Source organism: Streptomyces sp. NPDC043996, from assembly GCF_056435225.1.
The window spans coordinates 29365-75012 of the sequence record NZ_JBWKEY010000025.1; the positions used below are offsets into that span (position 1 = coordinate 29365).

The 45648-nt window shown below is 73.3% G+C and carries 42 protein-coding genes, 1 rRNA gene and 1 pseudogene; 15 read left to right on the plus strand and 29 right to left on the minus strand.

Features of this window, described 5'->3' with window-relative positions; all coding sequences use genetic code 11:
* Together AC07A4_RS40460 and AC07A4_RS40465 are read left to right on the plus strand one after the other, a co-directional pair.
* On the plus strand, nt 1–904 hold a 904-nt coding region (locus tag AC07A4_RS40460; protein WP_478609370.1), incomplete at its 5' end, for an ABC transporter ATP-binding protein.
* Complete coding sequence (locus tag AC07A4_RS40465; protein ID WP_478609373.1) at nt 901–1647, plus strand: ATP-binding cassette domain-containing protein; 747 nt, start codon at nt 901–903, stop codon at nt 1645–1647. The genes AC07A4_RS40460 and AC07A4_RS40465, both read left to right, overlap by 4 nt.
* On the opposite strand, the gene AC07A4_RS40470 is transcribed toward AC07A4_RS40465, so the two are convergent.
* Together AC07A4_RS40470 and AC07A4_RS40475 are read right to left on the minus strand one after the other, a co-directional pair.
* Nucleotides 1622–2233 carry a transglycosylase family protein gene (locus tag AC07A4_RS40470; protein WP_478609376.1) on the minus strand — a complete coding sequence of 204 codons (612 nt, stop codon included), beginning with the start codon at nt 2231–2233 and terminating at the stop codon, nt 1622–1624. The genes AC07A4_RS40465 and AC07A4_RS40470 overlap by 26 nt on opposite strands.
* 166 nt (nt 2234–2399) lie before the next feature.
* Nucleotides 2400–3026, minus strand: coding sequence for a LysM peptidoglycan-binding domain-containing protein (locus tag AC07A4_RS40475; RefSeq protein ID WP_478609379.1), 627 nt, complete (start codon nt 3024–3026; stop codon nt 2400–2402).
* Between the two features lie 532 nt (nt 3027–3558).
* Between AC07A4_RS40475 and AC07A4_RS40480 the strand changes: the two genes are divergently transcribed.
* Together AC07A4_RS40480 and AC07A4_RS40485 are read left to right on the plus strand one after the other, a co-directional pair.
* Nucleotides 3559–4347 carry a hypothetical protein gene (locus tag AC07A4_RS40480; protein WP_478609381.1) on the plus strand — a complete coding sequence of 263 codons (789 nt, stop codon included), beginning with the start codon at nt 3559–3561 and terminating at the stop codon, nt 4345–4347.
* A 112-nt stretch (nt 4348–4459) separates the two neighbouring features.
* Nucleotides 4460–4795 (plus strand): hypothetical protein, encoded by a 336-nt coding sequence (locus AC07A4_RS40485; RefSeq protein WP_478609383.1) that lies wholly within the window; start codon nt 4460–4462, stop codon nt 4793–4795.
* An 81-nt stretch (nt 4796–4876) separates the two neighbouring features.
* On the opposite strand, the gene der is transcribed toward AC07A4_RS40485, so the two are convergent.
* The 5 genes from der to AC07A4_RS40510 form a co-directional block, all read right to left on the minus strand.
* On the minus strand, nt 4877–6379 hold the full coding sequence (gene der, locus AC07A4_RS40490; RefSeq protein ID WP_478609385.1) for a ribosome biogenesis GTPase Der: 1503 nt from the start codon (nt 6377–6379) through the stop codon (nt 4877–4879).
* A 73-nt stretch (nt 6380–6452) separates the two neighbouring features.
* The gene (locus AC07A4_RS40495) at nt 6453–7040 is read right to left on the minus strand and encodes a lysophospholipid acyltransferase family protein (RefSeq protein WP_478609459.1); all 588 of its coding nucleotides are present in this window, start codon (nt 7038–7040) and stop codon (nt 6453–6455) included.
* Nucleotides 7041–7096: 56 nt separating this feature from the next.
* Nucleotides 7097–7786 (minus strand): (d)CMP kinase, encoded by a 690-nt coding sequence (gene cmk / locus AC07A4_RS40500; protein ID WP_478609460.1) that lies wholly within the window; start codon nt 7784–7786, stop codon nt 7097–7099.
* A gap of 122 nt (nt 7787–7908) precedes the next feature.
* Nucleotides 7909–8994: a prephenate dehydrogenase gene (locus AC07A4_RS40505; RefSeq protein ID WP_478609387.1), complete on the minus strand. Its 1086-nt coding sequence runs from the start codon at nt 8992–8994 to the stop codon at nt 7909–7911.
* 110 nt (nt 8995–9104) lie between these two features.
* A complete protein-coding gene (locus tag AC07A4_RS40510; RefSeq protein ID WP_478609462.1) occupies nt 9105–9593 on the minus strand; it encodes a YidB family protein in 489 nt (162 codons plus the stop codon).
* Nucleotides 9594–9740: 147 nt separating this feature from the next.
* Here AC07A4_RS40510 and AC07A4_RS40515 point away from each other — a divergent pair, with 147 nt between their 5' ends.
* The 4 genes from AC07A4_RS40515 to AC07A4_RS40530 all read left to right on the plus strand — a co-directional run bounded on the left by AC07A4_RS40515 (nt 9741) and on the right by AC07A4_RS40530 (nt 12313).
* Complete coding sequence (locus AC07A4_RS40515) at nt 9741–10427, plus strand: hypothetical protein (protein ID WP_478609389.1); 687 nt, start codon at nt 9741–9743, stop codon at nt 10425–10427.
* Between the two features lie 75 nt (nt 10428–10502).
* On the plus strand, nt 10503–11084 hold the full coding sequence (locus AC07A4_RS40520) for a DUF6529 family protein (RefSeq protein WP_478609392.1): 582 nt from the start codon (nt 10503–10505) through the stop codon (nt 11082–11084).
* Nucleotides 11081–11545 carry a Rieske (2Fe-2S) protein gene (locus AC07A4_RS40525; RefSeq protein WP_478609394.1) on the plus strand — a complete coding sequence of 155 codons (465 nt, stop codon included), beginning with the start codon at nt 11081–11083 and terminating at the stop codon, nt 11543–11545. The genes AC07A4_RS40520 and AC07A4_RS40525 overlap by 4 nt, the downstream gene beginning before the upstream one ends.
* Nucleotides 11546–11566: 21 nt before the next feature.
* The gene (locus tag AC07A4_RS40530) at nt 11567–12313 is read left to right on the plus strand and encodes a nucleotidyltransferase domain-containing protein (protein WP_478609396.1); all 747 of its coding nucleotides are present in this window, start codon (nt 11567–11569) and stop codon (nt 12311–12313) included.
* Here the strand turns inward: AC07A4_RS40530 and AC07A4_RS40535 are convergent.
* The 10 genes from AC07A4_RS40535 to AC07A4_RS40580 all read right to left on the minus strand — a co-directional run bounded on the left by AC07A4_RS40535 (nt 12239) and on the right by AC07A4_RS40580 (nt 23987).
* Nucleotides 12239–12985, minus strand: a complete 747-nt coding sequence (locus AC07A4_RS40535) for a nucleotidyltransferase domain-containing protein (protein ID WP_478609463.1) — start codon at nt 12983–12985, stop codon at nt 12239–12241. The two genes, AC07A4_RS40530 and AC07A4_RS40535, sit on opposite strands and share 75 nt — an antisense overlap.
* Before the next feature lie 14 nt (nt 12986–12999).
* Complete coding sequence (locus AC07A4_RS40540; protein WP_478609399.1) at nt 13000–14238, minus strand: pseudouridine synthase; 1239 nt, start codon at nt 14236–14238, stop codon at nt 13000–13002.
* 12 nt (nt 14239–14250) lie between these two features.
* A complete protein-coding gene (gene scpB / locus AC07A4_RS40545; RefSeq protein ID WP_478609466.1) occupies nt 14251–14817 on the minus strand; it encodes an SMC-Scp complex subunit ScpB in 567 nt (188 codons plus the stop codon).
* Between the two features lie 77 nt (nt 14818–14894).
* Nucleotides 14895–15908 (minus strand): segregation and condensation protein A, encoded by a 1014-nt coding sequence (locus AC07A4_RS40550; protein ID WP_478609401.1) that lies wholly within the window; start codon nt 15906–15908, stop codon nt 14895–14897.
* Nucleotides 15909–15925: 17 nt separating this feature from the next.
* Nucleotides 15926–16426, minus strand: coding sequence for a hypothetical protein (locus tag AC07A4_RS40555; protein ID WP_478609403.1), 501 nt, complete (start codon nt 16424–16426; stop codon nt 15926–15928).
* 41 nt (nt 16427–16467) lie between these two features.
* Nucleotides 16468–17601 carry a ParA family protein gene (locus tag AC07A4_RS40560; protein ID WP_478609405.1) on the minus strand — a complete coding sequence of 378 codons (1134 nt, stop codon included), beginning with the start codon at nt 17599–17601 and terminating at the stop codon, nt 16468–16470.
* A 448-nt stretch (nt 17602–18049) separates the two neighbouring features.
* Complete coding sequence (ald, locus tag AC07A4_RS40565) at nt 18050–19174, minus strand: alanine dehydrogenase (protein ID WP_478609408.1); 1125 nt, start codon at nt 19172–19174, stop codon at nt 18050–18052.
* A 134-nt stretch (nt 19175–19308) separates the two neighbouring features.
* Entirely contained in the window at nt 19309–21456 is a 2148-nt protein-coding gene (locus tag AC07A4_RS40570) for a tetratricopeptide repeat protein (RefSeq protein ID WP_478609410.1), read from the minus strand.
* A gap of 180 nt (nt 21457–21636) precedes the next feature.
* Nucleotides 21637–22263, minus strand: a complete 627-nt coding sequence (locus AC07A4_RS40575; RefSeq protein WP_478609413.1) for an NUDIX domain-containing protein — start codon at nt 22261–22263, stop codon at nt 21637–21639.
* Between the two features lie 86 nt (nt 22264–22349).
* Nucleotides 22350–23987: a CTP synthase gene (locus tag AC07A4_RS40580; RefSeq protein ID WP_478609416.1), complete on the minus strand. Its 1638-nt coding sequence runs from the start codon at nt 23985–23987 to the stop codon at nt 22350–22352.
* Nucleotides 23988–24497: 510 nt separating this feature from the next.
* Between AC07A4_RS40580 and AC07A4_RS40585 the strand changes: the two genes are divergently transcribed.
* The gene (locus AC07A4_RS40585; RefSeq protein WP_478609469.1) at nt 24498–26309 is read left to right on the plus strand and encodes a glycoside hydrolase family 15 protein; all 1812 of its coding nucleotides are present in this window, start codon (nt 24498–24500) and stop codon (nt 26307–26309) included.
* Nucleotides 26310–26409: 100 nt separating this feature from the next.
* Complete coding sequence (locus AC07A4_RS40590) at nt 26410–28086, plus strand: PucR family transcriptional regulator (RefSeq protein ID WP_478609419.1); 1677 nt, start codon at nt 26410–26412, stop codon at nt 28084–28086.
* 43 nt (nt 28087–28129) lie between these two features.
* Here the strand turns inward: AC07A4_RS40590 and AC07A4_RS40595 are convergent, their stop codons facing one another.
* A complete protein-coding gene (locus AC07A4_RS40595; protein ID WP_478609422.1) occupies nt 28130–29269 on the minus strand; it encodes a glycosyltransferase family 4 protein in 1140 nt (379 codons plus the stop codon).
* Nucleotides 29270–29645: 376 nt separating this feature from the next.
* Nucleotides 29646–31382, minus strand: a complete 1737-nt coding sequence (gene recN, locus AC07A4_RS40600; protein WP_478609425.1) for a DNA repair protein RecN — start codon at nt 31380–31382, stop codon at nt 29646–29648.
* A gap of 188 nt (nt 31383–31570) precedes the next feature.
* Here recN and AC07A4_RS40605 point away from each other — a divergent pair, with 188 nt between their 5' ends.
* Complete coding sequence (locus tag AC07A4_RS40605) at nt 31571–32923, plus strand: FtsX-like permease family protein (RefSeq protein ID WP_478609427.1); 1353 nt, start codon at nt 31571–31573, stop codon at nt 32921–32923.
* Nucleotides 32924–32945: 22 nt separating this feature from the next.
* On the opposite strand, the gene AC07A4_RS40610 is transcribed toward AC07A4_RS40605, so the two are convergent.
* Genes AC07A4_RS40610 through AC07A4_RS40620 form a run of 3 tightly spaced genes read right to left on the minus strand, consistent with a single transcriptional unit; the run spans nt 32946 to nt 34994 of the window.
* Nucleotides 32946–33851 carry an NAD kinase gene (locus AC07A4_RS40610; protein ID WP_478609429.1) on the minus strand — a complete coding sequence of 302 codons (906 nt, stop codon included), beginning with the start codon at nt 33849–33851 and terminating at the stop codon, nt 32946–32948.
* Nucleotides 33848–34663 (minus strand): TlyA family RNA methyltransferase, encoded by an 816-nt coding sequence (locus AC07A4_RS40615; RefSeq protein ID WP_478609431.1) that lies wholly within the window; start codon nt 34661–34663, stop codon nt 33848–33850. The genes AC07A4_RS40610 and AC07A4_RS40615 overlap by 4 nt, the downstream gene beginning before the upstream one ends.
* Nucleotides 34664–34670: 7 nt before the next feature.
* Nucleotides 34671–34994 carry a hypothetical protein gene (locus AC07A4_RS40620; protein WP_478609434.1) on the minus strand — a complete coding sequence of 108 codons (324 nt, stop codon included), beginning with the start codon at nt 34992–34994 and terminating at the stop codon, nt 34671–34673.
* 42 nt (nt 34995–35036) lie between these two features.
* On the opposite strand from AC07A4_RS40620, the gene AC07A4_RS40625 reads away from it, so the two are divergent.
* Nucleotides 35037–35384: an SCP2 sterol-binding domain-containing protein gene (locus AC07A4_RS40625; protein ID WP_478609436.1), complete on the plus strand. Its 348-nt coding sequence runs from the start codon at nt 35037–35039 to the stop codon at nt 35382–35384.
* On the opposite strand, the gene AC07A4_RS40630 is transcribed toward AC07A4_RS40625, so the two are convergent.
* From AC07A4_RS40630 to AC07A4_RS40640, 3 genes are all read right to left on the minus strand, one after another.
* Nucleotides 35368–36183, minus strand: coding sequence for an ABC transporter ATP-binding protein (locus AC07A4_RS40630; protein ID WP_478609438.1), 816 nt, complete (start codon nt 36181–36183; stop codon nt 35368–35370). The two genes, AC07A4_RS40625 and AC07A4_RS40630, sit on opposite strands and share 17 nt — an antisense overlap.
* 130 nt (nt 36184–36313) lie before the next feature.
* Nucleotides 36314–37342 carry a FecCD family ABC transporter permease gene (locus AC07A4_RS40635; protein ID WP_478609440.1) on the minus strand — a complete coding sequence of 343 codons (1029 nt, stop codon included), beginning with the start codon at nt 37340–37342 and terminating at the stop codon, nt 36314–36316.
* The gene (locus tag AC07A4_RS40640) at nt 37339–38382 is read right to left on the minus strand and encodes a FecCD family ABC transporter permease (protein WP_478609443.1); all 1044 of its coding nucleotides are present in this window, start codon (nt 38380–38382) and stop codon (nt 37339–37341) included. Before AC07A4_RS40640 ends, AC07A4_RS40635 begins: the two co-directional genes overlap by 4 nt.
* Before the next feature lie 142 nt (nt 38383–38524).
* On the opposite strand from AC07A4_RS40640, the gene AC07A4_RS40645 reads away from it, so the two are divergent.
* Together AC07A4_RS40645 and AC07A4_RS40650 are read left to right on the plus strand one after the other, a co-directional pair.
* A complete protein-coding gene (locus tag AC07A4_RS40645; protein ID WP_478609446.1) occupies nt 38525–39550 on the plus strand; it encodes an ABC transporter substrate-binding protein in 1026 nt (341 codons plus the stop codon).
* Between the two features lie 58 nt (nt 39551–39608).
* Nucleotides 39609–40448, plus strand: a complete 840-nt coding sequence (locus tag AC07A4_RS40650) for a siderophore-interacting protein (protein WP_478609449.1) — start codon at nt 39609–39611, stop codon at nt 40446–40448.
* A 195-nt stretch (nt 40449–40643) separates the two neighbouring features.
* Here AC07A4_RS40650 and AC07A4_RS40655 read toward each other — a convergent pair whose 3' ends face one another.
* Entirely contained in the window at nt 40644–41699 is a 1056-nt protein-coding gene (locus AC07A4_RS40655) for an HAD hydrolase-like protein (protein ID WP_478609451.1), read from the minus strand.
* A gap of 71 nt (nt 41700–41770) precedes the next feature.
* On the opposite strand from AC07A4_RS40655, the gene AC07A4_RS40660 reads away from it, so the two are divergent.
* On the plus strand, nt 41771–43048 hold the full coding sequence (locus AC07A4_RS40660) for a DUF1015 family protein (RefSeq protein WP_478609453.1): 1278 nt from the start codon (nt 41771–41773) through the stop codon (nt 43046–43048).
* Between the two features lie 96 nt (nt 43049–43144).
* Here AC07A4_RS40660 and AC07A4_RS40665 read toward each other — a convergent pair whose 3' ends face one another.
* The 3 genes and pseudogenes from AC07A4_RS40665 to rrf all read right to left on the minus strand — a co-directional run bounded on the left by AC07A4_RS40665 (nt 43145) and on the right by rrf (nt 45459).
* Nucleotides 43145–43999, minus strand: coding sequence for a tetratricopeptide repeat protein (locus AC07A4_RS40665; RefSeq protein ID WP_478609472.1), 855 nt, complete (start codon nt 43997–43999; stop codon nt 43145–43147).
* Nucleotides 44000–44458: 459 nt separating this feature from the next.
* Nucleotides 44459–44920: pseudogene (locus AC07A4_RS40670) on the minus strand (hypothetical protein); the annotation flags it as partial.
* A gap of 422 nt (nt 44921–45342) precedes the next feature.
* Nucleotides 45343–45459: ribosomal RNA gene (rrf, locus tag AC07A4_RS40675) — 5S ribosomal RNA — on the minus strand.
* Between the last annotated feature and the right edge of the window lie 189 nt (nt 45460–45648).

A 45648-nucleotide genomic window follows, 5' to 3' on the forward strand; every position in this document is an offset into this window, starting at 1 on the left:
AAGCGGCAGCGGCAGCGGCAGCGGCAGCGGCAGCGGCAGCGGCAGCGGCAGCGGCAGCGGCAGCGGCAGCGGCAGCGGCAGCGGCAGCGGCAGCGGCAGCGGTGCGAACGACGGGAGCCCTGCCATCGCCCCGGCCCGCATCCCCGCCGTCCCACCCGCTGTCACCGCCGCCCTCACCCCCACAAGCCCCCACCCCAAAGGCACCCCAGCCGCCCTGTCGGCCCTGTCGGCCCTGTCCGCCCACCACCTGTCCCTCACCTACGGCGGATTCACCGCCCTGCGCGACGTCTCCCTCACCGTCGAGCCCGGCCGCGTCACCGCCGTCGTCGGGCCCAACGGCGCGGGGAAGAGCAGCCTGTTCCACTGTCTGGCCGGGGCGCTGCGGCCCGACAGCGGGCGGGTGACCTTCGGCGGCCGTGACGTCACCCGGCTCCCGGCGCACGCCCGCGCCCGCGTCGGCGTGGCCCGCACCTTCCAGCAGCTCGCCGTCTTCCCGACGCTGACGGTCGCGGAGAACGTGCGCGTGGGCGCCGAGCAGGGGCGGGTGCGCGACCCGGCGGCGCTGGACCGGGCGCTGCGCCTGTTCGGTCTGACGGCGCTCCGCGACCGCCCGGCCGCCGGCCTGCCGACCGGCACGCTGCGCCACGTCGAGCTGGCCCGCGCGCTGGCGGGCGGCCCCCACGTGCTGCTCCTGGACGAGCCCGCCGCAGGCCTGGACACCGCGGAGGTGGCCGCGCTCGCCCGGGTCCTGCGGGCCCTGGCCGCGGACGGCACCGCGCTCCTGGTCGTCGAGCACGACCTGGACCTGGTGGCGGGCCTCGCCGACACGGTGCACGTGCTGACGGCGGGCCGCGTCGTCGCCTCCGGCCCGGCGGACGAGGTCCTCGACGGCGGGGCCCCGTGAGCGCCGCCCGCCCCGGCACCCTCGAACTGCGCGACGCCCGCGTCCGCTACGGCCCCTTGGAGGCCCTGCACGGCGTGAGCCTCGCCGCCCCGGCCCCCGGCCTGACCGTGCTGCTCGGCCGTAACGGCTCGGGCCGCACCACCGTGCTGCGCGCCCTCGCCGGGACCGTGCCGCTGACCGCGGGCGCCGTCGTCTGGGACGGCACGGACGTCACCCGGCTCGGCGCGCACGAACGCGCCCGCCGGGGCCTGTGCCTCGTACCGGACCGCCAGGCCGTCTTCGGCACGCTCACCGTCCGCGAGAACCTGGAACTGGCCCGCGCCAAGGGCGGCATCGACCCGGCCCTGGCGGCCTACCCGGAGCTGTGCCCCCTCCTAGGCCGCCGCGCGGGCACGCTGTCCGGCGGCGAACAGCGCATGCTGGCCCTCTCCCGGCCCCTGCTGTCCCGGGCCCGCGCCGTCCTCGTCGACGAGCCCGCCCAGGGCATGTCCCCGGCGGTCGCGGCCCGTACGTACGCGCTCCTGAGCGGCCTGGACGCGTGCGTGGTCGTCGCCGAGCAGCGGCTGCCGCCCGGCCTGCGCGGGCCCGCGGCACGGGCGGCGGTGGCGTACGAGCTGCGCCGCGGCGCGGTGGTGTTCCGCGGCGAGGCGGCGGAGCTCGCGGAACCGCCCGGCGGCACCGACGGCGGCGACGATGGCGGCGGCGATGGCGGCGGCGTCAGGCCTTCGACGCCGCCGGGATGACCAGGACCGTCCCGACCGCGAGCCGGTCCGGGCGCGGCCCCACCACGCCCCGGTTGGCCTTGTACAGGGCGGGCCAGCCACCCGCCACCTTGTAGCGCCGGGCCAGGGAGCTGAGGGTCTCCCCGCGCTTGACGACGTGCGTGCGCCGTTCGGGCAGCAGCGCGAGGTGGTCGAGCCCGGCCTCCTTCACCTTCTTCGAGCAGACGGGCCAGGCTCCCCAGCCCTGGTTGAGCAGCACCTTCCGGGCGACCTTGATCTGCTCCTCGCGGGTGGCGAGGTCGGCGCGCGGGGCGTACCCGAGGCCGCCGTGCTCCTCCCAGGTGGACTGCTTGAACTGGAGCCCGCCGTAGAAGTCGTTCCCGGTGTTGATGTGCCACCGGCCGCTGCTCTCGCACTCGGCGAGACAGTGCCAGGGCCCCGCGGTGCGGGAACAGTCGTAGAAGTACGTGGTGACGGCCGGGCCCGGCTGCGGTGGCGGGGGCACGGCGGTCGCGGCGGCCGGGGACGCGGCCAGGGACAGGGCCGCCGCGGCGAGCGGGGACACGAACCGAAGACGTCCGCGCGGCATCGGGTGCGTCGAGTGCATCGGGCCACGTTACGCAGCACCCGCGCACGCCCCCGGCGCGCCGCGCCGCCACGCGCGCGACCCCACCCGGTCGGAGCAGGCGGGGCCGCGCGGGGCGGACGGGCCGGTCAGCGCGTGCGGCGCCGGGCCCGGCGCGCTCAGATCACCAGACGCCGACCCGGCACGGTCAGACCGCCAGGCGCTGGCCCGGCACGATCAGATGCGGATCGCCGCCGATGACGCCCTGGTTGACGGCGTACAGCCGCTGCCAGGTGGTGCCGTACGCGGCCGCGATCTTGCTGAGCGTGTCGCCCTGGCACACGGTGTGGCCGCCCGCCGCGGCCGCGCCGCGCGGGGTGCCCCGCTCCGCGCGGTAGGCGGGCCGCTGCTTGACGGGCTTCGGCGCGGCCTGGGGCGCCGCCTTGGGCGCGGCGGGCCGGGGCGCCGCGGCCCCGGGGGCGGCGCCGGAGGCACCCGCCCGTGCCGAGCACGAGGGCCAGGCGCCCCACCCCTGGGCGCGCTGCACCTTCGCCGCGACGGCGATCTGCTGGGCCTTGGACGCCCGGTCGGCGGTCGGCGCGTAGGCCGTGCCGCCGTACGCCCGCCAGGTCCCGGCGGAGAACTGGAGTCCGCCGTAGTAGCCGTTGCCCGTGTTGACGTGCCAGTTGCCGCCGCTCTCGCAGCGGGCGATCCGGTCCCACACTCCGCCGTCCGCCGCGGCCTGGCCGGTCGCGGCGAGCAGTCCCAGCGGGGCCAGAAGGGCCGCTCCGCCGATCACCGCCGTCGTGCGCATGTTCCTGGGACGTTCGGACATGGATTTCCCTCTCGAAGGACCCGGGCTCCCCCCGGCCCCGCGGCCCCGCACGCTTCCGGCGCCGGGGTCCGCCGAGCCCCGCCCGCCGGAGTGAGGTGGCTCTGCCGCGCCCTCGTACTCGTACCGAGGCTGGCTGCGCGACCGGCGGACGTACCCGAGCGGTGCTCGCTGCACACGGCGGTGGAATCTAGGAGCCCTCCCGCCCCGCCATCAACCGCTTCCCCGTCATTCCAGGCCAGTCGCCCGTTACCCGGGGTATCGGCGAATTCCGGACACCCGCTTCATTCCCGCATATCCGCATTTAGCGACCCGCGCCGGATTCGATCTGTGACTCACCTCACCGCCTCAACTTCCGTGCAGGGCACAGCTGTTGGCGCGCGGTGACGGATCAGAATGATCAACTCACCCTCCGCTTCCGATAGTTCAATTCCGTGCCCCCTCGCGCGTGACTTGGGCCACTGATCACCCGTTGTCTCCTTTATGAGCCGGGCACCACCCGGACACCCCACGCACCGATTCCGAGGAGCCACCCGTGCCGCGCATGCTCGACCTCAGTGACGAGGTACGCGCCGAGATCGGCGATGAAGAAGCCGACCGCCTGCTCGCCGGGGAGAACGCCCCGGGCGCCTACGACTGCACGTCCTGCCGGACCCCGGGCGACTCCGAGCGCGAGCGCACCAGCACGGTCCTGTTCGTCGGCGACGAGACCGCCGTGCTCGCCTTCGCCCACGCCACCTGCCTGCCCTCCCAGATCGTCGAGGTCGCCGAGGAGCAGCTCCAGGGCGCCGTGCGGTCGATCACCGGCGAGGACCCCGAGGCGGCCCGCCCCGACGAGGCCGCCCCCGAGCAGGCCGTGCTCGGCGTCACCAGCGGTCTCGTCCACATCGACGGCGAGCTGCGCCCCGCGCTCGTCGTCGAGCCGACCGGACCCATCGCGCGCCCCGGAGCGCTGCCGGGCGGCGGCGACGACTTCCTGCCGCTGCTCATCGAGAACGGCTTCATGCCGGTGCCCACGCTCACCGGCGTGCCCCCGACGCTGCACGGCTGGTCGGTCCTGCTCGCCATGGGCCAGCTGCACGCCATCCTCCAGCCCGGCACGGGCGGCGGCTCCCCGGTCGCCTGGTGGCAGGCCCACCAGCCGCTCCAGGTCACCGAGAACTGGCGCGCGGCGGCCAACAAGCTCCAGGCCGTCCTGCTGTACGCCACGCCGTCCGGCACCATCGGCCGCCAGCCCCGCGAGGACCTCCTGCGCGAGGCCCTGGACCGCGCGGCGTCCCGCGGCCAGCTGGTGGCGTCCACGCTGCCGCTCGCGGGCACCTGACCCACATTGGGCGGCCGGCCCCCGCATCCCGGCAACCCCCCAGGTCGTTGGCTCAGACGTGTACGTATACGACGCCCCACCTCACCGGCCGTACGCCAGCCCCATCCCGTCCATGCGCACCGCGCAGGACGCCCCGACGCCCGTGTCGGCCACGCCGATCTACGACGCGCTCTATTCGGAGTACCTCAGGGCGTTCCGGGCCCTGCCCGGTGACCGGACCGGCGAGGAGGAGCTGAGGTTCACGGCCTTCGCCCCCGTGCCGTACGGCAACCAGTACGGCGCCGTGCGGCACGACCCGCGCCACACCCCCCGGCAGGACCCGCGCTACGACCCCCGGCACAACGCCTTCCACGTCGCCCGCTACGGCCAGCCCACCCAGGCCGACCACCACGGCGGCTACGGCCACCTCTTCCCGGCCGCGCTGCCCCCGGGCCCACGCCGCGTCTGACCCGACGCCCCCCGCACACGCCGATGCCCGGCCCTCCACGAGGAGGGCCGGGCATCGCCACGCCGGGCATCGCCGCGGGTGTTACTTCTTCTTGCTCTGGCTCTTCTGTCCGCGCTTCTCGCGCACCCGCACCGAGATATGGATCGGCGTGCCCTCGAAGCCGAACTCCTCGCGCAGGCGGCGCTCCACGAACCGGCGGTAGCCGTGCTCGATGAATCCCGAGGCGAACAGCACGAACCGCGGCGGCTTGGTGCCCGCCTGGGTGCCGAAGAGGATGCGCGGCTGCTTGCCGCCGCGGACCGGGTGCGGATGGGCCGCGACCAGCTCGCCGAGGAAGGCGTTCAGACGGCCGGTCGGCACCCGCGTCTCCCAGCCCGCGAGGGCCGTCTCGATCGCCGGGACCAGCTTCTCCATGTGGCGCCCGGTGCGCGCCGACACGTTCACCCGCGGCGCCCACGCCACCTGGGCGAGCTCCGTCTCGATCTCCCGCTCCAGGTAGTAGCGGCGCTCCTCGTCGAGGGTGTCCCACTTGTTGTACGCGAGGACGACCGCGCGGCCCGCCTCCACCGCCATCGTGACGATGCGCTGGTCCTGCACGCTGATCGACTCGCTGGCGTCGATCAGGATGACCGCGACCTCCGCCTTCTCGACGGCGGCGGCGGTGCGCAGCGAGGCGTAGTAGTCGGCGCCCTGCTGGAGGTGGACGCGCTTGCGGATGCCCGCGGTGTCCACGAACTTCCAGGTCACGCCGCCCAGCTCGATCAGCTCGTCGACCGGGTCGCGGGTGGTGCCCGCCAGCTCGTTGACGACGACGCGCTCCTCGTTCGCCACCTTGTTGAGCAGGGACGACTTGCCGACGTTCGGACGGCCGATGAGCGCGATGCGGCGGGGGCCGCCGACGGCCGTGCCGAAGGTCTGGGCGGGCGCCTCGGGCAGGACGTCCAGGACCGCGTCAAGCATGTCGCCGGTGCCGCGGCCGTGCAGCGAGGAGACCGGGTGCGGCTCGCCGATGCCGAGGGCCCACAGGGCGGTGGCGTCGGCCTCGCCGCTCTGGCCGTCGACCTTGTTGGCGCAGAGCACCACGGGCTTGTTGGCCTTGCGCAGCAGCCGGACGACGGCCTCGTCGGTGTCGGTGACGCCGACCGTGGAGTCGACGACGAACACGACGGCGTCGGCGGTCTCGATCGCGTACTCGGCCTGCGCGGCCACCGACGCGTCGATGCCGAGGACGTCCTGCTCCCAGCCGCCGGTGTCGACGACCTTGAAGCGGCGGCCCGCCCACTCGGCCTCATAGGTGACGCGGTCGCGGGTGACGCCCGGCTTGTCCTCGACGACGGCCTCGCGGCGGCCGATGATGCGGTTCACGAGGGTCGACTTGCCGACATTGGGGCGGCCGACGACGGCGAGGACCGGCAGCGGGCCGTGCCCGGCCGCCTCGATGGCGCCCTCGACGTCCTCGATGTCGAAGCCCTCCACGGCGGCGAGCTCCATGAACTCCGCGTACTCGGCGTCGCCAAGCGCACCGTGGTCGTGCTCGACGTGCTCGGCCGAGCCCTCGCCCTCGGGCTGGATGTGGTCGTTCATGAAGTCCGTACCTCGTTGCTCATCGTGGTGATCGGTGGCCGGCCACCCGGCCGGTCACTACTGGAAGTCTTACTCAGCGCCCGGTCAGGCGCCTGGCGTTTTCCAGGTGGGCGGTGAGCCGCTCCTGGATGCGCGTGGTCGCCTGGTCGAGCGCCGTGCGCGTGCGCCGCCCGCTGCCGTCGCCCGCCTGGAACGGGTCTCCGAAGACCACGTCGACGCGGCTGCGCAGCGGCGGCAGCTGCCGTATCAGGCGCCCGCGCCGCTCCGTGCTGCCGAGCACGGCGACCGGCACGATCGGCGCCCCCGAGCGCACCGCGAAGTACGCGAGCCCGGCGCGCAGCGAGGCGAAGTCGCCGTCGCCCCGGGTGCCCTCGGGGAAGATCCCGAGGACGCCGCCCTGCTCCAGGACGGCGAGCGCGTCCGTGATCGCCGTCCGGTCGGCGATCGAGCGGTCGACCTTGACCTGGCCGATGGCCTGGAGGAACGGGCCGAGCGGTCCGACGAACGCCTCCTTCTTGATCAGGAAGTGCGTCGGCCGGGGCGCCACGCCCATGACCATCGGGCCGTCGACGTTGTGCGAGTGGTTCACGGCGAGGATCACCGGGCCGCTCGCGGGCACCCGCCAGGACCCGAGCACGCGCGGCTTCCACAGCCCGTACATGAGCCCGACGCCGATGCGCCGCCCGACCTCGGCGCCGCGCTCGGCTGCCGCCGCGGTCACTTCCCGGCCCGCTTCTCCTCAACGAGGGTGACGACGCACTCGATGACCTGCTGGAGCGTGAGCTCGGTGGTGTCGACCTCGACGGCGTCCCCGGCCTTGGCGAGCGGGGACGTCTTGCGGCTGGAGTCGGCCGCGTCCCGCTTGATCAGGGCCTCGCGGGTGGCGTTGACGTCGGCGCCCTTCAGCTCGCCGGAGCGGCGGGCCGCGCGGGCCTCGGGCGACGCGGTGAGGAAGATCTTCAGGTCGGCGTCGGGAAGCACCGTGGTGCCGATGTCCCGGCCCTCGACGACGATGCCCCGCTCTGCGGCGGCCGCGATGGAGCGCTGCAGCTCGGTGATCCGGGTGCGCACCTCGGGGACCGCGCTGACGGCGCTGACCTTGGAGGTGACGTCCTGGGTGCGGATCGGGCCCGCGACGTCCGTGCCGTCGACCGTGATCGTCGGCGCGTCCGGGTCCGTGCCGGAGACGATGTCCGGCTTTCCGGCGACGGCGGCGATCGCGGACGGGTCGGTGAGGTCGATGCCGCTGTGCACCATCCACCACGTGATCGCCCGGTACTGGGCGCCGGTGTCCAGGTAGCTGAGGCCGAGCTGGGCGGCGACGGCCTTGGAGGTGCTGGACTTGCCCGTGCCGGAGGGCCCGTCGATGGCGACGATCACGGTGCCTGCGGCGGCGCTGTTTTCCACGGTTTCCACGGGCTGCGGGGGCCTTTCTCGGGGCGCGGGTCGGCGTGCGGGACGTGCGGACGCCCCGCACAAGGTTACTGGCTTCCCGGCCCCCTCAGTCCGGGCCGCCCCCTGGAGCGCCCTCACTGCCGCAGGGCCCACCCGCGCTCGCGCAGCGCGGCGGCCAGCGGCTCCGCCGCCGCGGGCTCCACCATGAGCTGGACCACGCCCGCCTGCTGCGCCGTGGCGTGCTCGATGCGGACGTCCTCGATGTTGGCCCCGGCCCGCTCCGCGTCGGCGAAGATGCGGGCCAGCTGACCGGGCTTGTCGTTGATGAGGACGGCCACGACCTCGTACGCGGACGGGGCCGAGCCGTGCTTGCCGGGCACCCGGGACTGGCCCGCGTTGCCGCGCCGCAGCACGTTCTCGACGCCCGCGGCCCCGTCGAGCCGCTTGCCCTCGTCGGCGGAGGCCAGGCCCCGCAGCGCGGTGACGGTCTCCTGGAGGTCGGCGGCGACGTCGGCGAGCAGGTCGGCGACCGGGGCCGGGTTGGCGGAGAGGATGTCGATCCACATCCGCGGGTCGGACGCGGCGATGCGGGTGACGTCGCGGATGCCCTGGCCGCACAGCCGGACCGCCGACTCCTCGGCGTTCTCCAGGCGGGCCGCGACCATGCTGGACACCAGGTGCGGCATGTGCGAGACGAGGGCGACGGCCCGGTCGTGGGCGTCGGCGTCCATGACGACCGGCACGGCCCGGCACTGGGCGACCAGCTCCAGGGCGAGGTTCAGGACCTCGGTGTCCGTGTCCCGGGTGGGGGTGAGCACCCAGGGGCGGCCCTCGAAGAGGTCGGCGGACGCGGCGAGGGGGCCGCTGCGCTCGCGGCCCGACATGGGGTGCGTGCCGATGTACGGCGTCAGGTCGAGGCCGAGCGACTCCAGCTCGCGGCGCGGGCCGCCCTTGACGCTCGCCACGTCCAGATAGCCGCGGGCCAGGCCGCGGCGCATGGCATCGGCGAGCGTCGCGGCGACGTGCGCGGGCGGCACCGCGACCACGCACAGGTCGACGGGGCCCTCGGGCTCCGCCGCGGTCCCGGCGCCGAGGGCCGCGGCCGTGCGGGCCTGCTCGGTGTCGTGGTCGGCGAGGTGGACGGCCACGCCGCGGCGGGCCAGGGCCAGGGCGGCCGAGGTGCCGATGAGGCCGGTGCCGATGACGAGGGCTGTTCTCACTGGGCGGTGTCCCCGTAGCTTCCGTGCTGCTGTAGCTGTAGCTGTAGTACGTACAGCCTAGTCACCGCCTGTGACACGGGTGCGGGCGGCCGCGGAGCCGTGGAGCCGGTTCAGAGCTGCTGCTGCCTGATGATGTCCTCCAGGGAGCCGGTCGGCACCTGTCCGCTCGGGGTCAGCTTGTCGACGACCTGCGGCAGCTGCTGTGCGATCTCGTCGGCGGCCTGCTCGGGCGAGACCCCGGCCTGCTCGGCGACCTGCTGGAGCGTGTCGTCGGGCAGGGCCTGTTTCACCTGCGCGCCGGACACCGGCTGGTTCTCGCCGGAGCCGACCCACGACTGGGCCTGGTCGGCGAGCCCGGCCTTGGTCAGCCCGTCGAGGAGGCCGCCCAGCGGGTTGTTCCCGCCGCCGCCCTTGCTCATCAGCGCGCCGAGCAGCGCGCCCAGGATGCCCGCGCCGCCGCCGGACGAGCCCCCGCCCTGCTGGCCGCCGCCGAGGAGACCGCCGAGGAGACCGCCCAGATCGTTACCCGCCATGGTCGTGCCTTTCGCTTCGATGGCCGGGCCCCGCCCCGCGGGCCAGGGGCCCCGGACCCTGCCAATGTCACCCGGTCCGACGCGCCCCGCCACTCGGAGCGACCGGCGCGGACCTCAACCGCACCACTGGCGCTCAGCCTCCGTGCGCCCCTGGACGGCGGGGTGCGGGTGGGCTTGCATGGAGGGGCAGGCCGCGCGCCTCGGGGGGATCGTATGAAGCGCTCAGGACCCTTGTTCACGCTGCTCGGGGGGCTGCTGCTGGCCCTGTTCATGCTGTTGCTCAACGTGGCCAACGGGTCGGGCGACGCGTCGTACGGGAACGCCGCGCCGGGCGCCGTGGAGCCCGCGTCGCCGCCCTCGTCGAGCGCGCCCGCCAAAGACCCGTCCCGCGACCCGTCCCGCGAGCCGTCCCCGTCGAAGAAGCCCGCGCCCCCGCCCGACGGCAGGTACACGGGCCGCACGGCCGACGACACCGCCTCCGTGGCCATCACCCTGCGCGACGGCAAGGCCTCGGCGTACTACTGCGACGGCCGCACGACGGAGGCCTGGCTGAAGGGCGACGTGAAGGACGACGGCTCGATGCGGCTGACCGGCAAGAACGGCGCGACGCTCGACGGGCGCGTGCGCGGCGGCGCGGTCCGCGGCACGGTCGACGTCCGCGACGCGCCCCGGCGCTTCACCGCCCCCCGGGCGAACAAGCCCGCCGGCCTTTACCGCGCCACGGCCCAGGTGCGCGGCGAGCGCCTCGACGGCGGCTGGATCGTCCAGAGCGACGGCAGCCAGGTCGGCGTCCTCACCCGCGCGGGGAAGCCCGCGCGGGCCCCCCGCCTCGACCCCGCGACCGGAGCCGTCCGCCTGCCCGGCGGCGGCCGCCTCACCGCCCGCCCCGTCGTGCCCTGAGCGGCCCCGCGCACCCGCCCGCTCGCCGTCCGCTCCCGTTTCGCTCCCCCGTCCGTGCCCGCCCCGGGAGGCCCCATGAGCGTCGACCCCAATGCCCCCACCCAAGGTGCCGGCTTCCCCTCGGGCCCGCGCCGCGAGCATCCGGCCCGCTATCTGGTGCCCGCCCTGGTCGCGGCCGCCGTGGCCGTCGCCCTCGGCGCGTACGGCAAGGTCCACGACCCCGAGGGCACCGCCTTCAACCTCGCGGGCTTCAGCTCCACCAGCGCCGTCAAGTCCTGGCTCGCCACGGCGGCGTTCGGCTTCGCGCTCCTCCAGGTCCTCTCGGCCCTCATGGTGTACGGCAGGCTGCCGGGCCCGTCCTGGTCGGGGGCGCTGCACCGCTGGTCGGGCCGGATCGCGTTCCTGGTGGCGGTGCCGGTGGCGGTGCACTGCCTCTACGCGCTCGGCTACCAGACGTACTCGACGCGCGTGCTGTGGCATTCCCTCCTCGGCTGCTTCTTCTTCGGCGCGTTCAGCGCCAAGATGCTGCTGCTCCGCTCCGAGCGGCTGCCCGGCTGGCTGCTTCCGCTGGTGGGCGGCCTGGTCTTCGCGGTGCTCACGGTGGTGTGGGTGACGTCGGCGCTGTGGTTCTTCCGCACGTTCAGGGTGACGACGTGAGCGGCGGCGGGCGCGCCCCGGGCCCCACCCGTCGTACGGCCCTGCTGGCCGGCGCGGTCGCGGCCGTGGCCGCGTGCGACAAGTACGGCGACGAGGGCGCGGAGCCGGACCCGCCGAAGTCCACGCCCCCGTCCTCCGAGGGCGGCTCCCCCGGCGAGAAGCCGCCCGCGACGCCGCCGCCCCTGGCCAAGGCGTCCGAGATCCCCGTCGGCGGCGGCAAGGTCTTCGAGGACGAGAAGGTCGTGGTCACCCAGCCCGAGGAGGGGGACTTCAAGGCGTTCTCCGCGGTCTGCACGCACCAGGGCTGCACCGTCCGTGACGTGTCCGGCGGCACGATCAACTGCCCGTGCCACGGCAGCAAGTTCCGCGTCGCGGACGCCTCGGTGGCGGGCGGCCCCGCGCCGCGCCCGCTGGCCCCACGGAACATCTCCGTCACGCAGGACACGATCCGGCTCACCTGACCCACCGCGTACGCTCCCGGGATGGACAACCCGCAGGACCTGGTCCGCGACCACACGATCTACGCCTGTGTGATGGGATCGCGCGCCTTCGGCCTGGCCACGGACAGCAGCGACACCGACCGCAGGGGCGTCTTCCTCGCGCCCACGGAGCTGTACTGGCGCTTCGAGAAGCCGCCCACACACGTCGATGGACCGGCCGAGGAACAGTTCAGCTGGGAGCTGGAGCGCTTCTGCGAGCTGGCCCTGCGCGCCAACCCGAACATCCTGGAGTGCCTGCACTCGCCGCTCGTCGAGCACGTCACGGACACCGGCCGCGAGCTGCTGGCCCTGCGCGGGGCGTTCCTGTCCCGCCAGGCGCACGAGACGTTCGCCCGCTACGCGCTCGGCCAGCGCAAGAAGCTCGACGCCGACGTCCGCACGTACGGCGCCCCGCGCTGGAAGCACGCCATGCATCTGCTGCGCCTGCTCGGCAGCTGCCGCGATCTGCTCCTGACCGGCGAGCTGACCCTGGACGTGGGCTCCGGGCGCGAGCCGCTGCTCGCCGTCAAGCGCGGCGAGGTGCCCTGGCCCGAGGTCGAGTCCTGGATGGCGCGGCTCGCGGCGGAGTGCGAAACGGCGGCGGCCCGCACCCCGCTTCCGCCGGAGCCGGACCGCCGCCGCGTCGAGGACTTCCTGTACCGCGCGCGCCGGGCGTCAGCCCTCCAGGCGCACGCGGACGACGAGGTCGTGCAGGGCGTCGTACGCGGTGTGGACGCCCGGCAGGTCTGAGTCCGCCCGCGCCTCGTCCAGGGCGGCGTGCAGCCGCTCCACGTCGGCGGCCACCCGGCGCCGGTCCACCTCGGCGCCGCCGTGCTCGGCCTCCCGCTTGGCGGCGACGAGGTCGGGCAGATAGGCGGGTGCCTCGGCGACCTCGTCCACCAGGGTGGGCAGATGCGCGACGACGGCGCCGCCGCGCATCAGGTGGATGCCGGTGAGCAGCACCCGGAAGGTGTAGAGCAGCGGCTTCAGCTCGCCGTTCTTCTCGAACAGCCGCCACTGCGTCTGCGCGAAGCCCCGGTAGTGGTGGGCGTGGTGGCTGGTCAGGACGGTGGGCGCGAGGGCGACCAGCTCGGCGTGGGCGTCGGTGGTGTGCGCGACCAGCGGGGAGAGCAGCTGCTCCAGGACGTAGCCGTTGTGCCGCAGCAACAGGCGCGCGAACTTGCGCAGGTCGTGCGTGACCAGGTCCATCTCGACGCCGTCCCGCAGCCACATCTGCGAGCGCGTCTCCTCCGGCTCCCGCAGGCCGACCAGGTCGGCCACGGGCAGCAAGTGCGCGCCCCGCAGGTCCACGTCCGAGTCCCGGGACGGGAACCCGTACAGATGGGCCCCCGACACCGTCGCGAACAGCAGCGGGTCGGGCTGCTCCCCCGCGACGGCGCCCAGGTCGAGCGCGTCCACCACCGACGCCGTGAGCACTACAGGTCGACTTCCTGCATCAGCATGCCGACCTCGGTGTTGGACAGGCGGCGCAGCCAGCCCGACTTCTGGTCGCCGAGCGTGATCGGGCCGAAGGCGACCCGCACCAGCTTGTCGACGGGGAACCCGGCCTCGGCGAGCATGCGGCGCACGATGTGCTTGCGGCCCTCGTGCAGGGTGACCTCGACCAGGTAGTTCTTGCCGGTCTGCTCCACGACACGGAAGTGGTCCGCCTTCGCGTACCCGTCCTCCAGCTGGATGCCGTCCTTGAGCTGCTTGCCCAGGTCGCGCGGGATCGGGCCGACGATGTGCGCGAGGTAGACCTTCTTCACGCCGTACTTGGGGTGGGTCAGGCGGTGGGCCAGCTCACCGTGGTTGGTGAGCAGGATGACGCCCTCGGTCTCGGTGTCGAGCCGACCGACGTGGAACAGCCGCGTCTCGCGGTTGTTCGTGTAGTCGCCGAGGCACTGGCGCCCCTCGTTGTCCTCCATGGTGGAGACGACACCGGCGGGCTTGTTCAGGGCGAAGAACTGGTACGACTGCGTGGCCACGGTCAGGCCGTCGACCTTGATCTCGTCCTTGTCCGTGTCGACGCGCAGGCCCTGCTCCAGGACGATCTCGCCGTTGACCTCGACGCGGGCCTGCTCGATCAGCTCCTCGCAGGCGCGCCGGGAGCCGTAGCCCGCGCGGGCGAGGATCTTCTGCAGGCGCTCGCCCTCCTGCTCGGCGCCGGGGAAGGTCTTGGGCGTGCTGACCTTGGGGCGGCCCGCGTAGCGCTCGCGGTTGCGCTCCTCGGTGCGCGCCTCGTACTCGCGCGAGCGCGCCGGGGCCGGGCGGCCGCGGCCGCTGCCGCGCTGGTCCTGGCTCCGCTTGGGGCCGCCCTTGGCGCCGCCGCGCGCGGAGGCGCCGCGGCCCGACTTGGGGCCGTCCTGCGAGGCGCCGGGGCCCACGTCGTAGCGGCGCTCCTCGGGGCGGGGCTTGCTGGGGCGGCTCGGCCGGTCGTCACGGCCGCCACCGGCACGCCGGTCGTCACGCCGGTCGTCACGGCCGCCACCGGCGCTCCGGTAGTCGCCGCGGCCGCCACCGCCGCCACCGGCACCCCGGTAGTCGCCGCGGCCGCCGCCACCGCTCCGGCTGCCGCCACCGCTCCGGCCGCCGCTGTTGCCGCGGCCGCCGCTGTTGCCACCACGGCTCCCGCCGTTGTTTCCGCTGCTGTTCCTGCCGCTGCTGCTTCGCATCAAAGTTCCGTCTTAGGTCGTCTGCGTCTCGTCTTCCGGGGCGTCGGGCGCGTCCGGATCGAACGACGGAAGTCCCTCCTGCGTCTCGGCCTCGATCGCCTCCGCCTCCGGGAGGAAGGGCGCGAGCTCCGGGAGCTCGTCCAGGCCGCGCAGGCCCATCCGCTCCAGGAAGTAGTTCGTCGTCCTGTACAGGATCGCACCTGTTTCGGGTTCCGCGCCCGCCTCCTCCACCAGACCGCGCTGGAGCAGGGTCCGCATGACCCCGTCGCAGTTCACTCCGCGCACCGCGGAGACCCGGGAGCGGCTCACCGGCTGGCGGTAGGCGACGACGGCGAGCGTCTCCAGGGCCGCCTGGGTGAGCCGGGCGTGCTGCCCGTCCAGGACGAAGCCCTCGACGGCGGGCGCGTAGGCGGGGCGCGTGTAGTACCGCCAGCCGCCCGCCACCAGGCGCAGCTCGAAGCCGCGGCCCTGGGCGGTGTACTCGTCGGCGAGCTCGCGCAGCGCGTCCGCGACGGCACGGCGGGGCCGCTGGAGGACCTTCGCCAGGTGTTCCTCGGTCGCGGGCTCGTCCACGACCATGAGGACGGCCTCGAGGGCGGGCTTCAGCGCGAGGTCCGCGACCTCGGCCCGGAGCTCCCCGGCGGGGCTCTCGATGCTCACGGTGTCTCCTGATCCGGCTCGGGGGCCCGGTCGAACTCGTCGGTCACGGTCGGCGAGGCGTCGCCGTCCCCGCCCGTCCAGCGCACCGTCAGCTCGCCGAGGGCGTCCTCCTGCTCCAGGACGACCGCCTTCTCCCGGTAGAGCTCCAGGAGCGCCAGGAAGCGCGCCACGACGGTCAGGGTGTCGTCGGGGCCCAGCTCCTCGATGAGCCCCCGGAAGCTGACCTCGCCGCGCTCGCGCAGCCGCGCCACGACCACGGCGGCCTGCTCGCGCACGGACACCAGGGGCGCGTGGATGTGGTCGACGTATATCTGCGGCTTGGCCTTGGGCTGCATCGCCTTCACGGCGAGCTTGGCGAACCCCTCGGCGCCGATGCTGATGACGACGTCGGGCAGCAGCTCGGCGTGGTGCGGTTCGAGCCCGACGGTCCGCGGATAGCGGCGCGCCTCGTCGTCGAGGCGGCCGCTGAAGATGTCGGCGATCTGTTTGTACGCGCGGTACTGCAGCAGCCGCGCGAAGAGCAGGTCCCGCGCCTCCAGGAGCGCGAGGTCGGCCTCGTCCTCGACCTCGGCGGCGGGCAGGAGCCGGGCCGCCTTCAGGTCGAGCAGGGTGGCGGCCACGACGAGGAACTCGGTCGTCTGGTCCAGGTCCCAGTCGGGTCCCATGGCCCGGATGTGCGCCATGAACTCGTCGGTCACCTTGGAGAGCGCGACCTCGGTGACGTCCAGCTTGTGCTTGGCGATGAGCTGGAGCAGCAGGTCGAAGGGCCCCTCGAAGTTGGCGAGGCGGACCGTGAAGCGCCCGTCGTCGGGCGCGGCCCCTGACGGTTCCTCAGCGGGCCCGTCCGGCGGACGCGGGGGCTCGCCCCCGGTCTGGGTCTCGGGCTCGGTCTCAGTCTCGGTCTCGGGATGGGGCGGGCCCGGTGAGTCGTCCGCGCCCGGCCCTCGCCCCAGCGCCCGGCGGCGTGCGGGCGGTGGTGCGGGGGTGTCGCTCGTCGAGATGGTGGACATTACGCGGAAAGGTACCGCTACCGCCCGCGCAGCCGTCGTACGAGGATGCTCGCGTCCCCGCGCGATTCGAGGTCCGCCAGGACGACGGCGACGGCCTCGCGCACGATGCGCCCGCGGTCCACCGCGAGCCCGTGCTCGCCGCGCAGCACGAGCCGCGCGTGTTCCAGGTCCATCAGTTCCTCGGCGGAGACGTACACGGTGATCTTCTCGTCGTGCCGCTCGCGCCCGCTGGGCCGCCGGTTGGCGGCCCGGCCGCGCTTGCGCGTCTGGGTGGCCGTGGAGCCCGCGTTCTTGCCCGCGCCGGAGCTGCCAGAACCTTCCTGCGCCGGGCGGCGCCCTTGCGCGTCGCTGCCCGGTTCCCCCTCGCCCGCGGGGTGCTCGGCGGACTCGCCGTCACCCTGCGCGGCGGCGGACGCGTGCGACTCCTCGGCGGCCGCCTCGTCGCTCTCGCCCGCGGGTGCGGGCACCCTCGCCTCGCCGTTCGCCTGACGCCGCGGGGACGACGCCTGCAGCGCCATCCCCCCGGTCGTACGGAACAGTTCGTCGGCCCCGGGCAGACTCACTCGGCGTGACACCGGGCGAGCACCTCCCTGGCGAGCTGGCGATAGGCGGCCGCGCCCACCGAGTTCGAGGCGTACGTCGTGATGGGCTCGCCGGCGACCGTGGTCTCCGGGAAGCGCACGGTCCGCCCGATCACCGTGTGGTAGACGTGGTCGTCGAACGCCTCGACCACGCGGGCGAGGACCTCGCGGCTGTGCACCGTGCGCGAGTCGTACATCGTCGCGAGGATGCCGTCGAGCTCCAGGTCGGGGTTGAGCCGCTCCTGGACCTTCTCGATGGTCTCGGTGAGCAGGGCCACACCGCGCAGCGCGAAGAACTCGCACTCCAGCGGGACGATGACCTTGTGAGCGGCCGTCAGCGCGTTGACCGTGAGCAGGCCGAGCGAGGGCTGGCAGTCGATCACGATGTAGTCGTAGTCGGCCATCAGCGGCTTGAGCGCCCGCTGCAGCGTGGACTCGCGGGCCACCTCGCTGACGAGCTGTACCTCGGCGGCGGACAGGTCGATGTTGCTGGGCAGCAGGTCCATGTTGGGGACCGCCGTCTTCAGCAGGACCTCGTCGGCCGACATGCCCCGCTCCATGAGCAGGTTGTAGACCGTGAGGTCGAGCTCCATCGGGTTCACCCCGAGGCCCACCGAGAGCGCGCCCTGCGGGTCGAAGTCGACGAGCAGGACCCGGCGCCCGTACTCCGCGAGCGCGGCGCCCAGGTTGATGGTCGACGTGGTCTTGCCGACGCCGCCCTTCTGGTTGCACATCGCGATGATCTTCGCGGGCCCGTGGTCGGTGAGCGGACCCGGGATCGGGAAGTACGGCAGCGGACGCCCGGTCGGGCCGATGCGCTCGCGACGCTGACGGGCGGCGTCGGGGGCGAGCGTGGCCGCGTACTCGGGGTCGGGCTCGTACTCCGCGTCGGGGTCGTAGAAATGACCCTGGGGCAGTTCCTCGTAGTCGGCGAGGGGGGTAGGGGTGGTGTTGTCGCCACTCCGGTCGCCGGCCATGGCGTTCACGTGTTGGCCATCCATGCTCTGGGGTGCTGACGGTGTCGGCTGCGGACTCTGGCGGGCTTCGAAGGTGCGGACAGCGACGGAGCCGACAGCCTCGAGCCCGACGGGACCTTGGCCCCGTCCAGTCATTCCTGGTTGGCCACCCCCGGGAGCAAATGTCGACTCATTCACAAGTCGTCTTACCTCCTTGGTGACCAGGAAATTTCTAGATAGGTCAGCGTGGCACCATGCCGACGGTTGGCGACTCTATGGCGTGTCACCGCTCCGCAGCAACACAATCCGCCGGACCCGGCCCGATGTGTCGGCAACGGAACACCCCGGTGTCAAGGGCGTAAGCCGTGCCGTCGGCACGTTTCCGGGGTGGGCGAAACGGTTAAAGGGTAAGTTTCGCGGCGAGTTGAGCGTGCGCACGCCGAACCGCCGACGGCCGGACCCCTCGTAAGGTCCGGCCGTCGGCGTGAGATTGACGACTTTCATTGACGAAAGCCACCGGTGCCGACCGAAGTCGACCGGACGGGGGCGGGTCGCGGTCGGTCGGGTGCCGGTGATGTCAGTGATGTCGGTGATCCCGGCGAGATCAGCCGAGCAGCGACTCCAGCTCGACGTGGTCGTAGCCGTGCGCCTCGGCGACCTCCTTGTAAACGACCTTGCCGTCATGCGTGTTGAGGCCGAGGGCGAGGGACGCGTCGCGGCGCAGGGCCTCGGCCCAGCCGCGGTTGGCCAGCTCGACGATGTACGGCATCGTCGCGTTGGTCAGGGCGTACGTGGAGGTGTTGGGCACCGCGCCGGGCATGTTGGCGACGCAGTAGAAGACCGAGTCGTGGACCGGGAAGGTCGGCTCGGCGTGCGTGGTCGGGCGCGAGTCCTCGAAGCAGCCGCCCTGGTCGATCGCGATGTCGACAAGAACACTTCCCGGCTTCATGCGCGAGACCAGCTCGTTGGTGACCAGCTTCGGGGCCTTGGCGCCCGGGATGAGCACGGCGCCGATGACGAGGTCGGCCTCCAGGCAGGCCTTCTCCAGCTCGAAGGAGTTGGAGACGACGGTCTGGATCTTCGTACCGAAGATCTTGTCGGCTTCCTTGAGCTTGTTGATGTCGCGGTCGAGCAGGGTCACGTGGAAGCCCATGCCGATGGCGATCTGCGCGGCGTTCCAGCCGGAGACGCCGCCGCCGATGACGACGGCCTTGCCCGCGGCCACGCCGGGGACGCCGCCGGGCAGCACGCCGCGGCCGCCGGCCGCGCGCATCAGGTGGTAGGCGCCGACCTGCGGGGCCAGGCGGCCCGCGACCTCGGACATCGGGGCGAGCAGCGGCAGGGCGCGGCTGGGCAGCTCCACCGTCTCGTAGGCGATGGCCGTGGTGCCGGACTCCAGGAGCGCGTCCGTGCACTCCTTGGAGGCGGCCAGGTGCAGGTAGGTGAAGAGCGTCTGGTCCTTGCGGAGGCGGTGGTACTCCTCCGCGATCGGCTCCTTGACCTTCAGGAGCAGGTCAGCGGTGGCCCAGACCTCGTCGGCGGTCTCCAGGATCTCGGCGCCGGCGGCGACGTACTCGCCGTCCGTGATCGACGAGCCGACACCGGCGTTGCGCTCGATGACGACCTGGTGGCCGTGGCGCACCAGCTCGTGCACGCCGGCGGGGGTGATGGCCACCCGGAACTCGTTGTTCTTGACCTCGCGGGGGATGCCGACCTTCACGTCGATCACGGTCCTTGGCTCAGGGGGAATCGGGGCAATGCAGTACAAACCGGTACGCAAACGAGCGCATCGGAAGACACCGCGCGATAACGCGGCGGAGCCAGTCTAATGAAGGATTTCTCGGTGTCTAGCCTTTCAAAGCATCAATCTTGACCGGATGCACTACGGATTTCGTAGGCGGGGACCGGGGGTCCATCCTTCGATGGGTGCCTCGTGGCCTCGGCGGTTCCCCCGCCGGGCTCACTTTCCAGGATGCGCTCGGCGGCGCCGCGGTGCAGCCGGGCGGCCGCCGGGTCGCCGAGCCGGTCCAGGGTGTCGGCGAGCCGCAGCCGCAGCGCGGCCAGGAGCCGGGTGTCCTCCGCGCGGCGCGCCCAGTCGATCGCCTCCTGGCAGGTGCGCAGGCAGTCCTCGGGACGCCCGGCGTACTCCTGGACCCGCGCCATCTCGCTCAGCGCCCGCGCCCGCGCCGCCACGTCCCCGGTCCTGCGGTATCCGGCGACGGCCGAGCTCCAGTTGCGCAGCGCCTCGCCGTAGCGGCCCAGATAGGTGTGGGCGGTGGCGATGCGCCCGTGCAGCCGGGCGGCGTCCGCGCCCTCGCCCCGGGCCAGGCGTTCGCTCAGCGCCCTGCCGAACCAGTCGGCGGCCCGGTGGTAGTCCCCGAGCTCCTGGTGCGCGCCGCCTACGGATTCCATCGCGCGCCCGGTCGCGTACGGGTCGCCCGCAGCCCGCGCGCAGTCGAGGGCGGCCCGGTAGCGGGCCAGGGCCTCGTGCGTACGCCCCGTGTGCGCGTCCAGGTCGCCGAGGTTCAGCAGCGCGGCGGCCTGCTCGCGCGGCAGCTCGCGGCGCTCGGCGACGTCCAGGACCAGCTGGTGGATGGCGTACAGCTCGGGGGCGGCGGCCTCGGGGCCGCGGTGCGCGGCGAGGGCGCGGGCCAGGGCCGCGAGGAGCCGCCGGGCGAGCGTGTCGAGCTCGCCGTCGGCGACCGCGAGTCGGGCCGCGGCGAGCAGCGCGGGCTGCCGGATGGCCAGCCACTCGGCGGCGGCACGCGGGTGGGGGAAGCGCAGGGCGCGGGGCAGCCCGGCGAGCTTCTTGCGCGCCGCCGAGCCGTCGGCCTCGGTGATGGCGCGGCAGGACTGGAGCAGCCGCACGGTCCGCTCCAGCATCCTGGCGCGCGCCAACTGCACCTCCCCGGGCCGGTCCTGGACCTCCGTCAGCTCCCGCAGGAACGGCACCAGACAGCCCGGCACCTCGTACTGCGGCAGCGGTGACACCACGGCCCGCAGCAGGCCGAGGGCGACGAAGTCGTCCAGCGTGGAGCGCGCCGCGGACACCGAGCAGCCGGCCAGGGCGGACGCGGTGTGCGGGTCGACGTACCCGGCGGGGGCGAGGCACAGCAGGCGCAGTATCCGGGCGGCGGGGGCGGGCAGCGCGGCGTAGGCGTGCCGGAAGACCCGGGCGAGCCCGGAGTCCGCCATGCCCTCCTCGGGGCCCTCCCTGACCTGCTTGGCGAGGTCGGCGACGGCCGCCTTGGGGTGGGCGGCGAGCCAGCCCCCGGCGATCACCAGGGCCGCCGGGTGGCCGCCGCACGCCTCGACGAGGCCCTCGGCGGAGCGCGGGTCGACGGTGATGCGCACCGACCCCGCGCTGCGGGTCAGCAGGTCGAGTGCGGCCTTGGTGTCCAGGCCGCCGAGGGTGCAGGGCCGCACGTCGGGGATGCCGGTGAGGGGGCCGTCGGAGACGGCGAGGACCAGGCAGTCGGGGGTGTCGGGGAGCAGCGGGTCGACCTGCTCGGCGCCCGCGGCGTCCTCGGCGTCGCTGGCGTCGTCGGCGCCCGTCACGTCGTCGAGGAGCAGCAGGACGCGCTGGTCGGCGAGGGTGGCGCGGAGCAGCGCGGCCAGGTCGTCCTGGTCCGCCCCGGCGGGGGCGGGCACGGCGAGGGCGTCGAGGAGTTCACGGGCGGTGCGCTCGGTGGGGACGCGGGTGCCGTCGGGTTCGGTGAGGCGGGCGCGCAGCACCCCGTCGGGGTAGGCGTCGGCGAGCCGCCGCGCCAGTTCCTCGGCGAGCGCGGTGCGTCCCGAGCCGGGGCGGCCCGCGATCAGCAGGACGCGGGCGCGGGGGGCCTTGCGGCCCGCGAGGGTGTCGAGCCCGGCGCGGTCGATATCGGCGCGCAGCTCCTTCAACTCCCGGTGGCGGCCCACGAATCCGTCCCCGTCGGCGCCGGTCGCGGCGCTGGTGGGCGGGGGTGCGGCAGCCCGTGCCGAACCGTCCGTGTCGACCGCCTGATCCGTCACGGGTAACGCTCCCGTCCGCCTGCGCACGAACCCGCCGGGACTCCGGTCGGGACGCTTTCAGAGCCTAGTTCAGGCCCTGCCGCGTTCCCGGTGCCACGGCGCGCACAAGTCGCCCGATCGGATCAGGAGATGGTCACACCGGCGGTGTCGCGGGGGCGGCCCGCGCCGGGCTCGCGGCCGCTAGACCTCGAAGGGCCGCGCGGGCCAGGGCGCGTCGGCCGGGCGCAGGGCGTCGAGGCCGTCGCCGCCGAGCGCGGCGGTGAGCGAGAGGACGCCGACCACCAGGCAGTTGTTGTGCAGCTCCCCGGCGAGGACGCCGCGGACGAGTTCGTCGAGGGGGACGCGCGCGATCTCCATGTCGGCTTCCTCCTCCTCGACCTCGAAGCGCTCGCCCTCGGCCTCGGACAGGTCCCGGGCCAGGAAGACGCGCACGGCCTCGTCGCAGCCGCCGGGGGTGGTGTAGACGTCGGTGAGCACGCGCCAGTCCTCGGCCTTGACGTGCGCCTCCTCGTACAGCTCGCGCTGGGCGGCGTGCAGCGGGTTCTCGCCGGGCACGTCGAGCAGGCCCGCGGGGATCTCCCAGAGCTTGTGGCGCACGGGGTGGCGGTACTGGCGCACGAGGACGACGCGGCCCGCGTCGTCGAGGGCGAGGACGGCGACGGAACCGGGGTGGACCTGGTAGTCACGGCGGGTGACCGATCCGTCCGGCATGACGACGTCGTCGGTGCGCACGGAGGTCTTGTTCCCGACGAACGGCGTGTCCGTCGCCGTGATCCGCCACTCCTCCGCGGTGTCCTTGATCGTCATGTCGTCCTGTCCTTCCACACGTCCATACGAAAGCCGGGGTACGCGCCCTCGAAGGGCCGTACCCCGGCAACCGTATCGCTCTTGTGTTACTTGCCCGTCTTGCGCTTCACAGCGGCCTTGACCAGGCCCGCGAACAGCGGGTGCGGCCGCGTCGGGCGCGAGCGCAGCTCCGGGTGGGCCTGGGTGGCGACCAGGTAGGGGTGGACCTCGCGCGGGTACTCGACGTACTCGACGAGCTTGCCGTCGGGCGAGACGCCGGAGAACTGGATGCCCGCCTTCTTCTCCAGCTCGGCGCGGTAGGCGTTGTTCACCTCGTAGCGGTGGCGGTGGCGCTCCTCGACGTACTCCTTGCCGTCGTACACCTCGCGCACGAGGGAGCCCTCGGCGAGCTTGGCCGGATACATGCCAAGGCGCATCGTTCCGCCCATGTCGCCCTCGCCCGCGACGATGTCGAGCTGCTCGGCCATGGTGGAGATCACCGGGTGGCCGGTGGCGGCGTCGAACTCGGTGGAGTTGGCGTCGGGGATGTCCGCGAGGTTGCGGGCGGCCTCGATCACGATGCACTGCAGGCCCAGGCAGATGCCGAGCAGCGGCACCTTGTTCTCGCGGGCGTACTGGATCGCGCCGACCTTGCCGGCCACGCCGCGGTCGCCGAAGCCGCCCGGGATCAGGATCGCGTCGACGTCGCCGAGCTGCTTCTTGGCGCCCGCCGGGGTCTTGCAGTCGTCGGAGGTGACCCACTTGACCTTGACGCGGGCCTTGTTGGCGAAGCCGCCGGCGCGCATGGCCTCGGTGATCGACAGATAGGCGTCGGGCAGGTCGATGTACTTGCCGACGAGCGCGACGGTGACCTCGTGCTCGGGGTTGTGGACGCGGTCGAGCAGGTCGTCCCAGGTCGTCCAGTCCACGTCGCGGAACGGCAGGTCGAGCTTGCGCACGACGTAGGCGTCCAGGCCCTCGGTGTGCAGGACCTTCGGGATGTCGTAGATCGACTTGGCGTCGATCGCGGCCACCACGGCGGCCTCGTCGACGTCGCACATCAGCGAGATCTTGCGCTTGATGGCGGTGGGGACCTCGCGGTCGGCGCGCAGCACGATCGCGTCGGGCTGGATGCCGATGTTGCGCAGGGCGGCGACCGAGTGCTGGGTCGGCTTGGTCTTCAGCTCGCCGGAGGGGCCGATGTAGGGCAGCAGCGAGATGTGCACGACGAAGACGTTGTCGCGGCCGACCTCGTGGCGGACCTGGCGCACGGTCTCCAGGAACGGCAGCGACTCGATGTCGCCGACCGTGCCGCCGACCTCGGTGATGACGACGTCGACGTCGTCGGTCGCCATGCGGCGGATGCGGTGCTTGATCTCGTTGGTGATGTGCGGGATGACCTGGACGGTGTCGCCCAGGTACTCTCCGCGCCGCTCCTTGGCGATGACCTGCGAGTAGACCTGGCCGGTGGTGACGTTGGCCGAGCCGTCGAGGTCGACGTCGAGGAAGCGCTCGTAGTGCCCGATGTCCAGGTCGGTCTCGGCGCCGTCGTTGGTGACGAACACCTCGCCGTGCTGGAAGGGGTTCATCGTGCCCGGGTCCACGTTCAGATACGGGTCGAGCTTCTGCATCGTGACCCGAAGGCCCCGGGCCTTGAGGAGCGCACCCAGGCTCGAGGCCGTGAGGCCCTTGCCGAGCGAGGAGGCGACGCCCCCGGTGACGAAGATGTGCTTGGTGGGTGGCATGGCCAAGAGGGGGCTCCCGTGCGTCGCGGTCTGACAAGTGCGTACCGGCTGTCCGCTCCGTGCGGGAAGTCCTGCGGAGTCCTGCTTGGAGGGAGATGCCGTCGCTGCGGTTCGGGGGTTCGATGACCACCGGCTCACGGGCTACCAGGGTATCAGCGTCAAGACTGGGTTGCTCCCGGCCGCGTCTTGACACGCGCTTTCACGTCGCGTACACGATCTTCACCACGCGCGCACGCGTGCGGGGCGGGTTCTTCACCGCGCGGGCACGAGCGCGGCGCGCAACACGTTCGGCGTAGTCAGGTTGGCTGGACGAGGGGGCAGATTCCCTGGGGGCCGATGTATGTTGCTCGGACACTTGCTGCCGAGCCGCGCACGCGGGCGGAACCATCCCCCGTCGGCTTTTCTGGAGACCACCGGAAACACACGGGCCCGGCAGTTCGTTTTTTCAGCGAACCCTTGACCGTAGAACGAGCGCCCCGTGAGCGGGCGAACGTGGCCGTTTGAATGGGGATGCACGTGGCCGGGCGCATCGAGGATTACGCACTGATCGGAGACATGCAGACCGCGGCGCTGGTCTGCAGGGACGGCACGGTCGACTGGCTGTGTCTGCCCCGCTTCGACTCCCATGCCGTCTTCGCCGGCCTGCTCGGCACCGAGGAGCACGGCTTCTGGCGGCTCGGCCCGGCGCACAGCCCGGGCGCGGCGCCCGCCGCCGCGACCCGCCGCACCTACCGCGGGGACTCGCTGGTCCTGGAGTCGGAGTGGGACACCCCGCGCGGCACCGTCCGGGTCATCGACTTCATGCCGCCGCGGGACAGCGACGCCCCGCAGCTGGTGCGCGTCGTGGAGGGCGTCACCGGCCGGGTGCCGATGCGCTCGGCCCTGCGGATGCGCTTCAGCTACGGCCGCGTGGTGCCGTGGGTGCACAAGGTCGACGGGCGCACGGTGGCCGTCGCCGGTCCCGACTCGGTGTGGCTCGACACCACCGCCGAGACCTTCGGCAAGGACCTGACGACGTACTCGGACTTCACGGTCGCCCCCGGCGACCGCATCGCCTTCACCCTCTCCTGGCAGCCCTCCCACAAGCAGCCGCCCGCGCTCCCCGAGCCGGAGGCGGCGCTCGCGGCGACCGAGGAGTTCTGGCGCGACTGGGTGGCCCAGTGCACGTACCACGGGCCCTACCGCGAGGCCGTGGTCCGCTCCCTGATCACGCTCAAGGCGCTGACGTACGCGCCCACCGGCGGCATCGTCGCCGCCCCCACCACCTCGCTGCCCGAGGACATCGGCGGCTCCCGCAACTGGGACTACCGCTTCACCTGGCTGCGCGACGCCGCCATCACGCTCTCCTCGCTCCTTCGCACCGGCTACCGCGAGGAGGCCCGCGCCTGGCGCGAGTGGCTCCTGCGGGCCGTCGCGGGCGACCCGGAGAACCTCCAGATCATGTACGGCATCGCGGGCGAGCGCGAGCTCGGCGAGGCCGAGCTCGACTGGCTGCCGGGCTATGAGAACTCGGGCCCGGTCCGGGTCGGCAACGGCGCGGCGCACCAGCTCCAGCTCGATGTGTACGGCGAGGTCACCGAGGCCCTGCACCTGGCCCACATGACCGGCCTGGCCCGCAACGACTACGCGGCGCTGCTCCAGCTGAAGCTGATCCGCTATCTGGAGACGCACTGGGACCTGCCCGACGAGGGCATCTGGGAGGTGCGCGGGCCGCGCCGCCACTTCGTCCACTCCAAGGTGATGGCCTGGGTGGCCGTCGACCGCACCATCAAGCTCATCGAGTCCGGCGACGCGGACGGCCCCCTCGAGCGCTGGCGCGAGCTGCGCGACGACATCCACCGCGACGTCTGCGAGAAGGGCTACGACAAAGAGCGCAACACCTTCACGCAGTCGTACGGCTCCAAGGAACTCGACGCCTCGCTCCTGCTCATCCCGCAGATGGGCTTCCTGCCGCCCGACGACAAGCGCGTCATCGGCACCATCGAGGCCATCCAGCGCGAGCTGTCCACACCGGACGGCTTCATCCTGCGCTACCCGACCGCCGGTGACGACGCGGGCGTGGACGGCCTGGAGGGCGACGAGGGCGCGTTCCTCGCCTGCTCGTTCTGGCTGGCCGACGACCTGGCGATGATCGGCCGGGTGGACGAGGCCCGCAAGCTCTTCGAGCGCCTGCTCGCCCTGCGCAACGACCTGGGGCTGCTCGCCGAGGAGTGGGACCCGCGCCTGCAGCGCCAAGTGGGCAACTTCCCGCAGGCGTTCAGCCATGTGCCGCTCATCGACACCGCCCTGCGCCTCACGGCCTCGGGGGCTTACGGCGGGTAACGGGCCCTCACTAGGCGCGAAGTCCCGGCCGCCAGGACACCGCCGCCCGCGCCCCCGGGCGCGGGGTCCGGCCCCGCCCCAGGTCAGGTACGGTCCGCCCATGGACAGTCAGGACACTCAGGGCGGCATCACCGTACAGCGGGCACTGGAGCTTCCCGGTCTGCGCGGCGGCCTCCCCGAGGTCGTCGCGGGCGCCGACCGGCTGCAGCGGACGGTGCGCTGGGTGCACGCGGGCGAGGTGCCGAACATCGCCTCGCTCCTCAAGGGCGGCGAGCTCCTGCTGACCACCGGCCTCGGCCTCGGCACCCGCCCCGCCGACCAGCGCGCCTTCGTCCGCGACCTCGCCGAGCGCGGCATCGCCGCGCTGGTCGTCGAGCTCGGGCCGCGGTTCGCGCGGCTGCCCGCCGCGCTCGTCGACACGGCGCGCGCCGCGGGCCTCCCCCTGGTCCAGCTGCACCGCGAGGTGCCCTTCGTGACGGTCACCGAAGAGGTGCACACGGAGATCGTCAACGGACACTACGCACTCCTTCGCCGCGCCGACGAGGTGCACGCGCGCTGCACCCGGGCGCTGCTCGGCGGCGGTGGCGTCCCCCAGGTCCTGTCCGTGCTCGCCGAGTTCAGCGGGAACCCGGTGTTCCTGGAGACCGCCGACGGCCAGCTCCTGTACGCGGCCGGGGCGGGCGGCGCCTGCGCGGACCCGCTCCAGGTGTGGGAGGGGCTGCGCGGGCGGCAGGCCGACCGGGACGAGCCGCCCGCGAACGCCGTCCTCGTGGACGTGCCCGGCGGCGGCCCCGGCGCGGGCTCGGTGCGCGCCCGCCTCGTGCTGCTCGCGGTGGAGTCAGCGCCGGCGCCCGTCCACCGGATCGCGGCCGAGCGGGCCGCGAGCAGCCTCGCGGTGGTCCTGATGCAGGCGCGCCAGGAGGAGGAGCTCGCCGCGCGCGGCCGCGGCGACTTCCTGACCGACCTGGCCGAGGGCCGCGTCACCGCCGACGACGCGCCCGCGCAGGCCCGGGTGCTCGGTTTCAAGCCGGGCCGCAGCCCGCTCCTGCCGGTCGTGATGCGCCTGGCCGACGCCACGGCGGGGCCGCACTCCGGCAGCGGCTGGGCGGTGCTCGCGCGGGCCGTCGGGGAGGAGCTCGCGGCGGTGGGCGTGCCGGTCCTGCTCGGTGTGCGCCCCGTGGAGGGGAGGGTTCCGCTCCTGCTCGGGCTGCGCGCGGAGACGGACCGCGCGACCGTCGCCGACCGGGTCGCCGGGGCGCTGCGGGCCGGGGTCGAGCGCGCGGGCATGCGGCGGGCGGACGCGCCGCCCCCGGTCGTGGTCGTGGGGGTCGCGGGCGGCTGGGCGGCGGCATCGGCCGGCCTTCGGCACGCGGCCGAGACGGCGACGGCGGCGCACGGCCTGCCGGAGCGGCCCTGGTACGACGCCCGGCGCCTGGACATCGACCTGCTCCTGTGGCGGCTGCACAGCCATGACAACACGGCCCTCGCGGCCTTCGTGGACCGCGCGATCGGCCCGCTGCGCGCCCACGACCAGCGCTCGCGTCCTCCGCTGCTGCCCACCCTGGAGACGTATCTGGCGCACGCGGGCCGCAAGGCGGAGACGGCCCGCGAGCTCCATCTGAACCGCCAGACCCTCTACAACCGCCTGGCCCGCATCGGCGAGCTGCTCGGCACGGACCTCGACGACCCGCAGACGGTCCTGGCCCTGAGCCTGGCCCTGCGGGCCCGCCGGCACGTGCCGTCCGGGGCGCCTCTGCCGGGGCAGGGGCTGGGCTAGCGGGGCGCTCCGGGCCAGCGCGGGCGGCCGACGGCGGCCCGGGCTAGTAGGAGGCCAGGGGCTGGGTCAACTCGTCGTACACGCTCAGGACTTGGGCGACCGTCTCGTCCTCGGTGGGCCAGGTGGCCGCCTGGGCCGCGCCCCGGCCCTTCAGCTCGGCGCGGCGCGCCTCGTCGGTCAGCAGCCGGACGACGGCGTCGGCGAGGGCCCCGGCGTCTCCGTAGGGGACGAGTTCGGCGGCGTCGCCGACCAGCTCGGGGATGCCGCCCACGGCCGTCGCGACGAGCGGCACGCGCGCGTGGAGGGCCTCCTGGGCCAGCAGGGAGCGCGACTCCCAGCTGCTCGGCAGCAGCGCGAGGTCGGCCGCGGCGAGCAGTTCGGGGACGTCGTCGCGCCGCCCCGCCAGACGCACGGGCAGGCACTCGGCGTCGATCCGGGCCTGCAGCGCGGACCGCAGGGTGCCCTCCCCCGCCACGACGAGTAGCGGCACCGGGTCGAGACGGCTCCAGGCGTGCGCGGCGTCAAGCAGGACGTCATAGCCCCGGTGCGCTTCGAGGGCGCCGACGGCGAGCAGCAACGGGCGGTCCACGGCTCCCAGTTCCGCGCGGATCTTGTGGCGGGGCAGTTCGTGCTCGCGGTCCTGGGCGTCGGCGCGGCGGGGCGCGGGGAGGGCGACGGGGGCGAGCCGGGCGTCGCGGGCGCCCCGGGTGCGGGCGCGGTCGACCAGGTCGGACGAGGTGCCGAGGACCACCGTCGCGGCCTTGGCGACGCGCCGCTCAAGCAGCCGCAGGACCTGTGCGCGGGCGCCGGAGGCATGGGCGCGGGTGTGCCAGGTGACGACCAGCGGGACCCGGCGCCCGGTCAGGGCGAGGGCGGCGCGGAGCGCGGCGTGCAGGCCGTGCGCGTGCACCAGGTCGGCGTCCGCGCAGGCCGCCCGGAGCGCGGCCACGGACGCCGGGTCACTGCGGCGGGGCACCGCCAGGTGCTCGGCGCCGCTGCCCGTGAAGTCGTACACCTGGTCGGCCTCGGCGGGGGCGCACACGGTGACGCGCACGCCTCTCGCGGCGAGCCCCGTGGCCAGGGACCGGACGTGCGCGCTGCTTCCCGCGCTGCCGCCGCCCAGGACTTGCACGGTGTGCAGCGGCGTCTGGCCCTGCGGTACGGGGCTGCTCACGTGGCTCACGCGGCCGGGGCTCCTGGGTCGGGTCGGCGGGCGGCGCGCCGACGTGTTGGGTGGGCGCCGACGGTTCGGGCGGGCGGTCGCCCGCCCGTCGCCGCGCCCAGGATGCCAGTCCGCACGACCGTTCCGGCACGTCCGAAAAGCCTCCTTCCGGATCGAGCCGGACAACTCCGCGTACGGGATCACTCACACGGATGATCACGAGCCGCGCACGGCCCCGCCGACCCCCGCATCTTCGCAACTCCGCCCCCGTGGCCGGAAGTCTTCGGCACGCTTCGGCGTGGCCGGAAGTGGTCAGCGCCTCGGCGCGGGCGCGCGGGCGGAGCCCAGGACCGGGACCGAGGGCGGGCCCGGGGCGCCCCACGAGGGCGCCCGGGCCTCAGCCGTCCGCCCGGGCCGCCGCGAGGAGCTCCTCGGCGTGGGCCCGCGCCGTCTCGGAGTCCTCCTGGCCCGCGAGCATCCGCGAGAGCTCCCGCACCCGCTCCTCCCCTTCGAGGACCTGCACCCCGGACCGCGTCACGGACCCGTCGTGCGTCTTCTCCACCAGCAGCTGCCGGTCCGCGAACGCGGCCACCTGCGGCAGATGGGTGACCACGACCACCTGCGCGGACTTGGCGAGCTTGGCGAGCCGCCGCCCGATCTCGACGGCGGCCTTGCCGCCGACACCGGCGTCGACCTCGTCGAAGAGATACGTCGGCACGGGATTCGTACCGGCGAAGACGACCTCGACGGCGAGCATCACGCGCGACAGCTCACCGCCGGAAGCGCCCTTGGCGATGGGCCGGGGCGGCGCTCCGGGGTGGGGGGCGAGCAGCAGTTCGACCTCGTCGACCCCGGCGGGGCCGCAGGCGACGGTGCGCCCGTCGATCTCCACGCCGTCGGGGTCGTCGGTCTGCCGTACGTCGATGCTCACGCGCGCGTGGGGCATGGCGAGCGAGGCCAGCTCCTCGGTGACGGCGGCCGCGAACCGGGCGGCGGCCTCCACCCGGGCCTCGGTCAGCTCGCGCGCGAGGGCGGCCAGTTCGGTGCGCAGCGCGTCCCGCTCGGCGGTGAGCTCGCCGAGGCGGTCGTCGTCGCCCTCCAGTTCGGCGAGCCGGGCCGCCCCGGCCTCGGCCCAGGCGAGCACCGCGCCGACGTCCTCGCCGTACTTCCGCGTCAGCTGGGTGAGCGCGGCGCGCCGCTCCTCGACGGCGGCCAGGCGCAGCGGGTCGGCGTCGAGGTCGTCGGCGTACCCGGCGAGTTCGCCCGCCACGTCGGCCAGCAGGATGCCGATCTCGCCGATGCGGTCGGTGAGGGCGGCGAGCGCGGGGTCGTGGGAGCGCACGGTCTCCAGGGCCCGGTGGGCGCCCGCGACGAGGGTGGAGGCGTCCACGCCCTCGGGGTCCTCGGGGTTGCCCGCGAGCGCCGCGTGCGCGGCGGTGGCGGCGGACGCCAGGGCCTCGGCGTGGCCCAGGCGCTCGGCCTCGGCGGAGAGTTCGGCGTCCTCGCCGGTGCGCGGCTCGACGGCCGCGACCTCGTCGAGGCCGTAGCGCAGCATGTCGGCTTCCTGGGCGCGCTCCCGCGCGCGCGTGGTGATCTCGTCGAGCTCCGCGCTGACGGCCCGCAGCCTGCGGTAGGCCGCCGTGTACTTGTCCAGCGGTACGGCAACGGCGTCGCCCGCGTACCGGTCGAGGGCGCCGCGCTGCCGGGCGGGCTTCAGCAGGCCCTGCTGGTCGCTCTGGCCGTGCACGGCGACGAGGTCGTCGGCGAGTTCGGACAGCAGCCCGACGGGCACGGAGCGGCCGCCGAGGTGCGCCCGGGAGCGGCCTTCGGCGGACACGGTACGGCTGATCAGCAGCACCCCGTCGTCGAGCTCGGCCCCGGCCTCCTCCGCGCGCAGGGCCGCCGAGGCGCCGTCGGGCACGGCGAGGCGCCCCTCCACGACCGCCGACTTGGCGCCGATCCGCACCAGGGCGGGGTCGGCGCGCCCGCCGAGCAGCAGGCCGAGGCTCGTGACGACCATCGTCTTGCCCGCGCCGGTCTCGCCGGTCACGGCGGTGAAGCCCGGCGACAGCTCGACGACGGCGTCGTCGATGACTCCGAGCGACCGTATGCGCATCTCCTCCAACACGGACATGACCTTACGAGGTCGGGGCTCCGGTGTGCGACGTGCCCTGGCGTCAGCTCGTAGGCGTTCTGTGAAGCCGCAGGTAACACGTGCTGCCCGAGTGCCGCCTGTCACCCACGGGAGTGGGGTTATCCCCCACAAGACTCTGGGGCGATCTTCATGGTGGGCGGGGTGCCCAGCACCCGACGATGGTCGTCATGAGTACAGGACTGGCACGGGCGGCGCTGCGGGCGCACCGCCCCGCTTTCATCGGCACGGCGGTCGCGGCGCTGTTCGCGGCCACGGTCGTCAGCGCGGCGACGATGGTGCTCCGCACGACGAGCACGGACGGCCTCTCAGCCACGGCCCGCGCCCGCCTGACGGAGAACGGCGTGGGCGACATGGCGACGGTGCTCCTGATCGGTTCGGTCTACATGTCGATATTCGTGGTCGCGTCGACGATGGGCACGGCCGTCGTGCAGCAGCACCGCGAGCTGGCCCTGGTGCGTTCCCTCGGGGCCCGGCCCCGGCAGGTCCGCCGCGCGGTGGCCCGACAGGCCCTGGCCGCGTCGGTCCCCGCCTCCCTCGTCGGCTTCGTCCTCGGCGGGGTGCTGGCCCGGGTGTGGTTCACGGGGATGGTGGACCACGGTCTGGTCCCCGCCGAGGTGGGCTTCCGCTTCAGCTGGCTGGCGCTGCCCGTGTGCGTGGGGGTCGCGGTGGTGACGTCCGCGCTCGCCGCCGTGCTGTCCGCGCTGCGGTTCTCCCTGCTCAGGCCCGCCCGCGCGCTGGACGAGGCGGCGGCGGGCCGGAAGGGGCTCGGGCGGCTGCGGGCTCCCCTCGGAGTACTGGCCATCGCCGGTGCGGTCACCGTGTCCGTCCTGCTTTCGCGGCAGCCCGCGGACGAGGCGGGCGAGGGGGCGTTCCTCGTCCTGATCCTGTTCTGCGTGGGCGCGGGCCTGCTCGGCCCCCGCATCATCGGGCCCGCCGCCTGGCTGGTGTCGGCCGTGGTCGGCCGCGTCGGCGGCTCATCGGCCCGTCTCGCCATGCTGAACGTCCGCTCCCAGCCCCGGCGCTTCTCGGCGGCGGTGGTGCCGCTGCTCCTGGTCGTCGGCTTCGGCCTCACCAAGGTCGCCATGCACACGACCGCTCAGCGCCACACCGGTTCCTCCGGCGACACGGGCGAGGTCTGGATGGACTACATGGGCACGTCGCTGTACGCGGGCTTCGCCGCGATCGCCTCGGCGAACACCCTGGCCATGATCTCCTTCGAGCGCCGCCGCGACCTGGCGCTGCTGCGCGTCGTCGGCTCCCAGCGCCGCCAGGTGCGGGCCATGGCGGCGTGGGAGGCCGTGGTGGTCGCCGGGACGGCGCTGTTCGTCGGCGGCGTGATCGCCCTCGCGACGCTCGCGCCCATGCTGAGCACGGCGTTCGGCTCGGCGGTGCCGTATCTGCCGGGGCCGGTGGCGGCGGGGATAGCGGCGGGCACGCTGCTGCTGACCCTGGCCGCCACCGGCCTGCCGGTCGCGTCGGTGCTGCGGCGCCGCGCGATAGCGGTGGTGAGCGGCACCTGATCCGCGGACGCGCGGCGGAGCGTCAGTGCGGCGCCCCCCGCCATCCCGACACCGGCAGGGCGAACTTCGCGACGAGGCGGTCCGTGAACGACGCGTGGTGCAGCCGCGCGAGCCGCACGGGCACGGCCCCCCGGCGCACCTCCACCCGCGCCCCGGCGGGCAGTTCGACGGTGCGCCGCCCATCGCACCACAGCACCCCGTGCGGCGTGTGCGGCTGCACCTCGACGGCGAGCACGGAGTCCGGCGAGGTCACCAGGGGCTTGGCGAACAGGGCGTGGGCGCTGATCGGCACCATCAGGAGCGCCTCCACCTCGGGCCACACCACGGGCCCGCCCGCCGAGAAGGCATACGCGGTCGAGCCGGTGGGGGTGGCGCACACGATGCCGTCGCAGCCGAAGCCGGTGACCGGGCGCCCGTCGATCTCCAGGACGACCTCGAGCATCCGCTCGGCCGACATCTTCTGCACGGCGGCCTCGTTGAGGGCCCAGTCGCGGTGCACGACATCGCCGTTGCTGTGCACGACGACGTCGACGGTCATGCGCTCCTCGACCTCGTAGGCCTTGGTGACGACGCGGTCGACGACCTTGTCCAGGTCATCGCGCTCGGCCTCGGCGAGGAAGCCGACGCGGCCGAGGTTCACCCCGAGCATCGGCACCCCGGAGGCGCGGGCGAACTCGGCGCCGCGCAGCAGCGTCCCGTCCCCGCCGAGGACGATGAGCAGTTCGCAGGCGTCCAGGCAGGCGGGGGTCGCCTCCTTGACGAGCTCCACCTCGTCGGGCAGCGGCAGGTCCGCCGCCTCCGCCTCCAGGACCCGCACGCCGAGGCCGCTGCGCAGCAGCCCCTGCACGACGAGTTCGGCGCTGCGGATGGCCGCGGGCCTTCCGGTGTGAGCGAGGAGAAAAACAGTACGAGCTCGGGTCTGACTCAACGGGGCCCCTCCGCCACGGCACGGTCGACGTCCGCCGGGTCGAGTTCCGGCGCCCCGGCGCGCAGCCACAGAAAGTACTCGACGTTGCCGGAAGGGCCGGGCAGCGGGCTCGCCGTCACCCCGCGCACCCCGAGGCCGAGCTCCTGCGCCTGTCGCGCCACGGTGCGCACCATCTCGGCCCGCAGCTCCGGCGAGCGGACCACGCCGCCGCTGCCGAGCCGCTCCTTGCCGACCTCGAACTGCGGCTTGACCATCAGGACGAGGTCCGCTTCGGGGGCCGCGCAGCGCGCGAGGGCGGGCAGCACGAGCCCGAGCGGAATGAAGGAGAGGTCCCCCACGACCAGGTCGACGGGGACGCCGTCGATGAGCTCGAGCGTCAACTCGCGTACGTTCGTACGGTCCTTGACGGTGACCCGGTCGTCGCTCTGGAGGGACCAGGCGAGCTGGCCGTAGCCGACGTCGACGGCGACGACGTGCGCGGCGCCCGCGCGCAGCAGCACATCGGTGAAGCCGCCGGTGGAGGCGCCGGCGTCGAGGGCGCGGCGGCCCTCCACGACGAGGCCCTCCGGCACGAAGGCCTTCAGGGCGCCCGCGAGCTTATGGCCGCCACGCGAGACGTAGTCGGGGTCGCCGTCGTCCTGGGCGACGACGATCGCGGCGGCCGTCTCCACCTGGGTCGCGGCCTTGGTCGCGACGGTCTTGCCCACGGTGACGCGACCGGCGGCGATCAGCTGGCTGGCGTGCTCGCGTGAGCGCGCGAGCTTCCGGCGCACCAGTTCGGCGTCGAGGCGGCGGCGTGCCACTCCTGCCACGTTCGGTTCAGCTCCTGTCGTCAAAAGCGTGCGGAGCGCCCGCGGGAGCGGGCGGCCCGGGAGGTGCGTCCAGCGCGGTCAGCGCGGAGCGCAGGCCCCGGTGCACATCCTCGTACACCTCGATGTGGCCGTCGGTGGCGAGGTGGTCGGCGTCGCCGAGCCGGTCGAGCGACGCGTCCACGTCGGCGTCGCCGGTGGCGGTGCGCGCCAGCCCCAGGGGGGCGGGCGCGGCGGGCTCCTCAGGGGCCTCCGCGCCGGTGTCGGACGGCGGCGGCACGGGCGGTTCCACCTCGGTGACCTCGGGCTCCGGGCCCGGCGTCGAGTCGCTCATGGCACGACGCTACCTCGAAGCCCTGCGGTACGGTCGATCACGATGGTGACCTTGGCGCAGTGCCGCGACGCGCTCGACGGGCTTTCGGCCGGCCTCGCGGGCGCCGACGGCGACGTCCGCGCGGCGGCGGCGCTCGACCGCTCCCTGAGCTGTCACCTCAAGGACCTGGACGTCACGTTCACCGGCCGGCTGCACAACGGCCGGATCGTGGTGTCCGGGCAGCACCAGGGACCGCCGCGCGAGCGGGCCCAGATCCGGCTCGCCCTCACGGGCGAGGACCTGGTGGCGCTGGTGTCGGGGCGCCTCGACTTCGCCCGGGCGTGGGCGGCGGGCCGCGTCCGGATCGAGGCGGGCTTCCGGGACCTGCTGCGGCTCAGGAAGCTGCTGTAGCCGGGACGGTCTTGCGTGCGCGCCGCGCCGCGGGCACCACCAGCGGCGTACCCGTCTCCGGGTCGTCGATGACCTGGCACCGCAGGCCGAAGGTCTCTTCCACGAGGTCCGCCGTGACGATGTCGGACGGCGTGCCCTCGGCGACGACCTCGCCGTCGCGCAGCGCGATCAGGTGCGTGGCGTAGCGGGCGGCGTGGTTGAGGTCGTGCAGGACGGCGACGAGGGTGCGGCCCTGTTCCTCGTGGAGTTCGGCGCACAGGTCGAGGACGTCGATCTGGTGCTGGATGTCGAGGTACGTGGTGGGCTCGTCGAGCAGGAGCAGCGGTGTCTGCTGTGCGAGCGCCATCGCGATCCACACGCGCTGGCGCTGGCCGCCGGAGAGCTCGTCGACGTACCGGTCGGTGAGTTCGGCGACGCCGGTGGACTCCATCGACTCGCGCACGATCCGCTCGTCGTCGCCCGACCACTGCCGCAGGAGGCCCTGGTGGGGGTAGCGGCCGCGGGCCACGAGGTCGCCGACGGTGATGCCGTCGGGCGCGATGGACGACTGCGGGAGCAGTCCGAGCGTGCGCGCGACCTTCTTCGCGGGCATCGAGTGGATGACGTCGCCGTCCAGGAGCACCCGCCCCGCCGAGGGCTTCAGCATCCGCGACAGGGCGCGCAGGAGCGTGGACTTGCCGCAGGCGTTGGGGCCGACGATCACCGTGAAGGAGTTGTCCGGGATCTCCACGGAGAGCTTCTCCGCGATGACGCGCTGGTCGTAGCCGAGAGTCACGTCGTCGGCGATGAGCCGGTTCACAGGGCACGCTCCTGGTCGTGGGGTGGTACGGGAGTTGCGTGGGGCGCGCGGGAGGCACGGGTGGCGCGATGCGCCCGGGAGTCGCGGGGCACTCGGGAGGCGCGGGACGCTCGGGAGGCGGCGCGCGGCGTCATATCCGCCCCGCCTTGCGCTCGGTGACGAGGAGCCACAGCAGATAGACGCCGCCGAGGACGCCGGTGACGACGCCGACGGGCAGCTGGTCGGCGCCGAACGCCCGCTGCGAGGCCCAGTCGGAGACGATCAGCAGGGTGGCGCCCATGCACATCGAGGGCAGCAGGTTGGGGCCCGGGGAGCGGGTCAGGCGGCGGGCGAGCTGCGGCGCGGTCAGCGCGACGAAGCTGACGGGCCCGGCGGCGGCGGTCGCGGCGGCGGTGAGCAGCACGGCGCAGCCCATCAGGGCGACGCGGGTGCGTTCGACGGGCACCCCGAGCGCGTACGCGACGTCGTCGCCCATCTCCAGCATCCGCAGCGGACGGGCGTGCGCGACGACGATCGGCAGCAGCAGGAGGCACAGCCAGAACAGCGGCCACACCTGGTCCCAGTCGCGGCCGTTGAGCGAGCCGGTCATCCAGACGACGGCGCGCGCCGCGTCGACGAAGTCGGCCTTGGTGAGCAGATAGCCGTTCAGGGCGACGGCGAAGGCGTTCATGCCGATGCCGACGAGGACGAAGCGGTAGCCGTGCACGCCGCGCTTCCAGGCGAGCAGATACATGGCGGCGCCGGTGACCAGGCCGCCGATCAGCGCGCCCGCCGCGACCTGGCTCGCGCCGCCCGAGAAGACGACGATCACCACGAGCGCGCCCGCGGTCGCGCCCTGGCCGAGGCCGAGCACGTCCGGGCTGCCCAGCGGGTTGCGGGAGAGGGACTGGAACAGCGCGCCGCCGAGCCCGAGGGTCGCGCCCACGAGCAGCCCGACGAGGACCCGCGGCAGCCGCAGCTCGTTGATGATGAAGTCCTGCCCGGCGTCCCCCTGCCCGAACAGGGTGCGGACGACGTCGGCGGCGGGGATGGGGAAGTCGCCGGTGCCGATCAGTACGACGCTGCCGACGAGGGCCGCGGCCACGAGCGCCACCACGACTGCGGCCGTGCGGACGTCGAGGCGGACCGAGAGCCCGGCCCGGGTGCGTATCGCCTTCACAGCTGGGCCATCCTCTGCCGTCGTACCAGGAAGATGAAGACCGGGGCGCCGATGGCCGCGGTGACGACGCCGACCTGGAGCTCGGCCGGGCGCGAGACGATCCGGCCGAGCACGTCGGCGCCGAGCAGCAGGACGGGCGAGAGGATCGCGGAGTACGGCAGGATCCAGCGCAGGTCGGGTCCGGTGAGGGAGCGCACGACGTGCGGCACCATCAGGCCGACGAACATGATGGGCCCGCAGGCGGCGGTCGCGGCCCCGCACAGCAGGGTCGCGGCGGCCATCGACAGGGCGCGGGTGCGCGTCAGATGGGCGCCGAGGGCGCGGGCGGTGTCGTCGCCCATGGCCAGGGCGTTCAGCGGCCGGGCGAGGCCGAGCGCGAGGACGGTGCCGACGGCGAGGAAGGGCGCGACCTGCTCGATGGTGTCCATCTTGGCCGAGGCCAGCGAACCGACCGTCCAGAAGCGCATCTTGTCGAGCGCGGCGTTGTCCGTGACCATCACGGCCTGGAGATAGCCGGTGAGCGCCGCGCTCAGCGCCGTACCGGCGAGCGCGAGCCGCACGGGCGTGGCGTTGCGGGTGCCGCCGAGGAGATAGACGAGGGCGCCGACGATCGCCGCGCCCGCGAAGGCGAACCACACATAGCCGGTGAGCGAGGTGACGCCGAAGAAGCTGATGGCGGTGACGACGGCGGCCGAGGCGCCCATGTTGATCCCGAGGAGGCCGGGGTCGGCCAGCGGATTGCGGGTCAGGGCCTGCAGGACGGCGCCGGACAGGCCGAGCGCGATGCCCGCGAGGACCCCGAGCAGGGTGCGCGAGAGGCGCTCGCCGACGACCACGTCGGCGTACCTCCCCGTGTCCTCGAACAGCCCGTGCCAGACCTGCCCCATGGACAGCGGCTTGGCACCGACGGCGATGCTCGCGAACACCACCGCGAGCAGCAGCACGGTGGCGAGAACTAGCCCGAGGCCACGTATCAGGCGGCGGTTGGGCGGCGCGGGAGCGGCTTCCGCGCGCGGTTCGGGGGGACTGTCGACCAACACGAGGTTAGGTTAGCCTACCCTCCCATTCACTCCCTCCTCTGGCTCGACGACCCGACGAGAGGCGCTCCCGCATGCCCAGGCCACTCCTCCGCCCCTCAGGGCTCGCACGCCACACCCTCTGGACAGCGAAGAAGGTCGCCTGATGCGCGCACGCCAGCACCCCCTCTCCCGCCGCGGCCTGCTCACCGCGGGCGCGGCCCTCGGCCTCGGCGGCCTCCTCACGGCCTGCGGCGACGACGGCGACGGCGGCGGCTCGTCGTCGGGCGGCTCCGGCAAGGCCTGGAGCTTCAAGGACGACCGGGGCAAGGTCGTGAAGGCCGACGCGGCCCCCAAGACCATCGTGGCGTTCATCAGCACCGCCGCGGCCCTGCACGACTACGGCGTCGAGTGCACCGGCGTCTTCGGCCCCTCCGAGCCGGTCGGCGGCAAGCCCAACCCGCAGGCGGGCGACCTGGACGTCGCCAAGCTCACGAGCCTGGGCTCGGCGTGGGGCCAGTTCAACATCGAGAAGTACGCGGCCCTCAAGCCGGACCTGCTGATCAGCAACATGTTCCCGCCGCCCGCGCTGTGGTTCGTCCCCGACGAGAGCAGCAAGAAGATCGCCGCGCTCGCGCCGACCATCGGCATCAACGGCGCCCGCGTCTCCCTCCTGGAGCCGCTGAAGCGCTACACCGACCTCGCCAAGGCCCTCGGCGGCGACCTGGAGTCGGCGAAGGCACGCGCCGCCAAGGCCCGCTTCGACAAGGCCGAACGGACCCTGCGCGAGGCGGCGAAGGCCAACGGCGGCCTGAAGGTCATGGCGATGACGGGCGACGACGACCAGATGTACGTCGCCGTCCCGGACTCGTACTGCGACCTCAACTATTTCAAGGACCTCGGCGTCGAGTTCGTCGAGGGAAAGAAGAGCGACGAGTGGGGCTTCTGGGAGTTCCTCAGCTGGGAGAACGCCAATAAGTACCACGCCGACCTCATCATGATCGACAACCGTTCCAGCGCGCTGCCGCCCAAGGAGCTCGCCAAGAAGCCCACCTGGAACAAGCTCCCGGCCGTCAAGGCGGGCCAGACCGTCCCGTGGTCCATGGAGGAGCGCTACAGCTACGCGGGTTACGCGCCCGTCCTGGAGCGGCTGGCGGCGGCCGTCGAGAAGTCGAAGAAGCTCAAGCGCTGACGGCCGCCCCAGCGGCACCCAGCGGCACCCACCCAACGAACCGGAGGAGGCCCACCCCATGGCCGACGCCCCGTTCCAGTTCTTCGACGCCCGGGTCCTGCGCACCGAGCGCCTCACCCCGTCCATGGTCCGCGTGGCCTTCGGCGGCTGTGGCCTCGCGCGCATGGCCTCGGGCGGCAGGGACCAGCGCTTCAAGGTGTTCCTGCCCCAGCCGGGCCAGGACGCGCCGGTCATGCCGGACACCACCGCCGCCGACTGGTACGCCGCCTGGCGCGCCCTCGACCCGGCCGTACGCGGCATCATGCGCACGTACACCATCCGCGAACTGCGCCGCGACCCACACGAGTTGATCGTCGACTTCGCCGTGCACGAGGCGGGTACGGCGACGAGCGAGGGCCCGGCGTCCCGCTGGGCCCACACCGCGCGCCCCGGTTCCCGCGTCGGCGTCCTCGCGCCCGTCGAGGAGGAGAACGCGGCGTACGACTTCCGCCCGCCCGCTGACACCGACTGGATCCTCCTGACCGGCGACGAGTCGGCGCTGCCCGCCGTGGCGGGCATCCTCGACGCGCTCGCCCCCGGCACCCGGGTCCTGGCCTGGCTGGAGCTCCACGATCCGGCCGACCGCCAGGAGCTGTCCACCAAGGCGGACGCGGACATCACCTGGCTCACCGGCGAGGGCGCCACCCTGAAGGCGATCGGCGCCACGCCCTTCCCGCCCGGCACGCCCTACGCCTGGATCGCGGGCGAGTCCACGACGGTCAGGTCCCTGCGCCGCCACCTGGTCAACGACCGCACCATCGACCGCACCCGCATCAAGTTCACGGGCTACTGGCGCAAGGGGACCACGGAAGACCAACTCCTGGCAGAGCCAGTGGCATCAAGCCCGTCCGGCGCTTGAGGACGAGGCGCGGAGCGCCAATGCCGTTCAGCCCGTCCGGCGTTTGAGGACGAGGCGCCGAGCGCCAATGCTGTTCAGCCCGTCCGGCGTTTGAGGACGAGGCCGAAGGCCGATAGGCGGGGTCCAGGGGCGGCAGCCCCTGGTCTCGGGAAGGGGCGGGTTCGGGGACTATCCCACCTCAAACCCCCACCCGCCCTACAACCCCAGCCGAGCCAACGCCTTCCCCCCATCAAGCCCACACACTCCACTCCCCCCGGCCGCCCAGGCCACCGCACACAACGCCCGCAACCCATCCACCACCCCTTCCCCATCCCCTTCCTCGTCCCCCTCCAGCACCAGCCCATCCCCCCGCACAGAGGCAACCCACCCCCCACAAGCGAACCCACCCTCAACAGCCGTCACCTCAGGCTGAGACGTGAGCATCCCCCGCAGATCCGCGTCCACATACGTGGGCCGATGCTCGGGCCGAGCCGCGAGCAGCGCCGCCCCGTCCGTCACCCCCGTGAGCACGAGCAGCGAGTCCACACCCCCGTTGAACGCGCCCTCGATGTCCGTGTCGAGCCGGTCCCCCACCACCAGCGGCCGCTCCGCACCGGTCCGCAGGATCGTCTCCCGGTGCATCGGGGGCAGCGGCTTGCCCGCCACCTGGGGCTCGGCCCCCGTCGCGATCCGTACGACCTCGACGGCCGCGCCGTTGCCGGGCGCGATGCCCCGCGCGCTGGGAATGGTCAGGTCCGTGTTGGAGGCGAACCAGGGCACCCCGCGCGCGATCGCGTAGCAGGCCTCGGCGAAGCGTCCCCACGGCAGACCCGGCCCGCCGTACCCCTGCACGACCGCAGCCGGCGAGTCGTCCGCGGACTCGACCGGCTCCAGGCCGCGCTCACGCAGAGCGACCCTGAGCCCCTCGCCACCGATCACCAACACCCGTGCCCCCGGGGGCAGTTGCTCGCTCATGAGGCGGGCGACGGCCTGCGCCGAGGTGATCACCTCCGGCGCGTCGGTCGGAATGCCGAGCTCGGTCAGGTGTGCCGCCACCGCGTCCGGCGTCCGCAGCGCGTTGTTCGTCACGTAAGCAAGCCGCATCCCGCCCGAGCGGGCCGTTTCCAGCGACTCGACGGCGTGCGCGATCGCGTGCCCGCCCGCGTACACCACCCCGTCCAGGTCGAGCAGCGCGGTGTCGTAGGCCTCGCTCAGCGCCCGTGCGCTTCCCGCGGGCCGGGTCCTGACGCTCTGACCGCCGGTCTGGCTCATTACGTATCGCTCCTCGATCGATCCACTCCCCCGATCATCGCGTATGCCACTGACACACATACGATGCCCTAATGAACACAGCGGGTCACACGGACAGCCCAGGCCTCGACCTGATCCCGTTCCGGGGCGTGCGCTACGACCCCCAGCGGGTCGGCAGCCTCGCCGCCGTGACCTCACCCCCGTACGACGTGGTCGTACGGCCCGACGGCCTCCTCGAATTGGAGTCCTCCGACCCGCACAACATCGTCCGTCTCATCCTGCCGCAGGCGACCACGCAGTCCGCCCGGGACCGGCAGGCCGCGGACACCCTGCACGACTGGCTCAGCGAGGGCACCCTCGCCCCGGATCCGCTGCCCAGCCTGTACGTGTACGAGCAGCGCGACGGCGACATCCTCCAGCGCGGCATCATCGGCGCCCTGCGCCTGTCGGAGCCGTCGGCGGGCGTCGTCCTGCCGCACGAGGACGTCATGCCGCACGTGATCGACGACCGCGCGTCCCTGATGCGCGCCACGGCCGCCAACCTCGAACCGCTGCTGCTGACCTACCGTGGCGACTCCGCCACCAACGGCACCGCCGCCGCCATAGAGCGTGCCGCGCGTCACAAGCCGCTGCTCTCCACGACCACGGAGGACGGCTTCAGCCACCGTCTGTGGGCGGTGACCGATCCGGCGGAGATCACCGAGATCCGGTCAGATCTCGCCCGCCACCAGGCCCTCATCGCCGACGGCCACCACCGCTGGGCCACCTGCCTGCGGCTGCGCTCCGAGCACGAGTCGCCGGGCCCCTGGGACTTCGGCCTGGTCCTGCTCGTGGACACGGCCCGCTATCCGCTGCGGGTCCGCGCCATCCACCGCTATCTGCACCGGCTGCCGGTCGCCGACGCCCTCGCGGCCCTGGACGGCTCCTTCCGGGTGCGCACCCTGGAGTGCCCGCTCGCCCAGGCCCTCGACGCCCTGGCCGAGGCGGCGGAGGAGGGCAACGCGTTCCTCCTCGCGGGCGACGGCTCGTACCACCTCGTCGACCGCCCGTCCCCGGACCTCATCGCCCGTACGGTGCCGAACGGCCGCCCGGAGGCCTGGCGCGCCCTCGACGCCACGGTCCTGCACGCCACACTCCTCGACCATCTCTGGCACATCCCGGACGCCCCGGAGCACATCGCGTACATCCACCACACGGAGGCCACGGTCGAGAAGGCCGAGCGGGAGGGCGGCACGGCGGTCCTGATGCATCCGGTCCGCGAAGAGGTGGTACGCGACCTGGCCCGCCAGGGCGTCACGATGCCCCGCAAGTCGACGTCGTTCGGCCCGAAGCCCGCGACGGGCCTGGTCCTGCGCGACCTGGCGTTCTGAACCAGCCTGAACCCGTCACACCCATACGCCCGAGGGGCGGGCCTTCCTAGGAAGGCCCGCCCCTCAGTGTTCACGTCGCGCTAGCGCCAGACCAGATCAGTCCTCACGACGCTCCTGCGAACGCTCGTCGACATCGACATCAGCGTCAGCAGCGGCGGCGGACTCACCCTCAGCCCCGGAACCAACCTCGGCACCGGCACCGGCCTCGGCCTCATCGTCGACCTCGGTGACGGCCTCAGTGACGACCTCAGTGGCATCGTCGACGGCGTCTTCCTGGAGAGCGTCGACGAACTCGACACCGTCCAGCTCCGCGAGCCGGTCGGACGCGTCGGTGCTGCCGTCCTTGTCGGACTCGATGGCCTTGGCGAACCACTCCCGCGCCTCGCCCTCGCGCCCGGCCGCCAGCAGGGCGTCGGCATACGCGTACCGCAGCCGCGCGGTCCAGGGCTGCACGGAGTTGGACGCGAGCTCGGGGCTCTGCAGCGTGACGATCGCGGCGTCCAGCTGCCCCATGTCACGGCGGGCACCGGCGGCCACGAGCCGCATCTCGACCTGTCCGGCCTTGTCGAGCTTGTGCACCTCGGGCGCTCCGGCCATCTCGAGGGCCTTCTCGGGCCGCCCGAGACCCCGCTCGCAGTCAGCCATGACGGGCCACAGCTCCACGCCACCGCTCATGCGCCGCGCGGTCCGGAACTCAGCGAGCGCCTCGCTGTACTTCTGGTTCGCGTACGCGACGAAGCCTGCCGCCTCGCGTACGGCGGCGACGCGCGAGGCGAGCCGCAGGGCCACCTTGGCGTAGCCGTAGGCCTGCTCGGGGTCCTCGTCGATGAGCCGCGCGACCATCACCAGGTTCTTGGCGACGTCCTCAGCGAGGCCCTTCGGCAGGCTCTGGAGCTCCTGCCGTACGTCCTTGTCGATCTCGTCGCCGGTGACGTCCTCCGGGATCGGCAGCCGCTTGATGGGCTCGCGGTCACCGCGGTCGCGGTCGTCGTTCCGGAAGCCACCGCGGTCATCGCGTCCCCGGAAGCCACCGGGGCGCCCCCGGCTGTCGTCACGCCGGGGCCCTCCATGCCCGCGGAAGCCACCGCGGTCACGGCTGTCGTCCCGGTCGCGACGGAACCCACCGCGCTCACCACGGTCGCGGTCGTCGCGCCGGTCATCCCGGCGATCGTCGCGGCGGAACCCACCACGGTCACCACGGTCCCGGTCGTCACGGCGGTCATCGCGACGGAACCCACCACGCTCACCACGGTCACGGTCATCACGCCGGTCATCCCGACGGTCGTCACGGCGGTCATCGCGCCGAAACCCGGGCCGGTCGCCATCACGCCGGAACCCACCACGGTCCCGATCATCACGACGGTCATCGCGCCGGAAACCACCACGGTCTCCACGGTCGCGGTCATCACGACGGAAGCCGGGACGGTCACCATCACGACGGTCATCACGGCGATCGTCACGCCGGTCATCACGACGGAACCCACCACGGTCATCACGCCGGTCATCCCGGCGGTCGTCACGGCGGAAGCCAGGCCGGTCACCGTCACGGCGGAACCCACCACGATCACCACGGTCCCGATCATCACGGCGGTCATCGCGACGGAAACCACCGCGATCCCCACGGTCACGGTCATCCCGGCGGTCATCACGGCGGTCATCACGCCGGAAGCCAGGCCGGTCGCCATCACGCCGGAACCCGCCACGGTCCCCACGATCCCGATCATCACGACGATCGTCACGACGGAAGCCACCACGGTCGCCACGATCACGGTCATCACGGCTACGGAAACCGCCACCGCCACGGTTGTCATCGCGACGGAAGCCACCACGATCCCCGCGGTCGCGGTCATCACGCCGGTCATCGCGACGGTCGTCCCGGCGGTCATCGCGCCGGAAACCACCACGGTCTCCACGGTCGCGGTCGTCACGACGGAAGCCGGGACGGTCACCATCACGACGGTCATCACGGCGATCGTCACGACGGTCATCACGACGGTCATCACGACGGAAGCCAGGCCGGTCGCCATCACGACGGAAACCACGGTCGTTGTCACGACGCGGCCCACTGTCGTTGTCCCGGCGGGGCCCGCTGCGGTAGCCGCCCCGGTCGCCACCGTCCCGGCGGCGCTGCTCGCGCTCCGGTCGCTCGTCGGGAGAGTTGGTGGCCATCGGTGACTCCTAGTCTTCGGTACCGCAGTCAGTCTGACGCAGTCGCGTGGTCTGCGCTCTTCGGCAAAACAAAAAGGACCCTTGGTCCCAGCGTGAACGCTGGGACCAAGGGTCCTCCAATAATTGTTCGGCGGCGTCCTACTCTCCCACAGGGTCCCCCCTGCAGTACCATCGGCGCTGAAAGGCTTAGCTTCCGGGTTCGGAATGTAACCGGGCGTTTCCCTCACGCTATGACCACCGAAACCCTTTGAATTTCCCGCCGCGAAGCGGGACCTCAAACAGGGCAGCGAACAAGCACACTTTTTAGTTAAATAGTGACTGTTCAGCCGACACGGCTGTTCGTGGTTTCAGAACCAACACAGTGAACGCGAGCAACTGAGGACAAGCCCTCGGCCTATTAGTACCAGTCAACTCCACCCGTTACCAGGCTT

Coding starts and splice junctions, on each gene's coding strand:
- AC07A4_RS40470 (WP_478609376.1), bottom strand. CDS start 2,233: ATGCACTCGACGCACCCGATGCCGCGCGGACGTCTTCGGTTCGTGTCC.
- AC07A4_RS40475 (WP_478609379.1), bottom strand. CDS start 3,026: ATGTCCGAACGTCCCAGGAACATGCGCACGACGGCGGTGATCGGCGGA.
- AC07A4_RS40485 (WP_478609383.1), top strand. CDS start 4,460: ATGCGCACCGCGCAGGACGCCCCGACGCCCGTGTCGGCCACGCCGATC.
- der (WP_478609385.1), bottom strand. CDS start 6,379: ATGAACGACCACATCCAGCCCGAGGGCGAGGGCTCGGCCGAGCACGTC.
- AC07A4_RS40495 (WP_478609459.1), bottom strand. CDS start 7,040: ATGTACGGGCTGTGGAAGCCGCGCGTGCTCGGGTCCTGGCGGGTGCCC.
- AC07A4_RS40515 (WP_478609389.1), top strand. CDS start 9,741: ATGAAGCGCTCAGGACCCTTGTTCACGCTGCTCGGGGGGCTGCTGCTG.
- AC07A4_RS40520 (WP_478609392.1), top strand. CDS start 10,503: ATGAGCGTCGACCCCAATGCCCCCACCCAAGGTGCCGGCTTCCCCTCG.
- AC07A4_RS40530 (WP_478609396.1), top strand. CDS start 11,567: ATGGACAACCCGCAGGACCTGGTCCGCGACCACACGATCTACGCCTGT.
- AC07A4_RS40540 (WP_478609399.1), bottom strand. CDS start 14,238: ATGCGAAGCAGCAGCGGCAGGAACAGCAGCGGAAACAACGGCGGGAGC.
- scpB (WP_478609466.1), bottom strand. CDS start 14,817: ATGGTCGTGGACGAGCCCGCGACCGAGGAACACCTGGCGAAGGTCCTC.
- AC07A4_RS40550 (WP_478609401.1), bottom strand. CDS start 15,908: ATGTCCACCATCTCGACGAGCGACACCCCCGCACCACCGCCCGCACGC.
- AC07A4_RS40555 (WP_478609403.1), bottom strand. CDS start 16,426: ATGGCGCTGCAGGCGTCGTCCCCGCGGCGTCAGGCGAACGGCGAGGCG.
- AC07A4_RS40560 (WP_478609405.1), bottom strand. CDS start 17,601: ATGACTGGACGGGGCCAAGGTCCCGTCGGGCTCGAGGCTGTCGGCTCC.
- AC07A4_RS40575 (WP_478609413.1), bottom strand. CDS start 22,263: ATGACGATCAAGGACACCGCGGAGGAGTGGCGGATCACGGCGACGGAC.
- AC07A4_RS40580 (WP_478609416.1), bottom strand. CDS start 23,987: ATGCCACCCACCAAGCACATCTTCGTCACCGGGGGCGTCGCCTCCTCG.
- AC07A4_RS40585 (WP_478609469.1), top strand. CDS start 24,498: ATGCACGTGGCCGGGCGCATCGAGGATTACGCACTGATCGGAGACATG.
- AC07A4_RS40590 (WP_478609419.1), top strand. CDS start 26,410: ATGGACAGTCAGGACACTCAGGGCGGCATCACCGTACAGCGGGCACTG.
- recN (WP_478609425.1), bottom strand. CDS start 31,382: ATGTCCGTGTTGGAGGAGATGCGCATACGGTCGCTCGGAGTCATCGAC.
- AC07A4_RS40605 (WP_478609427.1), top strand. CDS start 31,571: ATGAGTACAGGACTGGCACGGGCGGCGCTGCGGGCGCACCGCCCCGCT.
- AC07A4_RS40620 (WP_478609434.1), bottom strand. CDS start 34,994: ATGAGCGACTCGACGCCGGGCCCGGAGCCCGAGGTCACCGAGGTGGAA.
- AC07A4_RS40625 (WP_478609436.1), top strand. CDS start 35,037: ATGGTGACCTTGGCGCAGTGCCGCGACGCGCTCGACGGGCTTTCGGCC.
- AC07A4_RS40645 (WP_478609446.1), top strand. CDS start 38,525: ATGCGCGCACGCCAGCACCCCCTCTCCCGCCGCGGCCTGCTCACCGCG.
- AC07A4_RS40650 (WP_478609449.1), top strand. CDS start 39,609: ATGGCCGACGCCCCGTTCCAGTTCTTCGACGCCCGGGTCCTGCGCACC.
- AC07A4_RS40655 (WP_478609451.1), bottom strand. CDS start 41,699: ATGAGCCAGACCGGCGGTCAGAGCGTCAGGACCCGGCCCGCGGGAAGC.
- AC07A4_RS40660 (WP_478609453.1), top strand. CDS start 41,771: ATGAACACAGCGGGTCACACGGACAGCCCAGGCCTCGACCTGATCCCG.